The 56,599-nt window shown below is 72.5% G+C and carries 51 protein-coding genes and 3 pseudogenes (2 of these 54 cut by a window edge); 31 read left to right on the top strand and 23 right to left on the bottom strand.

Annotation, left to right across the window (positions count from 1 at the left end; translation table 11 throughout):
• The 8 genes and pseudogenes from ADK64_RS17230 to ADK64_RS17260 all read left to right on the top strand — a co-directional run.
• Nucleotides 1-234, top strand: partial view of an LLM class flavin-dependent oxidoreductase gene (locus ADK64_RS17230; protein WP_053659845.1) — the 3' portion only. It extends 909 nt beyond the left edge of the window; 234 of the gene's 1,143 nt are visible here — the last part of the coding sequence; its start codon lies off the left edge, out of view; the stop codon is at nt 232-234.
• A 229-nt stretch (nt 235-463) separates the two neighbouring features.
• Nucleotides 464-713, top strand: a pseudogene (locus tag ADK64_RS49035) (hypothetical protein); the annotation flags it as partial.
• A 122-nt stretch (nt 714-835) separates the two neighbouring features.
• Nucleotides 836-2,158, top strand: a complete 1,323-nt coding sequence (locus ADK64_RS17235; protein ID WP_053659847.1) for an aldehyde dehydrogenase family protein — start codon at nt 836-838, stop codon at nt 2,156-2,158.
• A 40-nt stretch (nt 2,159-2,198) separates the two neighbouring features.
• Entirely contained in the window at nt 2,199-3,104 is a 906-nt protein-coding gene (locus tag ADK64_RS17240) for an aldo/keto reductase (protein ID WP_053659848.1), read from the top strand.
• A gap of 242 nt (nt 3,105-3,346) precedes the next feature.
• A complete protein-coding gene (locus ADK64_RS17245; protein ID WP_053659850.1) occupies nt 3,347-3,727 on the top strand; it encodes a BlaI/MecI/CopY family transcriptional regulator in 381 nt (126 codons plus the stop codon).
• Nucleotides 3,724-4,650, top strand: coding sequence for a M56 family metallopeptidase (locus ADK64_RS17250; RefSeq protein ID WP_053659851.1), 927 nt, complete (start codon nt 3,724-3,726; stop codon nt 4,648-4,650). The genes ADK64_RS17245 and ADK64_RS17250 overlap by 4 nt, the downstream gene beginning before the upstream one ends.
• Nucleotides 4,651-4,781: 131 nt before the next feature.
• Nucleotides 4,782-5,174, top strand: coding sequence for a VOC family protein (locus tag ADK64_RS17255; protein ID WP_053659853.1), 393 nt, complete (start codon nt 4,782-4,784; stop codon nt 5,172-5,174).
• A gap of 35 nt (nt 5,175-5,209) precedes the next feature.
• Nucleotides 5,210-6,289: an adenosine deaminase gene (locus ADK64_RS17260; RefSeq protein WP_053659855.1), complete on the top strand. Its 1,080-nt coding sequence runs from the start codon at nt 5,210-5,212 to the stop codon at nt 6,287-6,289.
• Here the strand turns inward: ADK64_RS17260 and ADK64_RS17265 are convergent.
• Both ADK64_RS17265 and ADK64_RS17270 read right to left on the bottom strand, forming a co-directional pair.
• Nucleotides 6,271-6,786: a mycothiol transferase gene (locus ADK64_RS17265; protein ID WP_159046276.1), complete on the bottom strand. Its 516-nt coding sequence runs from the start codon at nt 6,784-6,786 to the stop codon at nt 6,271-6,273. The two genes, ADK64_RS17260 and ADK64_RS17265, sit on opposite strands and share 19 nt — an antisense overlap.
• A gap of 179 nt (nt 6,787-6,965) precedes the next feature.
• A complete protein-coding gene (locus tag ADK64_RS17270) occupies nt 6,966-7,880 on the bottom strand; it encodes a LysR family transcriptional regulator (RefSeq protein WP_053659858.1) in 915 nt (304 codons plus the stop codon).
• A gap of 111 nt (nt 7,881-7,991) precedes the next feature.
• On the opposite strand from ADK64_RS17270, the gene mgrA reads away from it, so the two are divergent.
• Complete coding sequence (gene mgrA / locus ADK64_RS17275) at nt 7,992-8,984, top strand: L-glyceraldehyde 3-phosphate reductase (protein WP_053659860.1); 993 nt, start codon at nt 7,992-7,994, stop codon at nt 8,982-8,984.
• 80 nt (nt 8,985-9,064) lie between these two features.
• Here mgrA and ADK64_RS17280 read toward each other — a convergent pair whose 3' ends face one another.
• Nucleotides 9,065-10,075: an oxidoreductase gene (locus tag ADK64_RS17280; protein WP_234384607.1), complete on the bottom strand. Its 1,011-nt coding sequence runs from the start codon at nt 10,073-10,075 to the stop codon at nt 9,065-9,067.
• 73 nt (nt 10,076-10,148) lie between these two features.
• Between ADK64_RS17280 and ADK64_RS17285 the strand changes: the two genes are divergently transcribed.
• A complete protein-coding gene (locus ADK64_RS17285) occupies nt 10,149-11,084 on the top strand; it encodes an AraC family transcriptional regulator (protein ID WP_053659864.1) in 936 nt (311 codons plus the stop codon).
• An 83-nt stretch (nt 11,085-11,167) separates the two neighbouring features.
• Here the strand turns inward: ADK64_RS17285 and ADK64_RS17290 are convergent, their stop codons facing one another.
• The gene (locus ADK64_RS17290) at nt 11,168-11,551 is read right to left on the bottom strand and encodes a nuclear transport factor 2 family protein (protein ID WP_053659866.1); all 384 of its coding nucleotides are present in this window, start codon (nt 11,549-11,551) and stop codon (nt 11,168-11,170) included.
• Nucleotides 11,552-11,867: 316 nt separating this feature from the next.
• Between ADK64_RS17290 and ADK64_RS17295 the strand changes: the two genes are divergently transcribed.
• The 4 genes from ADK64_RS17295 (at nt 11,868) to ADK64_RS17310 (ending at nt 16,238) form a co-directional block, all read left to right on the top strand.
• The gene (locus ADK64_RS17295; protein WP_053659868.1) at nt 11,868-12,278 is read left to right on the top strand and encodes a hypothetical protein; all 411 of its coding nucleotides are present in this window, start codon (nt 11,868-11,870) and stop codon (nt 12,276-12,278) included.
• Nucleotides 12,279-12,351: 73 nt separating this feature from the next.
• Nucleotides 12,352-14,691 (top strand): FHA domain-containing protein, encoded by a 2,340-nt coding sequence (locus ADK64_RS17300; RefSeq protein WP_053659870.1) that lies wholly within the window; start codon nt 12,352-12,354, stop codon nt 14,689-14,691.
• A gap of 36 nt (nt 14,692-14,727) precedes the next feature.
• The gene (locus ADK64_RS17305) at nt 14,728-15,279 is read left to right on the top strand and encodes a hypothetical protein (RefSeq protein WP_053659872.1); all 552 of its coding nucleotides are present in this window, start codon (nt 14,728-14,730) and stop codon (nt 15,277-15,279) included.
• Nucleotides 15,279-16,238: a serine/threonine-protein kinase gene (locus ADK64_RS17310; RefSeq protein WP_053659874.1), complete on the top strand. Its 960-nt coding sequence runs from the start codon at nt 15,279-15,281 to the stop codon at nt 16,236-16,238. The genes ADK64_RS17305 and ADK64_RS17310 overlap by 1 nt, the downstream gene beginning before the upstream one ends.
• Before the next feature lie 36 nt (nt 16,239-16,274).
• Here the strand turns inward: ADK64_RS17310 and ADK64_RS17315 are convergent, their stop codons facing one another.
• The gene (locus ADK64_RS17315; RefSeq protein WP_053659876.1) at nt 16,275-17,546 is read right to left on the bottom strand and encodes a streptophobe family protein; all 1,272 of its coding nucleotides are present in this window, start codon (nt 17,544-17,546) and stop codon (nt 16,275-16,277) included.
• A gap of 168 nt (nt 17,547-17,714) precedes the next feature.
• On the opposite strand from ADK64_RS17315, the pseudogene ADK64_RS17320 reads away from it, so the two are divergent.
• From ADK64_RS17320 to ADK64_RS17330, 3 genes and pseudogenes are all read left to right on the top strand, one after another.
• Nucleotides 17,715-18,923 (top strand): annotated as a pseudogene (locus tag ADK64_RS17320) (DUF6777 domain-containing protein); the annotation flags it as partial.
• Between the two features lie 348 nt (nt 18,924-19,271).
• Nucleotides 19,272-19,724 (top strand): ATP-binding protein, encoded by a 453-nt coding sequence (locus tag ADK64_RS17325; protein ID WP_053659878.1) that lies wholly within the window; start codon nt 19,272-19,274, stop codon nt 19,722-19,724.
• 67 nt (nt 19,725-19,791) lie between these two features.
• Complete coding sequence (locus ADK64_RS17330; protein WP_053659880.1) at nt 19,792-20,154, top strand: helix-turn-helix domain-containing protein; 363 nt, start codon at nt 19,792-19,794, stop codon at nt 20,152-20,154.
• Between the two features lie 13 nt (nt 20,155-20,167).
• Here the strand turns inward: ADK64_RS17330 and ADK64_RS49040 are convergent.
• Nucleotides 20,168-20,272 (bottom strand): annotated as a pseudogene (locus ADK64_RS49040) (alpha/beta fold hydrolase); the annotation flags it as partial.
• Nucleotides 20,273-20,468: 196 nt separating this feature from the next.
• Here ADK64_RS49040 and ADK64_RS17340 point away from each other — a divergent pair.
• The gene (locus ADK64_RS17340) at nt 20,469-20,951 is read left to right on the top strand and encodes a VOC family protein (protein WP_053660004.1); all 483 of its coding nucleotides are present in this window, start codon (nt 20,469-20,471) and stop codon (nt 20,949-20,951) included.
• 83 nt (nt 20,952-21,034) lie between these two features.
• On the opposite strand, the gene ADK64_RS17345 is transcribed toward ADK64_RS17340, so the two are convergent.
• The 3 genes from ADK64_RS17345 to ADK64_RS17355 are packed head-to-tail and all read right to left on the bottom strand — an operon-like array spanning nt 21,035 to nt 24,462.
• Nucleotides 21,035-21,910 (bottom strand): geranyl diphosphate 2-C-methyltransferase, encoded by an 876-nt coding sequence (locus ADK64_RS17345; RefSeq protein ID WP_053659884.1) that lies wholly within the window; start codon nt 21,908-21,910, stop codon nt 21,035-21,037.
• Between the two features lie 46 nt (nt 21,911-21,956).
• Nucleotides 21,957-23,009 (bottom strand): family 2 encapsulin nanocompartment cargo protein terpene cyclase, encoded by a 1,053-nt coding sequence (locus tag ADK64_RS17350; RefSeq protein ID WP_053659886.1) that lies wholly within the window; start codon nt 23,007-23,009, stop codon nt 21,957-21,959.
• Between the two features lie 16 nt (nt 23,010-23,025).
• Nucleotides 23,026-24,462 (bottom strand): family 2B encapsulin nanocompartment shell protein, encoded by a 1,437-nt coding sequence (locus ADK64_RS17355; RefSeq protein WP_053659888.1) that lies wholly within the window; start codon nt 24,460-24,462, stop codon nt 23,026-23,028.
• Between the two features lie 386 nt (nt 24,463-24,848).
• Between ADK64_RS17355 and ADK64_RS17360 the strand changes: the two genes are divergently transcribed.
• Both ADK64_RS17360 and ADK64_RS17365 read left to right on the top strand, forming a co-directional pair.
• A complete protein-coding gene (locus tag ADK64_RS17360; protein ID WP_053659890.1) occupies nt 24,849-25,643 on the top strand; it encodes a VOC family protein in 795 nt (264 codons plus the stop codon).
• Nucleotides 25,644-25,692: 49 nt separating this feature from the next.
• Nucleotides 25,693-26,394: a ribonuclease H family protein gene (locus ADK64_RS17365; protein ID WP_053659892.1), complete on the top strand. Its 702-nt coding sequence runs from the start codon at nt 25,693-25,695 to the stop codon at nt 26,392-26,394.
• Nucleotides 26,395-26,404: 10 nt separating this feature from the next.
• Here ADK64_RS17365 and melC2 read toward each other — a convergent pair whose 3' ends face one another.
• Both melC2 and melC1 read right to left on the bottom strand, forming a co-directional pair.
• Nucleotides 26,405-27,226 (bottom strand): tyrosinase MelC2, encoded by an 822-nt coding sequence (gene melC2, locus ADK64_RS17370; protein WP_053659894.1) that lies wholly within the window; start codon nt 27,224-27,226, stop codon nt 26,405-26,407.
• Nucleotides 27,227-27,261: 35 nt separating this feature from the next.
• A complete protein-coding gene (melC1, locus tag ADK64_RS17375) occupies nt 27,262-27,642 on the bottom strand; it encodes an apotyrosinase chaperone MelC1 (RefSeq protein ID WP_053659896.1) in 381 nt (126 codons plus the stop codon).
• Nucleotides 27,643-27,975: 333 nt separating this feature from the next.
• Here melC1 and ADK64_RS17380 point away from each other — a divergent pair, with 333 nt between their 5' ends.
• The 4 genes from ADK64_RS17380 to ADK64_RS17395 all read left to right on the top strand — a co-directional run bounded on the left by ADK64_RS17380 (nt 27,976) and on the right by ADK64_RS17395 (nt 32,405).
• Nucleotides 27,976-29,178 (top strand): FAD-dependent monooxygenase, encoded by a 1,203-nt coding sequence (locus ADK64_RS17380; RefSeq protein WP_053659899.1) that lies wholly within the window; start codon nt 27,976-27,978, stop codon nt 29,176-29,178.
• A gap of 46 nt (nt 29,179-29,224) precedes the next feature.
• Nucleotides 29,225-30,046, top strand: coding sequence for a lipase family protein (locus ADK64_RS17385; RefSeq protein ID WP_199829638.1), 822 nt, complete (start codon nt 29,225-29,227; stop codon nt 30,044-30,046).
• Nucleotides 30,047-30,151: 105 nt separating this feature from the next.
• The gene (locus ADK64_RS17390; RefSeq protein WP_053659901.1) at nt 30,152-31,645 is read left to right on the top strand and encodes an MFS transporter; all 1,494 of its coding nucleotides are present in this window, start codon (nt 30,152-30,154) and stop codon (nt 31,643-31,645) included.
• A 163-nt stretch (nt 31,646-31,808) separates the two neighbouring features.
• Nucleotides 31,809-32,405 (top strand): TetR family transcriptional regulator, encoded by a 597-nt coding sequence (locus ADK64_RS17395; protein WP_053659904.1) that lies wholly within the window; start codon nt 31,809-31,811, stop codon nt 32,403-32,405.
• Nucleotides 32,406-32,588: 183 nt separating this feature from the next.
• Here ADK64_RS17395 and ADK64_RS17400 read toward each other — a convergent pair whose 3' ends face one another.
• Nucleotides 32,589-34,307, bottom strand: a complete 1,719-nt coding sequence (locus tag ADK64_RS17400) for a cholesterol oxidase substrate-binding domain-containing protein (RefSeq protein ID WP_053660007.1) — start codon at nt 34,305-34,307, stop codon at nt 32,589-32,591.
• Between the two features lie 171 nt (nt 34,308-34,478).
• Between ADK64_RS17400 and ADK64_RS17405 the strand changes: the two genes are divergently transcribed.
• Nucleotides 34,479-35,462, top strand: coding sequence for an aldo/keto reductase (locus ADK64_RS17405; RefSeq protein WP_053659906.1), 984 nt, complete (start codon nt 34,479-34,481; stop codon nt 35,460-35,462).
• A gap of 52 nt (nt 35,463-35,514) precedes the next feature.
• Complete coding sequence (locus ADK64_RS17410; protein ID WP_053659908.1) at nt 35,515-36,048, top strand: DUF6328 family protein; 534 nt, start codon at nt 35,515-35,517, stop codon at nt 36,046-36,048.
• Between the two features lie 186 nt (nt 36,049-36,234).
• On the opposite strand, the gene ADK64_RS17415 is transcribed toward ADK64_RS17410, so the two are convergent.
• From ADK64_RS17415 to ADK64_RS17450, 8 genes are all read right to left on the bottom strand, one after another.
• Nucleotides 36,235-37,275, bottom strand: coding sequence for a hypothetical protein (locus ADK64_RS17415; RefSeq protein ID WP_053659910.1), 1,041 nt, complete (start codon nt 37,273-37,275; stop codon nt 36,235-36,237).
• A gap of 114 nt (nt 37,276-37,389) precedes the next feature.
• The gene (locus ADK64_RS17420) at nt 37,390-38,964 is read right to left on the bottom strand and encodes a protein kinase domain-containing protein (RefSeq protein WP_053659912.1); all 1,575 of its coding nucleotides are present in this window, start codon (nt 38,962-38,964) and stop codon (nt 37,390-37,392) included.
• Between the two features lie 156 nt (nt 38,965-39,120).
• A complete protein-coding gene (locus tag ADK64_RS17425) occupies nt 39,121-40,089 on the bottom strand; it encodes a threonine/serine dehydratase (RefSeq protein WP_053659913.1) in 969 nt (322 codons plus the stop codon).
• Between the two features lie 103 nt (nt 40,090-40,192).
• A complete protein-coding gene (locus tag ADK64_RS17430; RefSeq protein ID WP_053659915.1) occupies nt 40,193-41,212 on the bottom strand; it encodes a polyprenyl synthetase family protein in 1,020 nt (339 codons plus the stop codon).
• Complete coding sequence (locus ADK64_RS17435) at nt 41,209-42,309, bottom strand: tetratricopeptide repeat protein (RefSeq protein WP_053659917.1); 1,101 nt, start codon at nt 42,307-42,309, stop codon at nt 41,209-41,211. The genes ADK64_RS17430 and ADK64_RS17435 overlap by 4 nt, the downstream gene beginning before the upstream one ends.
• Nucleotides 42,310-42,479: 170 nt before the next feature.
• Nucleotides 42,480-43,157 carry an AIM24 family protein gene (locus tag ADK64_RS17440; protein WP_053660009.1) on the bottom strand — a complete coding sequence of 226 codons (678 nt, stop codon included), beginning with the start codon at nt 43,155-43,157 and terminating at the stop codon, nt 42,480-42,482.
• 56 nt (nt 43,158-43,213) lie between these two features.
• Nucleotides 43,214-44,515 carry a CAP domain-containing protein gene (locus ADK64_RS17445; protein ID WP_053659919.1) on the bottom strand — a complete coding sequence of 434 codons (1,302 nt, stop codon included), beginning with the start codon at nt 44,513-44,515 and terminating at the stop codon, nt 43,214-43,216.
• A 35-nt stretch (nt 44,516-44,550) separates the two neighbouring features.
• The gene (locus ADK64_RS17450; protein ID WP_053659922.1) at nt 44,551-45,723 is read right to left on the bottom strand and encodes a serine hydrolase domain-containing protein; all 1,173 of its coding nucleotides are present in this window, start codon (nt 45,721-45,723) and stop codon (nt 44,551-44,553) included.
• Nucleotides 45,724-46,061: 338 nt separating this feature from the next.
• Here ADK64_RS17450 and ADK64_RS17455 point away from each other — a divergent pair, with 338 nt between their 5' ends.
• The 5 genes from ADK64_RS17455 to ADK64_RS17475 all read left to right on the top strand — a co-directional run bounded on the left by ADK64_RS17455 (nt 46,062) and on the right by ADK64_RS17475 (nt 54,593).
• Nucleotides 46,062-47,846 carry a M4 family metallopeptidase gene (locus ADK64_RS17455; RefSeq protein WP_053659924.1) on the top strand — a complete coding sequence of 595 codons (1,785 nt, stop codon included), beginning with the start codon at nt 46,062-46,064 and terminating at the stop codon, nt 47,844-47,846.
• A 144-nt stretch (nt 47,847-47,990) separates the two neighbouring features.
• Nucleotides 47,991-49,172 (top strand): ROK family transcriptional regulator, encoded by a 1,182-nt coding sequence (locus tag ADK64_RS17460; protein WP_053659926.1) that lies wholly within the window; start codon nt 47,991-47,993, stop codon nt 49,170-49,172.
• Between the two features lie 38 nt (nt 49,173-49,210).
• Nucleotides 49,211-51,016: an alpha-galactosidase D gene (locus ADK64_RS17465; protein WP_053659928.1), complete on the top strand. Its 1,806-nt coding sequence runs from the start codon at nt 49,211-49,213 to the stop codon at nt 51,014-51,016.
• Nucleotides 51,017-51,030: 14 nt separating this feature from the next.
• Nucleotides 51,031-53,376, top strand: a complete 2,346-nt coding sequence (locus tag ADK64_RS17470) for a glycosyl hydrolase family 95 catalytic domain-containing protein (RefSeq protein ID WP_053659930.1) — start codon at nt 51,031-51,033, stop codon at nt 53,374-53,376.
• The gene (locus tag ADK64_RS17475; protein ID WP_053659932.1) at nt 53,373-54,593 is read left to right on the top strand and encodes an SGNH/GDSL hydrolase family protein; all 1,221 of its coding nucleotides are present in this window, start codon (nt 53,373-53,375) and stop codon (nt 54,591-54,593) included. The genes ADK64_RS17470 and ADK64_RS17475 overlap by 4 nt, the downstream gene beginning before the upstream one ends.
• A 51-nt stretch (nt 54,594-54,644) precedes the next feature.
• Here ADK64_RS17475 and ADK64_RS17480 read toward each other — a convergent pair whose 3' ends face one another.
• The 3 genes in view from ADK64_RS17480 to ADK64_RS17490 are tightly spaced (each overlapping or abutting the next) and all read right to left on the bottom strand, a layout consistent with a single transcriptional unit that may run on beyond the window.
• On the bottom strand, nt 54,645-54,995 hold the full coding sequence (locus ADK64_RS17480; protein WP_053659935.1) for a UBP-type zinc finger domain-containing protein: 351 nt from the start codon (nt 54,993-54,995) through the stop codon (nt 54,645-54,647).
• Nucleotides 54,992-56,452, bottom strand: a complete 1,461-nt coding sequence (locus tag ADK64_RS17485) for an ATP-binding protein (RefSeq protein WP_053659937.1) — start codon at nt 56,450-56,452, stop codon at nt 54,992-54,994. The genes ADK64_RS17480 and ADK64_RS17485 overlap by 4 nt, the downstream gene beginning before the upstream one ends.
• On the bottom strand, nt 56,449-56,599 hold the 3' end of the coding sequence (locus ADK64_RS17490; RefSeq protein ID WP_053659939.1) for an FAD-dependent oxidoreductase. The gene runs 1,526 nt beyond the window's last position; the window shows 151 of its 1,677 coding nt (coding positions 1,527-1,677); its start codon lies off the right edge, out of view — the gene reads right to left on this strand; it ends in the stop codon at nt 56,449-56,451. The genes ADK64_RS17485 and ADK64_RS17490 overlap by 4 nt, the downstream gene beginning before the upstream one ends.

The following is a 56,599-nucleotide window of genomic DNA, read 5'->3' on the forward strand; positions in this document are numbered from 1 at the left end:
GTGCGCGGCGGCGCGGGCACGGCGCTGGTCGGCAGCCACGACGAGGTCGTGGAGCGGATCAAGGAGTACCACGCCCTCGGCATCGACGAGTTCGTCCTCTCCGGCTACCCGCATCTGGAGGAGGCGTACTGGTTCGGCGAGGGCGTGCTGCCCCGGCTCGCCGCACAGGGACTGTGGACACATCCCGCCAGCCACGCGTCCGCTGCCCCGGCCCAGGTACCGTTCGCGGGCTGACCGGCCGGCACCGGCAGAGCGACCCGGCCCCGGGACTACTCCGCCGCGCCGACGCCGGTCGTGGCCCCGAACCGGGCGGTCGCGGTGGCCGAGGCCGAGGGGCCGGGCCGGGCGCTCGACCTGGTCGACGCGCCGGGCCTCGGCCGCTACCACGTGCTGCACGCCGTCCGCGCCGACCTGCTGCGCCGGCTGGGCCGGTCCGTCGAGGCGGCGACGGAGTACGGCCTGGCCGCCCCCGGTCGTGGCCCCGAACCGGGCGGTCGCGGTGGCCGAGGCCGAGGGGCCGGGCCGGACGCTCGACCTGGTCGACGCGCCGGGCCTCGGCCGCTACCACGTGCTGCACCGTCCGCGCCGACCTGCTGCGCCGGCTGGGCCGGTCCGCCGGGGCGGCGACGGAGTACGGCCTGGCCGCCGGACGGGCCGGGAGCGCGGCCGAACGGGCGTATCTGGAGCGGCGCCTGCGTGACCTCGGCCTGTGAGCGTCGTCACCTGCCGCGGCCCGCGGAATTAACTTGAGGACATGAAAGGTTGGTAATTGCATCTGACCCTGTGAGCCCTAGGCCCGGGCCGTACCGGCCCATGCACCACCAGCGAGGCACCCGTGAGCCACCCTGCCATCGAGCAGCCCGCCGACACCGTGGCCCGGCTGCGCGCCACCTTCGCCACCGGCCGCACCAAGCCCGTCGAGTGGCGCACCGAGCAGCTGCGCCGCCTGCGCGCGATGCTCACGGAACGCGGCGCCGACCTCGCCGCCGCCCTCCATGCCGACCTGGGCAAGAGCCGTACCGAGGCCTACCGCACCGAGATCGACTTCACGATCCGCGAGATCGACCACACCCTGGAGCACCTGGCGGACTGGCTGCGTCCCGAGCCCGCGCCCGTCCCGGCCCACCTCGGCGCCGACGCGACGGCCTGGACGCAGTACGACCCGCTCGGCGTCGTCCTCGTCGTCGCCCCCTGGAACTACCCGGCGCAGCTCCTGCTCGCCCCCATGGTCGGCGCGCTGGCCTCCGGCAACGCGGTGGTCGCCAAACCGAGCGAGCTGGCCCCGGCCACCTCGGCCGTGCTGGCCGACCTGATCCCCGCCTACCTCGACACCGACGCCGTCGCGGTGGTCGAGGGCGGCATCCCGCAGACCACGGCCCTGCTGGCCGAGCGCTTCGACCACATCTTCTACACCGGCAACGGCACCGTCGGCCGTATCGTGATGCGCGCCGCGGCCGAGCACCTCACCCCGGTCGTCCTCGAACTGGGCGGCAAGTCCCCGGTGTTCGTGGACCGTGATGCCGATCTCGACGTGGTCGCGGACCGGCTCGCCCGCGGCAAGTTCCTCAACGCCGGGCAGACCTGCGTCGCCCCCGACTACGTCCTGACCGACCCGGAGACCGCCGCCGCCCTGGAGCCCGCTCTGGTGCGCGCCGTAGAGAAGCTGTTCGGCGCGGACCCGGCCGAGTCGCCGGAGTACGGCCGGATCATCAACGAACGCCACTTCGACCGGCTGAGCGCCCTGCTCGACTCGGGCCGGGTGGCGGTGGGCGGCGCGAGCGACCGCGCCGCCAAGTACATCGCGCCGACGGTCCTGGCGGACGTCCACCCGACGTCGCCCGTCATGCGCGAGGAGATCTTCGGCCCGATCCTGCCGATCGTCACCGTGCCCGGCCTGGACGAGGCGATCGCCTTCATCAACGACCGTGACAAGCCGCTCGCGCTCTACGTCTTCAGCGAGTCCGCGGACACGCGCGGCCGCCTCGCCGCCGAGACGTCCTCCGGCGGCCTCGGCTACGGTCTTCCCCTCGCCCACCTCACCGTCTCCGACCTGCCGTTCGGCGGCGTGGGAGAGAGCGGCATGGGCAACTACCACGGCCGCTACTCCATCGAGACCTTCAGCCACCGCAAGGCGGTCCTGGACAAGCCGTTGGGCTGATCCGGTTGCGTGGCGGCCCGGATGTGCGAAGATCCGCCGGATGACCGCTGAAACGATCACCGCAGACGCGTCCGGCACCTGGAAACTCGGCGACCTGCCCGTCCACCGCATCGGCTTCGGAGCGATGCGGCTGACGGGCAGCGCCGCCTTCCATCTGGGCACCCCCAGCAGCCGGGACCGCTCGATATCCGTACTGCGCCGGGCGATGGAGCTCGGCGTGAACCACATCGACACGGCCGCCTTCTACTTCTCGGCGACGCGCTCGGCCAACGAACTGATCAACACGGCCCTGGCCCCGTACGCCGACGACCTGGTCATCACCACCAAGGTCGGCCCCTTCCGGGACTACCACGGCGAGTGGGGCACCTCGGCCCGGCCCGACCAGCTGCGCGGCCACGTCGAGGAGAACCTGCGCCAGCTCGGCCGCGACCACCTCGACGTCGTCAACCTGCGCCGGATGCGCCAGGACTCGATCGCCGAACACTTCGGCGCGCTCGCCGAACTGCGCGAGGCCGGCCTGATCCGCCACCTCGGCATCTCCGGCGTCGAACCGCGCCACCTCGCCGAGGCCCTGGAGATCGCCCCGGTCGTGTGCGTCCAGAACCGCTACGCCCTCGACCGTCCCGACCCGGTCGACGACGAGATGCTGCGCCTGTGCGGCGAACACGGCATCGCGTTCGTACCCTTCTACGCCGTCGCCGGCGAGGCCGGCCCGCGGGCGGCGGCCGACACGCACGACGACGAGGTACGGGCCATCGCCGACGCCCACGGGGCGAGCCCCACACAGATCCGCATCGCCTGGACCCTCCACCAGGGCCCGCACGTCCTCGCCATCCCCGGCACCGGAAACCCCGACCACCTCGCGGAGAACATCGCCGCGGGAGTGGTACGCCTCACGGCGACCGAACTGTCCCGACTGAACGCCCTGCACGCCGGGGGTCGTTGACCGGTTGCCCAGGGGGCGTGCACGCGGTCACCGTCCCGCTCCGCGCCGAGGCCCGCCTGCTCGGCCGTCGCCCCGCCCTCGTCAATCCGAGCCCCCGCGTTCCCGGCAGCCGCCCCGCCCGCCCCCGGCCCTCCCGCCATGGGCAGGCGGGTGCGCGGCCGTGCGGAGGCTCGGTTGACTACCATCGTGTAGACGGACTCCCGGGCCGGGGCCGTGGACGAGGACGGGGTGAGGGACGTTTCATGACCGAGGCGAAGGACGAGCGCCGGCCGGCCGGTGAGCTCGAGGCGACTGTCATGGCCGCGCTCTGGGCCGCCGGTGTGCCCCAGACACCCGGCGAGGTCCAGTCGAGCCTCGGCGCGGACCTGGCCCGGACGACGGTGACGACGATCCTCACGCGCCTGCACGAGAAGGGGGTCGTCGACCGGCACCGTCAGGGCCGTGGCTTCGCCTACTTCCCGGTCAGGGACGTGCCGGACGCCCAGGGCCTCACCGCGCGCCGTATGCACAGCGAGCTGGACCGGGACAGCGACCGCGAGGCCGTACTCGCCCGCTTCGTCGCCCAGCTCAGCCCGAACGACGAACGCATCCTGCGGGACCTGCTCGAATCCGACGAACGATGACCGCACTGCTTCTGCTGCCCCTGCTGCTGCCCTTCGCCCTGCCGGCCCTGGCCCGTCGGGCCCTGGACCGGTTCGCCCCGGTCGCCGCGCTGTGGGCCGTCACCGTCTGTGCCGTGGTCCTCGCCGGCTGTTCGCTGGCCGCGCTCGGCGCGTTCGTCCTGATCGGGCTGCTCAAGCTCCCCCTCTTCGCCGCGCTCGGCGAGCTGGTCCGCCCGCTGCACACCGCCTCGGACCTTGTCGTCCTGCCGGCCGCCGCGACCTCGGTCGGCGTGCTCGCCGTGTGCGGCTGGACCCTCGTCCGTTCGGCGCTGCACCAGACCCGCGCCTTCCGCGCGGCCCGCACCCAGGCCGGGCGCGGCCCCGCCGCCGGCGACCTGTGCGTCGTCGACTCGCCCCGCCCGGACGCCTACGCCCTGCCCGGCCGCCCGCACCGCATCGTCGTCACCACCGCCATGCTGCGCAGCCTGGACGGTCGCGAGCGGGAGGCGCTGTTCGCGCACGAGCGAGCACACAACGACGGCGGTCACCACTACTTCCTCGTCGCCGCCGAACTCGCCGCGCACTGCCACCCCGCCCTGCGCCCGGTCCGCGAGACGATCCGCCTCGCCGTCGAGCGCGTCGCCGACGAGGCCGCCGCGGCCCGGGTCGGCGACCGGCGGCTGATCGCCCGGGCCATCGCCCGCGCGGCCCTCGCCGTCCAGAGCACCCCCCGCGAGCGCCCCGACTTCGCGCCCGCCGCGACCACCGGCCCCGTCCCGCAGCGCGTCCAGGCGCTGCTCGCCGCCCCGCGAGCCCCCCGTACTGGCCGCACGATCGCCGCCCTCCTTCTCGTCTGCACCGTCGTCTCGTGCGGGGCCTCGGCCACCGGAATGGCCGACTTCCACCACCGTGTGGAGATCGCCCAGGGCGACGAGACGCCCTGACGTCGCCCGCCCCGGGACACCCCGTGGCAGCCCGGTGGCAACGCGCGTAGAACAGCGTGCGGAACAGGACTGGCGCCCCCGAGGTTTTACGTATAACCTCACCGGCTAACCACCCCCACCGGAAGGTCCCGATGCGACGCGTCGCCCTGGTCACCCTCGTCGTCGACGACTACGACGAGGCCATCCGCTTCTACACCGGGGCCCTCGGCTTCCGTCTGGCCGAGGACGCCCCGCGCCCCGACGGCTCCCGCTGGGTCGTCGTCGAGCCCGACGGTGCCGCAGCCGGTACCGGGCTGCTCCTCGCCCGTGCCAAGGGCGAGGAGCAGCGGGCCCGCGTCGGCGACCAGACCGGTGGCCGGGTCGGCTTCTTCCTGCACACCGACGACTTCGCCCGCGACCACGCCCGGATGACCGCGGCCGGAGTGACCTTCCTGGAAGAGCCGCGCCACGAGCCCTACGGCTCCGTCGCGGTCTTCCAGGACCTGTACGGCAACCGCTGGGACCTGCTCCAGCCCGCCGCCTGAACACCGCCGAACCACTCGCCGAGGAAAGCCCTGCCATGACCGTGTCCCGCATCGACACCGAGATCCTCCGCCGGCTCCCCAAGGCCGTGCTGCACGACCACCTCGACGGCGGCCTGCGCCCCGCCACCGTCGTCGAGCTCGCGGCGGCGGCCGGCCACGCCCTGCCCACCACCGACCCCGACGAGCTGGCCGCCTGGTACGTCGAGGCCGCCAACTCCGGCGACCTGGTCCGCTACATCGCCACGTTCGAGCACACCCTCGCCGTCATGCAGACCCGCGAGGGCCTGCTGCGCACGGCCGAGGAGTACGTGCTGGACCTCGCCGCCGACGGCGTCGTCTACGCCGAGGTGCGCTACGCCCCCGAGCTGAACACGAACGGCGGGCTGTCGCTGAGCGAGGTCGTGGAGGCCGTCCAGGAGGGGCTCGCCGCCGGCATGGCCAAGGCGGCCGCCGCCGGCACCCCCGTGCGGGTCGGTACCCTGCTGTGCGGCATGCGGATGTTCGACCGGGTCCGCGAGGCCGCCGACCTGGCCGTCGCCTACCGCGACGCCGGTGTCGTCGGCTTCGACATAGCAGGCGCCGAGGACGGCTTCCCGCCCGCCGAGCATCTGGCCGCCTTCGAGCACCTGCGCCGCGAGAACGTCCCCTTCACCATCCACGCCGGTGAGGCGCACGGCCTGCCCAGCATCCACCAGGCCCTCCAGGTGTGCGGCGCCCAGCGCATCGGCCACGGTGTCCGCATCACCGAGGACATCCCCGACCTCGCGGCCGGCAAGCTCGGCCGGCTCGCCTCCTGGGTGCGCGACCGCCGTATCGCGCTGGAGATGTGCCCCACCTCCAACCTGCAGACCGGCTGCGCCACCTCGATCGCCGAGCACCCGATCACGGCCCTGAAGAACCTCGGCTTCCGGGTCACCCTCAACACCGACAACCGGCTGGTGTCGGGGACGACGATGACCCGGGAGATGTCCCTGCTGGTCGAGGAGGCGGGCTGGACCGTCGAGGACCTGCGTACGGTCACGGTGAACGCCCTCAAGAGCGCGTTCATCCCGTTCGAGGAGCGCAACGCCCTCATCCAGGACGTGGTCCTGCCGGGTTACGCGGCCGCGCTCTGAACGAGCCCCCTGAGGTAGGCGGCCTGTCCGACGTGCTGAAGGTCGTCGGACAGGACGCTCACCAGGCGGACGCCCAGCGTGACCGGAGGGTCCCAGCGCTCGTCCACGACCCGTTCCAGGTCCTTGGCGGCGAGCGAGCGCAGCGCGCCGAGGGTCTGCTCGTGGACCGCGTCGTAGTACCCGGTCAGCAGGCCGGCCGACTCGACCCGCACCTTGGCGACCTTCGCGGCGCTGTGCCCGTACCCGGTGTCGTGGCGGGGCAGGTCGAGGCCGAAGCGTTTCTCCCAGTCCTGGGTCAGCCAGACCTGGTCCAGGTCGAAGGCGTCGGCGATGTGGTCGTCCTGCACGCGGGTGAGGTGCCAGACCAGCCAGGCGACGGAGTTGGCGTCGGGCGCCGGGCGGTGGTTCAGGGCGTCCGGTCCGAGGCCGTCGAGGGCGGCATGGACTTCTTCCTGGATGCGGCCGTAGCCGTCGATGAGGATGTCCTTTGCATGCATAAGGACCACCATCGCGCATCCACCGCCGTCATGCCTCCGAAATCCGGCCGCCGTGCAAGCCCGGCGGCACGCGTCTCCGGCTCGCCGGTGAAGTCCTGCGCCGCGAGGACCTCTTGCGGGGCGGGTGCTCTCATGACCTGTTCCCCCTGAACCGTCGCCGTAGTGGCTGACGGCCCCCATCAGGAGGCCTGGGGCTCCTCCCGGGACGGTCCCAGCTCCCCCGTCTCCAGGAGGGTGACGAGCGCGCGGGCGGCGGGGCTCGTGGACCGGTCCGGCGGCAGCAGGGCCACCGTCTCGTACTCCGTCTCGCCCGTCCCCTTCAGCGGGAGCGCCGCGAGCGAGGGCCGCTTGTGCCGGAAGTGCCGGGGAACGACGGCGATCCCCAGGTTCTCGTCCACCAGGTCCAGGAGGCTGTGCACGTCGTTCACCTCCAGCGCGACCGTGCGCCGTACCCCGGCCGTGGTGAACGCGGCGTCGGTCGTGCGCCGCGGGCCCCAGTCCGGATGGAAGTCGACGAAGACCTCCCCGGCCAGATCCCCGGGGGTGAGCACCGCGCCCGCCGAGGCCAGCCGGTGGCCGGGATGGCACAGCACGGTCATCGGCTCGCTCGTGAGCGCCACCGAGCGCAGCTGGTCGCTGTCCGCCTGGGTGCGGTAGGCGAAGGCGAGGTCGAGCCGGCCGGCCGCGACCTCCTCGGCCAGCGCGCCCGAACCCGCCTGCCGCAGCCGGATCTCCACGTCCGGATGCCGCCCCCGGAACGCGGCCAGCAGTCGTGCCGGGTGCACGCCCGCGATGCACTGCTCGGTACCCAGTGCCAGCGTGCCGCGCAGCACGCCCTGCACCGCCGCCACCGCCTCGTGCGCCGAGCGCACCTGCGCCAGGATCCGCTCGGCCTCCGCCAGCAGCGCGTGCCCCGCCTCGGTCAGCGTCACCCGCCGGGTGGTCCGCACGAACAGCGGCGCCCGCAGCTCCCGTTCCAGCGCCCTGATCGACGCCGACAAGCCCGACTGGGACACCATCAGGCGTTCGGCGGCCCGGGTGAAATGCTGGTCCTCGGCGACCGCGACGAAGTGCTGGAGATGACGCAGTTCCATGATTGAGAAGCCTAGCCGCTGAATTCCATCGCATTCTCCTGTTGGACCGCTGCGTGCGGCTCGGTGAAGAGTGGCGCGGGTAGACCGTGTGCCAACCCCTCTGGAGTCGCGTTGTACACCGCACACCCCGACCGCTACGACGGCATGCCCTACCGGCGCACCGGACGCAGCGGACTGAAGCTGCCCGCGCTGTCCCTCGGCCTGTGGCACAACTTCGGCCCGGACCGGCCCGTCGAGACCCAGCGGGCCATCCTGCGCCGCGCCTTCGACCTGGGCGTCACCCACTTCGACCTCGCCAACAACTACGGCCCGCCGCCCGGCGCCGCCGAGTCCGCCCTCGGCGAGGCCCTGAAGGCCGACTTCGCGGCGTACCGCGACGAGCTGGTGATCTCCACCAAGGCCGGCTACCTCATGTGGCCCGGCCCGTACGGCGAATGGGGCTCGCGCAAGTACCTGCTGTCCTCGCTGGACCAGAGCCTGACACGCATGGGCCTGGACCACGTCGACATCTTCTACTCGCACCGCCCCGACCCCGACACTCCGCTGGAGGAGACGATGGGCGCCCTGCACTCGGCGGTGCAGCAGGGCAAGGCGCTCTACGTCGGCGTCTCCAACTACTCGGCCGAGCAGACCCGCGAGGCCGCCCGCATCCTCGCCGGCCTCGGCACCCCGCTCCTCATCCACCAGCCCCGCTACTCGATGCTCGACCGGCGCCCCGAGGACGGGGGCCTGCTCGACGCCCTGGACGAACTCCAGGTCGGCTCCATCGCCTACTCCCCGCTGGAGCAGGGCCTGCTCACCGGCCGCTACCTCGACGGCATCCCCGAGGACTCCCGGGCCGCGAGCGACAGCCCCTTCCTGAACTCCGACGCGGTCACCGAGGATCTGGTCGGCCGGCTGCGCGCGCTGGACGAGATCGCCTCGGCCCGCGGCCAGACCCTGGCCCAGCTGGCCCTGGCCTGGGTGCTGCGGGCCGGCCGGGTCACCTCCGCGCTGGTCGGCGCGAGCAGCCCGCGGCAGATCGAGGACAGCGTCGGCGCGATCCGGAACCTGGACTTCGACGCCGAGGAGCTGGCCCGCATCGACGCCCTCGTGAAGGCCTGAGCCCGCCGGGCGAGGAGAGCGGCGGTCAGGAGGCGAGCGGCGGTCAGGGCGTGAGCGGGCGGTCAGGGCGTGAGCCGCGGTCAGGAGGTGAGCCGCTCGCTCACCTCCCACAGCCGGGCCGCGGCCCGCGGGTCGACCGCGTGCGGCAGCACCCCGGGCCGCCCCGCCTCCGCGTACCACGCGGCCTCGTCCTCGGCGGCCACCACCGGGCTGATGTCGCAGTTCTCGCAGTAGACACCGCCCAGTGCGTCGAGCCGAGCACTGGTGGCGCACCACACGCTGGTCGCCGCTCCCTGGGCGACGGTCTTCTGCTGCCGGGCGGGATCGCGCACCGGGCGGCCCTCCGCGTCGACGGCGCCGGCCGCCCTCAGGGTCTCCTCGGAGAGGTACTTGGCGAGACCGGTGTCGACGATCTGGCCGGGGTGCACGGAGAACGCCCGCACACCCTCCGCCCGGCCCCGCCGGTCCAGTTCCACGGCGAACAGCGCGTTGGCCGTCTTGGACTGCCCGTAAGCGAGGAACGGCTCGTAGGCCCGGTGTTCGAAGTGCAGATCGTCGAAGACGACGGGCGAGAAGCGGATGCCCCGCGAGGACACCGAGACCACGCGCGCCCCGCGGGCCGCCACCAGGGCGGGCCACAGCCGTTTCACGAGCTGGAAGTGCCCGAGGTGGTTCGTGGCGAACTGCGCCTCGTAGCCCCGCGTGTCCCGCCGCAGCGGGGTCGCCATGATCCCCGCGTTGTTCACGAGGATGTGCAACGGACGCCCGCAGGCCAGGAACGTCCCGGCGAAGGCGTCGACGGACGCCGGGTCGATCAGGTCCATCGGCTCGACCTCGACGCAGTCGACCTCCTTCAGCGCGGCGCGGGCACGCTCCGGGTCCCGGGCCGGTACGACGACCTCGGCGCCGGCCGCCCGGAGAACGCGGGCGGTCTCCAGGCCGATGCCCGAGGAGCCGCCGGTGACGATCGCCACCCTGCCGGTCAGGTCGATGCCCCTGATCACCTCCTCGGCGGTGGACGCGGCATCGAAGCCGGAGTGCAGGGGCTGCTGTGGGGTGGCCATGACGGGTGTTTCCTCGCTGTGTGCCATGCGACCACCGTAGATCCGCCGATCCGGACGATGAATGCTTGAACGTGCGCGCTACTTGCGTGATAGTTCGAGCATGTCCGGCGATCCTCTCTCCGACGCCCTCGCCGTGGCGGACGCGCGCGGGGTGTTCTCCGGCGGTTTCACGGCCGGCGGCCGCTGGGCGATCCGCCTGCGGGGGCGCGACAGGCTGAAGGTGAACGTCGTGGCGCGGGGCGGCTGTCTGCTCGTCGCCGAGGACGGCGCCGAACCCGTCGCCCTGTCCGAGGGCGACGTCGTCGTCTCCGACGGGCGGCGGTCGTACGTCCTGTGCAGCGAGCCCGGACTGGTGCCGGTCGAACCGGCGGACGTCACCGTGGATCCGCTCACCCGTATGGGGACGCTCGGCGAGGGCGAGGACGTGGTGTGCGTCTCCGGGCACATCGACCTCAGCCGGGACAGTGGCGATCTGCTGCGCCGGGCCCTGCCCGAGCTGATCCACGTGCGCTCCACGGCCGCCGAGGCGCCGGTGCTGCGCTGGCTCACCCGGCAGCTCATGGCGGAGATGGCGGCCGGCCGGGCCGGCTCCGCCTTCTCCTCGGACCACCTGGCCCAGCTGATGTTCGTCCAGGTGCTGCGGGCCTGCCTCGGCGAGGCCGGGAGTACCCCCTCCGGGGGAGGTCTGCCGCCCGGCTGGCTGCGGGCCCTGGCGGACGAGCGGCTGGCCCCGGCCCTGCGCCTGATGCACGCCGACCCGGCCCACCCCTGGCGCCTCGCCGAGCTGGCCGCGGCCGCCGCGATGTCCCGGACCACCTTCGCCGTCCGCTTCCGCCAGGCCGCGGGAGTGCCGCCGCTGACGTATCTGCAGAACTGGCGCATGAGCCTGGCCGCCCGTGCCCTCAGGGAGGACGCCGTCCCGGTGGCGGCACTGGCCCGCTCGGTCGGGTACGGCTCCGAGAGCGCCTTCAGCAACGCCTTCAAACGCACCGTCGGCGTGGCGCCCCGCCGCTACCGGGAGACGGCCAGGAGCTGAGCCGCCCCGCGCGGTGCGCTCCGGGCGCTCGCGCACCGCGGCTGACCTGCGCACGGGGCGGACCCGTCACGGGCCGGTGGGTGTCAGGCACCCGCCGGCACCCGGTCCAGGAAGCCCAGGACCTGCCGGATACGGCCCTCGGCGTCCAGGGTGACCACGTCGAACCCGGCGACCGGCGCCGAACTGTCGGCCTCGCTCACCAGCTCCCAGCCGAAGCGCGCGGTGTCGTGGTGGCCGTCCACCGTGCCGAGCGGGCGGAAGACGAACCCGGGGAACTGCTCGTGGGCCGCGGCGATCACGGCGGCCACACCCTCGTGGCCGCGGACGTCGGCGAGCGGGTCGGTGTAACCGCCGTCCACGGTCCACGCGGCGGCGACCGCCTTCTTCAGCGCTTCCGGCTCGGTGGCGTTCCAGGCCTCGAAGTAACGGGCGGCGGCGCTCTCGTAACGGTCGGTGTTCACGGACATGGCGAATCAGCCTCCATCGAGGTCGTATCTGCTGGTCGGGCCCGGATCGAGGAGCTTGTTCGATCCGGTGTGACCACCATGCCGCAGGCCCGCGGGGCGGGTCGATTACCTCCCCGGTAATGCCGGGGGCTCCTCCACCCTGGTGCATTTCGGTCGTAAACGGGCATCGAATATGCCAACAGGCTGGCCGGAAAGTCATGGTGACAGTGTTTCGGGAGAGGCGATACTCGAACGTCAGGGGCACTTCACCGCACAGGAGCCGCACGGGAACCGAGGTCTCGGCCGGCACACCAGCGAGGCGACGGGGGAGTGAGACGTGCACGACGAATTCCTGTGCCATGTCACCGCGTACGGCATGTGCGACGGCCGGCGCATCGGAGTACCGCTCGGCACCTATCGCGCGCCCACGCTGGCCCTGGCCCTGTGGTGGTTACGGGACCGGGCGTCCTGGATCGCCGAGCGGCTCGACCCCAGTCCGCAGGACCCCGCCTTCCCCGGGGGCGCGCTGGTGCCGGTCGCCGAGACGGTCGCCGACGTCCCCTCCCTGCTGCGTGCCTGGTGTGCCGACGACGTCCGGCAGGAGCTGGTGGCCGACGAACTGGCGGGCGGCCGGCTGGTGCGGATCGCCGCCCGTGACGACACCACCGAGTACGAACTGCTCGCCGAGTCCGTCGACGCCCTCCGGATGCAGCGCACCCTGCCCGTCCTCGTCGTACCCGTCGCCTGACACGTGTCCGTGCGCGTCGGCCCGCCCACCCTCGGAACGGCGCACTGATGAACGAATCGGTACAATTCTGACCATGGCGGAGCGGTGGGTCGCCCCGACGGCGCCCGAACTCGTCCTGGAGACCGACGCGGGCTCCACGGTGATGAGCCCGGGCCGTGACTACCACGTCGGACGTGACCCGTTGAGCGACATCGTCTTCGACGATGCCCGGGTCTCATGGCACCACGCCGTCCTGCGCTGCGACCACGATCACTGGACCCTGGCGGACCAGCACAGCACCAACGGCACCTACGCCGACGGCCGCCGGATCGAGGAATGGAGCGTCCGTCCCGGCAGCGAGATCCGCTTCGGCAACCCCGCCGACGGCCCCCGCGCGGTACCGGCCGGCGCCCCGGAAACCGCCCCCCACCGCCCCCGCGCGGCGTCACCGCCCCAGCCCACCGGCACCTTCCGCCGCCCCACCAGCGTCCACCCGCTGCCCCTGCGCACCGTCAGCATCGGCCGCGCACCCGACAACGACCTCGTGGTGGACGATCTGATCGTCTCCCGCCGCCACGCCGAACTGCGCGCCCACCCCGACGGCACGCACGAGATCGCCGACCTCGGCAGCCACAACGGCACCTACCTCAACGGCCGGCCCGTCACCCGCGCCGCCGTCGGCCCCGGCGACGTAATCGGCATCGGGCACTCCGCGTTCTGCCTGGTCGGCGAGGAACTCCAGGAGTACGTCGACACCGGCGAGGTCTCCCTCGACGTCCAGGACCTCACCGTCGCCGTCGACGCCGGCCGCACGGTGCTCCTCGACGACGTGTCCTTCCCGGTGGGGGAGAAATGCCTGCTCGCGGTCGTCGGACCGAGCGGCGCCGGCAAGTCCACGCTGCTGAACGCCCTGACCGGACAGCGGCCCGCCGACCGTGGCACCGTCCTGTACGACGGCCGCGACCTCTACCGCGACTACGCCGAACTGCGCCAGCGCATCGGCCTGGTCCCGCAGGACGACATCCTGCACCCCCAGCTCACCGTGCGCGCCGCCCTCACCTACGCCGCCGAGCTGCGCTTCCCCGAGGACACCGACCCGGCCGAGCGGCAGGCCCGGGTGGACGAGGTCATCCGGGAACTGGGCCTGGCCGAGCGAGCCGGCCAGAGCGTACACAGCCTCTCCGGCGGTCAGCGCAAACGCGTCAGCGTGGCCCTGGAGCTGCTCACCAAACCGTCGTTGCTCTTCCTCGACGAACCGACCTCCGGGCTCGACCCCGGCATGGACCGATCGGTGATGACCATGCTGCGCGGCCTCGCCGACGACGGCCACACGGTCGTCGTGGTCACCCACAGCGTGCTCAGCCTCGGCGTCTGCGACCGCCTCCTGGTGCTGGCCCCGGGCGGCAAGGTGGGCTACTACGGACCGCCCGGCGACGCCCTCGCCTTCCTCGGCTTCCGGCAGTGGCCCGAGGCCTTCGAGGCCTTCGAACGCGATCCGGACCGCGACTGGGCCGGGGAGTACCGCGCCTCGCCGTTCCACCGGCACTACGTCACCGAGGCCACCACCCAGCCCCGCCACCTCGGCCCGGCCCCCGTCCCCCCGGCCCCGCCGCCCCGCCCGCGCGGCTGGGGCGCCCAGTTCGTCACCCTGGCCCGCCGCTACACGACCGTCCTGAGCGCCGACCGCACCTTCCTGCTCGTCATGGTCGCCCTGCCGTTCGTCATGGGCGCCATGGCCCGCGCCCTGGCCGGCGGCCGCCTCACCCAGGACACCGCCATGAACGCGCTGCTCATCCTGTGCGTCGGCGCCGTACTGACCGGAGCGGCGAACGCGGTGCGCGAACTCGTCAAGGAACGCGCCGTCTACCGGCGCGAACGGGCCGTCGGCCTGCCCAGATCCGCGTACCTGATGTCCAAGGTCGTGGTGCTCGGCACGATCACCGTCGCCCAGGCCGTCGTCCTCACCCTGGTCGCCCTGCTCGGCGTGGACCTCAACACCCCCGGCGACAAGGGCGTCCTCCTGGCTCCCCTGGCCGAGATCACCCTGGCCGTCGCCCTGCTGGCGTTCACCGCCATGATGCTCGGCCTGCTCGTCTCGGCGCTGGTGCACAAGGAGGAGGTGACCATGCCGCTGCTGGTGCTGCTCGCCATCGTCCAGGTCGTCTTCTGCGGAGCCCTGCTGCCCCTGCACGGTGTGCCCGGCCTGGAGCAGCTGTCCTGGCTCGTGCCCTCCCGCTGGGCGCTCGGCGCCATGGCCGGCACGGTCGGGCTGTCCCGGATCGTGCCCGGCGAGCTGAGCAGCGACCCCCTCTTCCGGCACGCGACGGGCGTCTGGCTGCTCGACATGGCCATGCTGCTGGTGCTGTCCGTCCTCTACGGACTGGCGGTCGCCCGGCTGCTGCGCCGGCACGAGCCGGCCGTGATGCGGAAGTGAGGGAACCATGACCCAGACGCGGAAGCAGGCGAGCCGATGAGCAGAGCGACCGGTCCCGGATTCCGGCCCACGCACGTCGTCCCGCCCCGCGGCATGCCCGCCTGGGAGACCCCCGACCCGGCCCGGCCCACCGTGCCCCTCGACCCGCTGCTGCCGGTCCAGCTCGTGGAGCGGCGCGGCGACTGGGGGCACATCCGGTGCGCCAACGGCTGGGCCGCCTGGGTCGACGGCCGCCACCTCGTCGCCGTACCGGAGGACCCGCCCGCCGCCGAGGGCCCGGCCGGCACCGCCGATCCCGGGCCCCTGCTGGCCCGCGCCGCCGAGGCCCTGGCCGACTACCGGTCCGCGGTGGAGGAACTGGCGGCCGGCGGCCTCGACGGCGAGGAGTTCGCGGACCGCACCAGGGACCTCAGGATCGGGGTCGTCGTCGACGGGGAGTCCGTGTGGCTGTACGACCCCGAGGAGAGCCGCTGGGTGTACGGCGACGGACGACGGCTGACCACCTACGCCACCGACCGCGCGGTCGGTGGCGCGGAGGACACCGGGCACGCCCCGACCCGGCTGGTGGCGCCCGAAGGTGAGCCCTGATGGCGGGCGAGACCAGCCTGTTCTCCGGCCGGCCCTCCGAACTGGTCGGACGGACGGTGGCGAACTACCTGGTCGAGAGCGAGGTCGGGCGTGGCGGCATGGCCGTCGTATTCCGCGCCCGCGACCTGCGCCTGGACCGCACGGTCGCCCTCAAGCTGCTCGCGCCCGAACTCGCCCGCAACGACACCTTCCGGCATCGCTTCACCCACGAGTCCCAAGTGGCCGCCGCGATCGACCACCCGCACATCGTGCCGGTCTTCGACGCCGGAGAGACGGACGGGGTCCTCTACATCGCCATGCGGTACGTCTCCGGCCGAGACCTGCGCCATCTGCTGGATGAGCGCGGGGCACTGCCGCTGCCGGACGCCGTCCGCATCGCCGCGCAGGTGGCCTCCGCGCTCGACGCCGCCCACGAGCACGGGCTGGTCCACCGGGACGTCAAGCCCGGCAACATCCTGGTCGCCGAGGGCACCGACAGCGACCACCCCGAGCACGTGTACCTCACCGACTTCGGGCTGACCAAGAAGTCCCTGTCCCTGACCGGCTTCACCAGCGTGGGCCAGTTCGTCGGCACCCTCGACTACGTGGCACCCGAGCAGATCTCCGGCCGCCCGGTCGACGGCCGCTGCGACGTCTACGGGCTGGCCTGCGTCGTCTACGAGACCCTTGTCGGCCGCCCGCCCTTCCAGCGCGACGACGACATGGCCCTGCTCTGGGCCCACCAGTACGACGAACCACCCCCGCCGAGCGCGGGCCGCCCCGGTCTCGCCCCGGCCGTCGACCCCGTCTTCGCGAGAGCCCTCGCCAAGAGCCCGGACGACCGCTACGACACCTGCCTCGCCTTCGTCGCCGCACTGCGGGCCACGATGGCGACACCCACCGCCACGCCGGCCGCCGGCCCCTCGGCGACCGGGACCCCGAGGCCTCCGCACTGGGCCGGCCCGGTGTTCCCTGACTGAACGCGGGCACGCGCCGGACGAACGACGGCGGACACCTCACGGCCCTTCCGGCGGAGCGGAACCCCGGCGCACCGGCAGCGCCAGCAGTCCGCCGAGCAGCCCGGCGACCAGTCCCCACAGCGCGCCCAGGCCCACCGCCTGCCAGAGCCGGGGTTCGAGGAACAGCTCGCCGGACAGCCCGCCGCCCAGGTCGCCGATGCCGAGCAGGGACAGACCGTAGTGCGCCGAGAGCCGCCCGGTCAGACAGATCATGAGCACGGTCAGCGCCAGCGCCACCGCCAGGTGCACGGCGTGCTGCCACAGCCGGATCCGGGCCGGTGAACGGGCTGCCATCCGGAAGGCCACGGCGAGCAGCAGGAGCGCGTCCAGGACCGCCAGCCACCACCAGCGGCCGTCGTAGCCGGTGAGCGAGCGCAGATTCAGCGCGGAGACGTCCCGGGTGCGCAGCAGTACGTCCAGGACATGGGGCATCGGCAGGCCGAACGGACCGTCCACGCGGCCGTTCCAGGTCGCGCCGAGGCCGATGGTGAGGGCCAGCCACGCGAGGTTGGGCAGACCCAGCAGGATCAGCGCGAACGTCGCGGGGGCGTGCCCGCGGGTGGCCGCCGTGATCAGCGCGGTGACGAGGCCGACGACGACGTAGGCGAGGAGCAGGACGACCATCGCGTGGGCCGCCGGGCGCACCGAGTCCTGCAAGCGCAGCAGCCGCCCCGGCAGCGGAGCCCCGCGCGCGACCAGCACCGCCAGCAGCAGCACCCCGGCCAGCCACAGCAGTCCGAACAGCACGGTCAGCGGCACGTCCGTGGTGAACCCGACCCTCGGCGCGACGTCGAACAGCCCGGTCAGATCGCTGAGGGTGCCGCTGCCCACGTCGACCGCGAAGCTCTGCCGGGCACCGAGGGCCAGGCCGATCAGTACGAGCAGCCACAGCGCCGCGAGCCGGGCGGCCCAGCCGGCCAGTTCCGCGGCCGAGGCCACCGCCCGGTGCCGCAGCGGACGCAGGAAGCCCGCCCCGATCACCAGGGCACCGACGAGCGTCACCGACAACGGGATCACGGTGAGGCCGGCCCGGCTCTGTGCGAGCACCCCCGCGTTGCCGGACAGTTCCACGCTGCCGCCGACCGCCGTGGCCAGGGTCGCGACCACCACCCTCGGGAACGCGCCGTCCGGCAGATCCGCCGCGCCGGCCGCCCACAGCCCCAGCGCCGCCACCAGGATCATGGCGGCCAGCCCGGTCAGTACCGTGCCCACGGCCTGTGCCCAGCCGTGGCGGGTGGCGGGCCGCGCGATGACGGTCGGAGGGCTCACGCCTGCCACGCTAAGCAGCGGCCGGGAGCCGCGCCCGCCGGGTGGGCCGTCCGCGTCGGCTTGCGAGGTTCGTCGCAGTGCGACACACAATGGGGTCAATGTGCAGCCATATGCACTAAACCGAACGTGACTGCCCAAAGCCGCGCATCGCGACGGGAGGAAGTGCCCGTGAGCGTCGAACCTCCGTCATCCGGCCGCCCCAGCGGGCCGCCCTCAGGCCCCCTGTCGGGCCCGTCCCAGCCGCCCTCCGGACCGCCACCCGCGGAGCCGCCGGGCGGTGGCACCGGGCCCAAGGGGCCGCACGGGCCGTGGTGGAAGTCCGTACCGCGCATGGGCGCCCTCTGCGCCGTCGTGGTCGCCGCCGTGGTGCTCGCCGTCGTCTTCACCCGTTCGGGCGGCGGCTCGTCCGCCAAGGGCGGTGAGGTCTTCCTGCAGTCCGCCGCCAGTGCCGGCCAGGACCCCTTCACGGAGTCGACGGCCAAGCTGAGTTCCGCTCCGCCGCCCCCCTCCGCCTCCGCCGCGCCCGCGGGCACGGCCAACGCCGTGCAGGGCGTGCAGGGCGGGGCACCCGGCCTGTACAGCGGCACCCGGAAGGTCGCCGCCTGCGATGTGGAGCAGCAGGTCAAGGCGCTCGAGGCGGACCAGGCCAAGACCAGGGCGTTCGCCTCCGCGGCCGGTGTCCAGCCGTCCGGCGTACCCGCCTACCTGCGCTCGCTCACCCCGGTCCAGCTGCGCGTCGACACGCGCGTCACCAACCACGGCTACCGCGACGGCGCCGCCGTCAGCTACCAGTCCGTGCTCCAGGCGGGCACCGCCGTGCTGGTCGACAGCCACGGCGTGCCCCGGTTGCGCTGCGCCTGCGGCAACCCGCTGGCCTCGCCGGTCGCCCAGAAGAACACGCCCAAACTGGTGGGCCCCCGCTGGCCGTCGTACAAGCCCTCGAGCGTGGTCGTCGTCACGCCCGCGCCGACGGTCATCAACGTCTTCGTGCTCTACGACCCCCACCGCAACGACTGGATCCACCGCCCGCACGGCGACCAGGGCTGGCGGCACGACGAGCATGCCAAGCCGCCGAAGGACCCCCACCCCTGGACTCCGCCCCAGCCCCCGTCGTGCCCGCCCGGGTCGAAGCACTGCCCGTCCACGCCGGGCAAGCCGAGCCCGTCGACGTCGTCCCCGTCGAGCACGTCCCCCTCGTCCTCGGCCTCTCCCTCCACGTCGTCGAGCACGTCCCCGTCGTCCTCGGCACCGTCCTCGTCCTCGGCCTCTCCCTCCTCCGCCGCGTCATCACCGACCTCCTCGACCTCACCGTCTTCTTCGGCGCCGGCATCCTCGCCACCGTCGTCCTCGTCGTCGGGGCCGAAGCCGGACGTGTCGTCCTCGGGCAAGTCCCCGTCGGCCGAGTCGCCCTCGAGCGGACCCTCCGCCGCCGGGCCCTCGTCGCCGTCCCTGGGACCTCCGTCGAGCGAGAAGTCCACGCAGCAGGAAACCGGCCTCTCCGTGCCCCCGTCCACGGAGCTCTCCGCGCCCGGCGCGGTGACCCCCGGGACGACCGGCGCGCCGCCGGTGCCCGCCACCGGGCAGCAGTCGCAGGGCTCGTCCGCAGGGTGAGGATCGCCACTGTGCGCGCTGGGCGAACGCTTCGGGGGACTGCCGCGCCCGGCTCGGGGTAACAGGACTGGTGCAACAGGCGACCGGCCGGACCCGGCATTCGAGAGAGACAGCATGACCGAGCATCTGGGCGGGGACGTGATATCGACTGGTTTCGACGTACCCGTGGAACCGCTGCGACGCGCGGCGCACTACAGCGGCGAACCCGGCTCCATCGCGGAGGCACGAGCCTTCGCCGCCCGGTTCCTGCAACAGCTGAAGACCGAATGGTGCGCCGTCCCGGACCCCCGTGCCGACGGTGAGCTGCTCCTGCTCGTCAGCGAGCTGGTCACCAACGCCGACCAGCACAGCAACGGCCCCTACATCCTGGAGCTGGAGGGCACCGACAGCGCGGTCACGGTGTGCGTGTACGACAGCAGCTCCGCCCTGCCCCGCCGCTACCCCAGGGACCCCGAACGCGTCGGACGGCACGGACTGGAGATCGTGGACGCCCTGGCCACCGAGGTGACCGTGGAGCGCGTCCCCGTCGGCAAACGGGTGCGCGCCCGCTTCGCACTCGAGCGCTGAGCCGGTTTCCCTCAGGGCGCAACGCCGCGCCCTTGTCCCACGGCCCACGGCTCCTAGGCTGACGTGGATGAGCAACCAGGTGAGCAACGAAGCCCGAGTGATCCCGCTGCGCCCGGCGCCCGAGGACAAGGAGCCCCTCTGGCGCGATCTGGTGGGCGAGGTGCTGCGCCGCGAACGGCGGGCGCAGGAGCGCACCCTGAAGGACGTGGCCGACGCGGCCCGGATTTCGCTGCCTTATCTGTCCGAGATCGAACGCGGCCGCAAGGAAGCCTCCTCCGAGGTGCTCGCGGCCGCCGCGCACGCCCTCGGTCTGGGCCTCGGCGACCTGCTGTCGCTGACGTACGGCGAGCTGTCCCGGCGCACGAGCACGCACCGCCGCCCGGCCGCCGCACCGCACCGGCCCTCGCACGGGCTCTGCCTGGCCGCCTGACCCGGCGGCCGGCTCACTTCTGCCGCAGCTGCCGGAAGAACGCCCGCACGTCGCCGACCAGCAGGTCCGGCTGCTCCATGGCCGCGAAGTGCCCGCCCCGGTCGAACTCCGTCCAGCGCGACAGACAGCCCTCCGGGACCCCGTACCCCCAGCCCGCGCCGGGCAGCTCGGCGGGCCGGCGGGTGCGGTCGAGGCGCTCGTACAAGTCGCTCTGCGGGACCGACAGCATCCGGATCGTCGACGGGTGGGCCGATGAGTTTCGTCGCGCGGAGCGGTCGATACAGATGACCGTGTTCCCCGCCCAGGAGGTACTCATGACCACCGACGGTTTCATGACCTGTCTCTGGTTCGACGGCCAGGCCGAGGAGGCCGCCGCGTTCTACGTGTCGGTCTTCAAGAACTCGTCCATCGGCCGCGTCACCCGCTACACCGACTCCGGGCCCGGTCAGGCCGGCGCGGTGCTGACGGTGGACTTCACGGCCAACGGCCACAAGTTCCTCGCACTCAACGGCGGCCCGCAGTTCACGTTCAACGAGGCGATCTCCTTCCAGATCCTCTGCGGCGACCAGCAGGAGATCGACCACTACTGGACCAGGCTCACCGAGAACGGCGGCGAGCCCGGCCCGTGCGGTTGGCTCAAGGACCGGTTCGGCGTCTCCTGGCAGGTCGTCTACGACCGGATGCCCGCGCTGCTGGGCGACCCGGACCAGGAGAAGGCGGCCCGCACCACCAAGGCCATGCTGAGCATGGGCAAGCTGGACGTCGCCGCCCTGGAGAAGGCGTACGCGGGGGAGTGACCGGCCGGTCGAGCAGCGGGGCGTCGAGGCGCACCTCGCTCGCCCGCGCTGTCGACCGGTTTACGGGGGGAGCTCCGCCCGGCTCAGATCCGGTCGGCCACGATCAGCAGATACTGGAAGCTGCCGTTGCGGTAGGCGTCCAGGAACGCGTCCTCGACCCCCGTCACCAGGTGGTCGGCCTGCTTGCGCAGTTCCCAGTACGGGATCGTCGCTTCGGTCAGGTCCTCCACATGGACCGGCACCAGCCGGTTCTTGGCCATCGCCCGGAAGTACTCCGACCTCGGGTGGATGTCGCAGATGTAGTGCGCGTTGATCAGCGACACCTCGCGCGAGGCCCGGCCGTAGGTGTCGTTGTAGCAGCCGGTGATCGTCACATAGCGGCCGCCCCGACGCAGCAGCCGGGCATGCTCGGCGAAGAGCAGGTCCAGCTCGACGTACATCGTGGACTCGTTGTTCCACGAGGCCGCGTACGCACCCTGCTCGAAGCCGGTGTCCAGCATGTTCCGGTGGTGGTAGCGCACCTTGGCGTCGACGCCCCGCTTGCGGGCCATCTCGTTGGCGAACTCGGCCTGCTTGGCGGAGATCGTCACCCCGTCGGAATGGCAGCCGTAGCGCAGGTTCGCAACGATGCTGCCGCCGCCGCGCCCGCAGCCGGCGTCGAAGACCCGGTCGGCGGGGGTCAGCGGACCGAGGTGAGAGGCCAGCACCTCGGCCTGGGCGTGCTCCAGCCGGTGCAGCTCGCCGGTGATCCGCTCCTTGCGCAGCTCGGCGTCCGGCTCGTCGAGCACCGACCCGTCGGCCTCACCGATGCCGTAGTGATGGTGGTACAGGTCGTCGATCTTGCCGAGTTCGAGGTTGACCGGGTTCTCCTCGGCGTTCCAGTAGGCCGCGACCCGGTTCTGGTAGATGGACTGGGTCGGGACCGGCACCGAGGTGGTCCGGGCGGGGGCAGTGGTCAACGATGTCTCCTCTGGACACATATGACGGTGTTGCGATGAGGCGGATTTACCAGTAGTCGGGCAGGTGGTAGCGGTTGGTGTTGGTGGCGTGCCACTCGTGGTTGCCGGCGACCCAGGCGGACAGGCCCTGGACGTACCGCTCGACGAGGGGCGAGGTGGCGGACAGGACGGCCGATTCCTCCTCGAAGGCCTCCATGATCCGGTTGTGGATCTCGACGGACTTCAGATAGGCGGCCTTCAGCCCGCGCCGGTCGTTGGCGGCGACCACCTGGGGCAGATTGAGGTGGTCCGGATCGCTCGCCAGCTCCTTGGTGAAGGAGTACAGGTCGTTCATGACCGTCGTGGCGTTGCAGGCCAGAGCGGTGATCCGCTGGATCTCCGGGCGGGCGTAGATCTGCTCGGGCAGTTCGTAGCCGTCCACGGCGTCGACGAGCGAGAGACAGGGGCGGAAGTTATTGAACTGCCGCATCACCAGGTACTCCCAGACCCGTGGCATGTACCCGGTCTCCATCCAGGCGGCCTCGCCCAGATAACCCATGTGCAGCCTGGCCATGTCGTGCACGAACCGGGCGGTCTGGCTGGGCGTGGCGACGGCGGCGTAGTCCGCGAGGGCGTGGTGGTACGAGCGCAGCGGGCCGTCGCCCTGGATGCCCTCGCGCCACTCCGCCTCCGCCTCCGGGACGCCGTGGAAGGGGTCGAGCGCCGACTGGGCGATGATCAGCGGGCCGCCGAGGCCGCGTCGCGATCCGCCGCGCCCCTCGTCCTCCTCGCAGTAGCAGGAGTCCACGATGTTCTCGGCGAGCAGCAGCTTGCCGGCGACGGTGGCCCGGTCCAGGTCGAGGGCGCCCGGGTGCTGGAGCGCGACGGCCCGGCCGAACTGGAAGCCCGAGAAGTCGCCCTTCCAGGCCTCGGGGAACAGATCCAGCTCCCGGGCCCACGTCTCCAGCCGGCGGTCGATCTCGGCGGCCTTCTCCGGATCCGCGGGTACGGCCGGCTGGTGGTGCAGTCCGGGGATGACTCCGGTGCGCCGGGCCGGGCGCAGGGCCTGGGCGATGTTCGGCGGCCCGGGCAGGGTGTAGGCGGTCGTGGGTGTGCTCATCACGTGCTCCAGGCCGTCAGTCGGCGGTCCGGCCGAGCTGGACGTTCTCCAGGATCCCCGCCGCGTCGGGGACGAGGATGGCCATCGAGTAGTAGGCCGTGACCAGGTAGTTGATGACGGCCTGCTCGTTGATGCCCATGAAGCGGACGTTCAGGCCCGGCTGGAACTCCTCCGGGATGCCCGTCTGGTAGAGGCCGACGACCCCCTGGTCGGCCTCGCCGGTGCGCAGCGCGATGATGCTGGACGTGTGGTCGTCCCTGATCGGGATCTTGCCGCACGGGAAGATGGGCACACCGCGCCAGGCCGGCACCTCGTGCCCGTCAACGCTCGCGGTGCCGGGCACCAGACCGCGCCGGTTGCACTGCCGGAAGAACGCCGCGATCGCCTTCGGATGGGCGAGGAACACCTTGGTCTTGCGGCGCATGGACAGCAGCTCGTCCATGTCGTCCGGGGTGGGCGGGCCGGTGAAGGTGCTGATCCGCTGGCCGTAGTCGACGTTGTGCAGAAGGCCGAACTCGCGATTGTTGACCAGCTCCCACTCCTGGCGCTCGCGGATCTCCTCGACGGTCAGCCGCAACTGCTGCTGCGTCTGGTCCATCGGGTGGTTGTAGAGATCGGCGATACGGGTGTGCACCCGCAGTACGGTCTGGGTGAGTGACAACTCGTATTCGCGCGGGTTGAGTTCGTAGTCCACGAAGCCGCCTTGCAGGGTCGGCTCGCCGGTGTGGCCGGCCTGTACCGGCACCTCGGCCTCGCCCTTGCGGTTCATCGGCTTGCGCTGTTGCTCGGCGTACGTCTGCAGATGCGCGGCGAGGGACGGAGAGCGCCCCGTGACCTCCTGGACGGTGGTCCACGGCAGCGCGAGCACCACGCCCGCGGTGTCGGCCCGCACCGAGGCCAGCCACAGCGGGTCGGGCTGGCCGACCGCCTCGTCGCCCATCTGGTCGCCGGCGGCGACGACCCCGGTGATCTCCTCGTCGCCGTACTTGCCGTTGGTGTAGCGGGTGAACCGGCCGTGGACGACCAGGTACGCCTCCGTCACGGGCTGGCCGGCCTCGAACAGCACCTGACCGGCGCGCACCTCGCGGGGCTCGAAGCGGCCGGCGAGTTCTCGCAGTACGTCGATGTCGGGGTAGCCGCGCAGGATCGGCAGCTCGGTGAGCGTGTGCGGGATGACCCGGATGTCGTCGGCGCCGTTGTGCTCGAAGTGCACCCGGCCGCGTCCGGTGCGCAGCTGCAGACGGCGGTTGACCCGGTAGGTGCCGCCCTTGACGTCCACCCACGGCAGAGACTTCAGCAGCCACCGGGAGGTGATGGCCTGCATCTGCGGTTCGGACTTGGTGGTCGTGGCGAGCTGGCGTGCCGCCCGGGTGCTCAGGCTGGTGAGCTGTCCGTCGGGGTCGGGGACGGGTTCTTCGATGACGGAACCGGTGGCGCTGTCCGGTGTGGACACATTCCCTCCAGCGGGCGGAACGGGGGTGACGGGATCGTTCGGTGGTGTGCCAGGTGGTGCTGCGCACGGACCAGCCAAACAGGCTCGATGATCACCGGGTAAGGCGTGAAAAGGGCGCCTTCACGTGCGGGTAGCGCAAACATGCCGATCGCGGCAAGCAGGCGGCGCGCGGACGGGGTGTGCGCCGGTCCCGCGACTCCGTGCCCGTGTTTCACGCCGCGCCGGACCGTTCGGGACCACCGGAATGTCACTCTCTGTGATGCGGGGTGTGGCCCGCTCCGGCCCCGGCCGCTCGGCGCGCGGGCCGACGGCGGGGTGGCTAGCGTGAGCAGCGGGGCGGCAAAGCGTGAGTGATCAGGACATATAACACCAGGAGGGCCGTGAGCATGGCCGTGCAACCCGAGGGAACGCCCTGCTGGGCGGATGCGATGTTCAGCGACGTCGAGGGAGCCAAACGCTTCTACGGCGACGTCCTCGGCTGGACCTTCGGCGAGTCGTCGTCGGAGTACGGCAACTACACACAGGCCTATGTGGACGGCAAGGCGGTGGCGGCCGTCGTCCCGCCCATGCCCGGCCAGGAGGGCCAGTCCCAGTGGTGCCTCTACTTCGCCTCGCCGGACGCCGCCGCCACCGCGCAGAAGATCCGGGACAACGGCGGCGAGGTGCTGATGGAGCCGATGCAGGTCGGTGACTTCGGCACCATGTGTCTGGCCCGGGAGCCCAGCGGAGCGGTGTTCGGCGTCTGGCAGGGCGGCAGCCACGAGGGCTTCGAGGCGACCGCGACGCCGGGCGCCTACTGCTGGGCCGAGGTCTTCACCCGTGAACCCGAGAAGGCCGACACGTTCCTCTCCGCCGTCTTCCCGTACGGGATGAAGCAGATGGAGGACCACGCGATCGACTTCCGGCTGTTCCAGGTCGGTGAGAACACCGTCCTCGGCCGGATGAAGATGACCGACGACTTCCCGCCCGAGGTGCCGTCGTACATCAACGTGTACTTCAACGTCGACGACTGCGACCAGGCGGTGGAGCGCGCCGTCAAGCTCGGCGGTGTCCTCCGCTTCGGGCCGATGAGCAGTCCCTTCGGCCGGTTCGCGGCGCTCAGCGACCCGCAGGGCGCGAACTTCTCGGTGATCGACACCACGACCACCGAAGGGGAGATGCCGTCGGTCAAGGACGTCTGACCGGCCGCCCGCGTGCGGGCGCCGGACCGGCCGTCCCCGTGTCCATGGCATGATCGTGCGCATGCGTGAACGTGTGGTGGCCGCGTGCGACGGGGCTTCGAAGGGAAACCCCGGGCCGGCCGGATGGGCGTGGGTGGTCTCCGACGACGAGCGGACCGCGGCCCGCTGGGAGGCCGGCCCGCTCGGCCGGGCCACCAACAACGTCGCCGAACTCACGGCCCTGGAGCGCCTGCTCGCGGCGATCGAGCCGGATGTGCCGCTGGAGATCCGTATGGACTCCCAGTACGCGATGAAGGCCGTCACCACCTGGCTGCCCGGCTGGAAGCGCAACGGCTGGAAGACCGCCGCCGGCAAGCCGGTCGCCAACCAGGACCTGGTCGTCCGCATCGACGAACTGCTCGACGGCCGCTCGGTGGAGTTCCGTTACGTGCCGGCCCACCAGGCCGACGGCGACCCGCTGAACGACTTCGCCGACCGTGCCGCCAGCCAGGCGGCCTCCGTGCAGCAGGGGGCCGGCAGCGCGCTCGGCTCCCCGGAACCGCCGTCCTCGCCCAGCCCCCCGAAGGCGGCCGCCCCGCGCAAGAAGGCGCCCCGCCGCACCGGCGCCGGGGCGACCTCCTCGTCCGCCCGCACCATCAAGGCGAAGTTCCCCGGCCGCTGCCTGTGCGGCCGCTCCTACGCGGCCGGCGAGTCCATCGCCAAGAACGCGCAGGGCTGGGGCCACCCGGAGTGCCGTACCGCCGAGGCCTGATCAGCGGTCCTCAGCTGTCGAAGGTGTAGAACTTCGTGTGGTCCAGCAGGTCCGCCGGGCGCACGTCGTTCCAGGGCTTCATCGTCTCGTCCAGGTCGACGACGTCCGGTGTGCCGCCGGTCGGCACATAGCCCGTGCCCGGGTGCCGGCTCTGCCACTCGGCCCACAGCTTGTCGACGAAGGCGTGGTGCAGCCAGAACACCGGGTCGTTGGGGGAGACCCCGGTGGCCATCTGCCCGCCGACCCAGACATGGACCCGGTTGTGCAGATTGACCCCGCGCCACCCCTCCAGGTTGTTGCGGAAACCGTCCGAGGCGCTGTTGTACGGCGCCATGTCGTACGTCGATATGGACAGCACCGAGTCCACCTCCGCGCGCGTGGGCAGCTCGCGCACCGCGGTGCCGAGCGAGCGGCGCAGGAACGTACGGCCGTCCACCCGCACGCTGAGCGGCCAGTTGCCGGCCGCCGCGGCGAACGGGCCGTCCATCACCCGGCCGTCCGAGCTGCGCCCGGTGCCGCCGAGGAAGTCCGGCGCCCAGAGCGACGCACGCGGCGTACGGTCGGTGCTCCAGTCCCAGTACGGGAGGGCGACCGAGGAGTCCACGGACTGCAGCGCCTGCTCGAAGTCGAGCAGGAATCTGCGGTGCCAGGGCAGGAAGGACGGGGAGCGGTGGCCGGTCCGCTCACCGGTGTCGGTGTCCGACATGATGAATTCGTTGTGCGTGCGGACGAAGTCGTCGTAGCGTCCGCTGCGCTTGAGTTCGAGGACGGCGTCGACGAATCGCTTCTTCTCGTCGGCGGTCAGGGTGGCCTGGTTCTTGCGTACGGTCATGGTGCGCGATGCTCCGGATGTCCTTGCGGGGGCGGTCAGTTGGCGGGGAAGGGCAGCAGCGGGGCGCCCTGCAGCTCGTCCACCGCGGTCCGGGCGGCGGCGCGCGGGGTGGACACCGGGTCGTAGTGGCTGATGACGCTGATCCAGGTGCCGTCGGCGTTCTGCATCAGGTGGAGCTGGACGCCGTCGATCAACACCTCGAATCCGCCGCCGTGTTCGTGGTGGTGTCCCCCGCCGCTCATCGGGCGGCCCTGTATCCGGCGGCCCTTGTAGACCTCGTCGAAGGTCCCCGGCATGGGCATGGGGTGCTCGTGATCGGCGGCCGAGGCGGCGGGCGCGACGACGGTGGCGACGGTGGCCGTCGCGGCCAGGGCTGCCGCGGCGGTGAGCGCGCGGCGACGGCTGATGTCGGGCATGCGGGATCTCCTGGAAGGTGTTCCGGTGGTGGTGACGCATGCCTATCCGGGACCGTGGGGCCGGAAGAAATCGCCCGGAACCGGTTGGCTCCGATCCGGACAATTGGCAACATGTCGTACAGAGTTGAACGAAGATGATCTTCCTGTCGAGGGTGGGTGATCCTCTCCGGAACGAGGAATTCCTTGCCGTGCCGACCGCCTTTTCGATGATCCTTCTCGGGTTCCGTCTGTCCGGGTGGCGCTGCTCACCACGCCAAACTGACGCGATCGGGAGGCGCCCCCGCCCTGCTACCCTGCGGTCCCGTCCGACCACGTTCCGTGACTGACAGGGGTGTGCTTGTGAAGGTCGTCTGCGCCGGCGGCGGGCCCGCGGGCCTGTATCTCGCCATCCTGCTCAAGCGGCAGGACCCGTCCCATGACATCACCGTCCACGAGCGCAACCCCGAGGGCTCGACGTACGGCTGGGGCGTGACGTACTGGCGCGGCCTCCTCGACCGGCTCCAGGAGCACGACCCCGACTCGGCGCGGGCGATCGAGGACGCCTCCGTCCGCTGGAGCGACGGCGTCGCCCACGTCCGCGATCTGACCACCCGTCACCGTGGTGACCAGGGCTTCGGCATCGGCCGCCACCGGCTGCTCGACCTGCTCGCCGACCGGGCCCGCGCGCTCGGCGTGCGGCTGGAGTACGAGAGCGAGCTCACCGGACCACCCGCCGGTGCCGACCTCGTCGTCGCGGCCGACGGGGTGCACAGCGCCCTGCGCACCCGGCACGCCCAAGCCTTCGGCACCGAGATCACCTCGGGCCGCAACCACTACCTCTGGCTCGGCACCACCAAGGTCTTCGACGCCTTCACCTTCGCCTTCACCGAGACCGCGCACGGCTGGATCTGGGCCTACGGCTACGGATACAGCGGCGAGCACAGCACCTGCGTCGTCGAATGCTCCCCGGAGACCTTCACCGGCCTCGGCCTGGACCGGGCGGACGACGCGGAGGGAGGCGCGCTGCTCGAGAAGCTCTTCGCGGACGTCCTGGACGGCCACCCCCTCATCGCCCGCCCCGGCGCCGGCTGGCTGAACTTCCGTACCCTCACCAACCGCGCCTGGCGGCACGACAACGTGGTGCTGCTCGGGGACGCGGCCCACACCACGCACTACTCCATCGGGGCCGGCACCACCCTGGCCCTGGAGGACGCCATGTGCCTCGCCGAAGCCCTGCGCACGCACACCGACCTGCCCGAGGCCCTCGCCGCCTACGAGCGCCGCCGCACGGCCGAGCTGCTGTCCGCGCAGAGTGCCGCCCGCTACAGCGCCCGCTGGTACGAGAACCTGCCCCGCTACATCGACCTGCCGCCGCACCGGATGTTCGCCCTGCTCGGCCAGCGCCACTCACCGCTGCTGCCGTACGTCCCGCCGCAGTTGTACTACGGCCTCGACAAGGCGGCCGGGCGGCTGGAGGCGCTGCGCCGGTTCAAGCGGTGGATCGGGCCACGGGCCGCACGCACCCTGCAGACCCGGTCCGCCGCCCGTCGCGGCTAGTCCCTCTCCTCCCTTCCTGCCCCCCCCACATGCAAGGAGTCCGGCCATGGCCGTGCCCGACACGTTCGACCAGACCTCGTCCGGTCACAGCCTGCGACGCGCATACTGGCTGGCCCGGGCGGCCGATCTCGCCTACCAGGGCCGAGCCGTCATCGAGGACCAGGCCGCCCGCTGGGGCTTCGGCCGGGTGCGGCACCACGAGACCCGGTTCACCCCGCCGTTCCCGCTGCAGGACACCCAGGCGTACACGATGGCCGGCGACCGGATGATCGTCACCGCCTTCCGCGGCACCGAACCCACGCAGATCAAGGACTGGCTCTCCGACGCCACGACCCCGCCCAGCCCCGGCCCCGGAGGCAACGGATACGTCCACCACGGTTTCGCCGAGGCCCTGCGCTCGGTGTACCCGGACATCGCCGCCACCCTCGCGGAGCTGCGCACCGACGGACAGAGCGTCTACTTCACCGGGCACAGCCTGGGCGGCGCCCTCGCCATGCTGGCCGGCGCCCGGATGTACCTGGAGGCCCCGCACCACGCGGCGGACGGCGTCTACACCTTCGGCCAGCCGCGCACCTGTGACCGGCTGCTCGCCGACGCGTTCCACGAGGGATTCGGCGGCCGTATGTACCGCTTCGTCAACAACAACGACATCGTGCCCCAGCTGCCGCCCGAGCCCGTCTTCACCCATGTCCGGGCCCTGCGCTACATCGACTCCAAGGGCAGGGTCCACGAGAGCATGCCGATGCTGTCGGCCCTCACCGACCGGGCCGTGGGGCTGACCGCCGACGCCTTCGCGCCCGCCTCCGACGGAATTCGGGACCACTTCATGCACAACTACCTGGGGGCCTTGGAGAAGAACCTGGGCTGAGTGGAGCGGTGCTCGGGCGCGCGTGGAAAACCCGGGTGAAGCCTCATTCACCCGATAAGGTGAATTGCTATTCACCGTGCCTTCACACCGTCCCCGGGAGTGCTGATGGACCGCCCCGCCCTCATACCCCAGCCGCCCGGCGCCCCGGCCGCTGCCCCCGCGCTGCGGTACCGGTTCACCATCCCGGTGCTGGCGTCGGGCGGCATCCTCATGGCGGTCATGCAGACGGTCGTCATCCCGCTGCTGCCGGACCTGCCCCGGCTCACCGGCGCCTCAGCCGCGACCGTCTCCTGGACGGTCACCGCGACGCTGCTCTCCGGCGCCGTCCTCACCCCGGTGCTCGGCCGGGCCGGCGACATGTACGGCAAGAAGCGGGTGCTCACGGTCGCACTCGTGCTGATGACCGTCGGCTCGGTGCTGTGCGCGCTCTCCTCCGACATCGGCGTGCTCATCGCCGCCCGCGCGCTCCAGGGCGGCGCCGCCTCCGTCGTCCCCCTGTCGATCAGCATCCTGCGCGACGAACTCCCGCCGGAGCGCCGGGGTTCGGCGGTGGCGCTCATGAGTTCCACGGTGGGCATCGGCGCCGCGCTCGGCCTGCCGCTCGCCGCGCTGGTCATCCAGTACGCCGACTGGCACACGATGTTCTGGCTGACCAGTGGCCTGGGCGCGCTGGGCGTCGCGGGCACCTGGTGGGCGGTCAAGGAGTCGCCGGTACGCGAGCCCGGCCGGTTCGACGTCCTCGGCGCGCTGGGGCTCGCCGCCGGACTGGTGTGCCTGCTGCTCGGCGTCTCCCAGGGCGGCACCTGGGGCTGGGGCAGCGCACGGGTCCTCGGTCTGTTCCTCGCGGCCGTCGGCGTCCTCGCCCTGTGGTGGTGGCAGCAACTGCGCACCGAACGGCCGCTGGTGGACCTGAAGCTGGTCAGCCGGCCGCGGGTGGGCCTGTCCCATGTGGCGGCCCTGCTGACCGGGTTCGCCTTCTACGCCAACTCCCTCGTCACCGCCCAGCTGGTCCAGGCCCCGAAGGCCACCGACTACGGCCTCGGCCTCTCGCTCGTCGCCACCGGTCTGTGCCTGCTGCCCGGGGGCGTGACCATGCTGCTGTTCTCGCCGCTGTCGGCCCGCATCTCCGCCGCGCGCGGCCCGCGGATCACGCTCGCCCTGGGCGCCGCCGTCATCGCCTGCGGCTACGCGGTCCGCATCGCCGACAGCCGCGACCTGTGGATGATCATCGTGGGCGCCACGGTGGTGGCGACCGGCACGACGCTCGCCTACTCCGCGCTGCCCACGCTGATCCTGCGCGCGGTCCCGGCCGGCCAGACCGCCTCCGCCAACGGCGTCAACGTCCTCATGCGCACCATCGGCCAGGCCGTCTCCAGTGCCGCCGTCGCCGCCGTCCTCGTCCACCACACCAGCCCCGTGGGCGGCGTCCCGGTCCCCACACTGAGCGGCTACCTGCTCGCGTTCGCGATGGCCGGCGCGGTCGCCCTCGCCGCCTGCGCGGCCGCCCTCACCATCCCCGGCGACACCCCTTCCGACGGCGCCCGCCGGAGTCGGGGGATCACCCGGAGTGCTCGTGACGAGGCGTTGGAGGAGGCGTGAGTGCCTTCGGGCGGGTGCCTGTGCGGTGCGGCCGTGTGCCGGCGGTCGCCGTCGTTCCCGCCGCTCGTGCGGACGCGCCCGGCCTTCTGCGCATGCCCGGCGATGGCGTCCGTCGGCAGCGCGGCGGCACCCGGGGTGCTCGTGACCAGGTGCGGGAGGGAGCATGAGGAGCGTGAGCACCCCACCCGGGCCGGACACCCACGCCCCCGGCCGCCGTGACGCCGAGGTCACCAAGGCCGCCATTCTCAAGGCCGCCCGCCATCTCCTGGCGCGGCACGCCCACGCCGACATCACCTTGAAGGCGGTTGCCGAACGGGCCGGTGTCAGCCCGCCGTTGATCCTGAAGTACTTCGGCAACAAGGACGCCCTGTTCGTCCGCGTCATGTCCTTCGACACCGACGCGGACGCCCTGTTCGACGCGCCGCTGCCCGGCCTCGGCCGGCACATGGCCCGGCACGTCCTGGCCAGCCAGCGTGAGCGCGGCGCCGACCCGCTGCTGCGCATCGCCTTCGCCCCGCTGCACGGCGACCACGGCGACATCCTGCGCGCCAACTTCCGCGCCCAGGTCACCGAACGCCTCGCCGCCCGGCTCACCGGCCCCGACCCCGGCCTGCGCGCGGAACTGGCCGTCGCCGCGCTCGTCGGCCTCGGCGTGATGTACGGCATCGCCCGCGTACCGCATCTGCGGGAGACCGACACCGACGCCATCGCCGACCGCTACGGGCCGCTCGTGCAGGCCCAGTTGACCCCGTGCGGCTGACCCGGCGCTCCTCGCCCGGCCCTGGCGCACGCAGCCGGCTGTCCCGGCGAAGCCGAAGGAGGCCGCCGACGCCCTCGTACGGCCCACGTACGCCCCGTACGAGGGCGGCCTGCCGCCACGCTCCGCACGGCACGGGACGCCGTCGGCGCTCCGACGGGAACCGTCGCACAGGCCCTGGCGCGATCAGCGCAGGAGGCGGTCCAGGAAGTCGTTGCCGAACACCCGGTGCGGGTCCAGCCGGTCGAGGGTCGCCACCGCTCGCGTCCACACCTCCCGGCCGTAGCTGCCGGGCACCGCCGTGCCGAGCACCTCCGGGTCGCTCCACGCGGACTTGTCGGTGTACGCCCAGCCTTTGGACCACTCCGGGCGGGCGAGGGCGTACCCGCCGTCGTAGGTGCCGAGGAGGAACGTTTCCAGCTCGCGCAGGAACGCCTCCGCGTACGGCGTGCCGGGCAGCGTCAGCACGTCCAGCCACACCGCGCTGTCCCACTCGGGATGCTCCGGGCCCGGCCGCACCGCCGACAGCAGCGGTGCCTCGGCGCCGGGCACGCCGGCGTCGGCCGGCTCGTCCAGGCCGGTCACCCGGATCTCCACCGAGCCGTTGACCGGGAAGCGCCCCCGCGCGGCGTACGCGTCGAGCAGGGCCCGGTAGCGGGTGGTGAACTCGTGCACCACCCGCTGCACCCCGGCCCGCGCGGTGAGCACCGCGTACCCGTTCGCGGTCACCCGCAGCGTGGTCGGCCGCAGGTACAGCAGCGTGTTCTTCGACCGCCCCCACAGATCGGCGGAGCCCGTGGCCGCCAGCCCCAGCCGGGCCACCGTGAGCTGCGCGGCGCCCACCTGCGGCGCCAGATACCAGCCCGCGCCCGCCACCAGCCGGCCCACCAGATCGGCCACGAGCGTCGGCACGCTGTCCGAGAAGGGGTAGTTGTACGGCGAGGCGACGTGCCGCGAGCCGGGCGGCCGCACCGGCGTGACACTCCACTCCTTCAGCCACGGGAACTCGGTGAAGGCGAACCAGATCGCCTCGACCCGGCCCGAGCGGCGCACCAGGCTCTCCAGGGTGCGTTCGCCGGAGCCGGGCGCCGCGAACAGTTCGCGGGCCGGGATGTCGGTGCGGCTGACACAACGAAGGTTCCGGTCCGGGCCGACCCGCAGTACCGCCTCGGTGACGAAGGCCCGGCCGAGATGGGTCAGCAGCGCGGCACAGTCCGCCTCCTCGCGGCGGAACGTGCGCAGCACATACGCCCCGCTGTCCGCGTCCCACACCACCGCCGTCAGCTCCAGCACCCGGTTGCTGAGCGAGCCGTAGGCGCTGCCGGGCGGCGGGCGTTCGCCGTCGGCCGGTACGGCGGTGCCGTGCGCGTCGATCGCCAGGGCGCCGCCCAGGGTCAGATCGCCCGGCGCGGGCGTCGCGGTGAGGCCCAGGCCGTGTTCCTCCAGGAAGGTGAGCAGCGCCTCCAGGGTCACCCCGGCACCGGCGCGGACCGCCGAACCGGACTCCAGGGCCAGGCCGGTCAGATGCGGTGCGGTGTCGACCAGCAGGGTCCGGGTGTCCGCCGTCGTCCCCTCGGTGATCGTGAGCGGCGACCAGCCGTGGGAGCAGCCCCGCGCGCGGACCCGCCGGCCGTTGCGCCAGGCCCAGTTGGTGACGGCGAGGACCTGCTCCGGTCCGGTCGGGGCGCAGGCCCACAGCCCGTCGGCGGTGATCCCGCCCGCCCAGTTGCGGTACGCCGAGCGGTAGGGCCTCACCTCGGCCGGAAACCCGGGCAGTTCGGCCGAAGCCACCGCCGGATCGGCCGCGAGCAGGACCGGCACGGCGGCCAGCGCGGCGGCGGTGCGCAGCAGCCCGCGACGGCTGAGGGAACCCGAACCGCCGTACGGGAACGGGGAGTTGTCCATCGGGTGATCGATCACGGGCCCACGGTAAGGGCGCGCTTTGCGCCCACCTCGCAATCGTCCACCCGTGTCGCCCGTGTGGGTGAAAGGGCAGAGAACGCGCAGTCGGCACACGGGAGCCGTGCCGGAGCGGGCCCATCCGCGTCTGCCGGACCCGGATGACACACTGGCACCATGGACGAACGCGCATTCCGCAGGTCGGGCCAGTGGGCCTCGGTGGTCGGACTCGGTACCTGGCAGCTGGGCGCCGACTGGGGCGACGTGGACGACAAGCAGGCCCTGGCCGTCCTGGAGGCGGCGGCCGAGTCGGGGGTCACCTTCTTCGACACGGCCGACGTGTACGGCGACGGACGCAGCGAGGAGACCATCGCCTCGTTCCTGCGCGGCCGCCCCGATCTGCATGTGCTGGTCGCCACCAAGATGGGCCGCCGGGTCGACCAGATTCCCGCGAACTACGTCCTGGACAACTTCCGCGCCTGGAACGACCGCTCGCGCCGCAACCTCGGCACCGACCGGATCGACCTGGTCCAGCTGCACTGCCCGCCGACGCCCGTCTACTCCCACGACGCGGTCTTCGACGCCCTGGACACGCTCGTCGAGGAGGAGCGGATCGCGGCGTACGGGGTGAGCGTCGAGACATGTGCCGAGGCGCTGACGGCGATCGCCCGGCCGCACGTGGCGAGCGTGCAGATCATCCTCAACCCGTTCCGGATGAAACCGCTGTACGAGGTGCTGCCCGCCGCGCGCGAGGCCGGTGTCGGCATCATCGCGCGCGTGCCGCTCGCCTCCGGCCTGCTCTCCGGGAAGTACACCAAGGACACGGTGTTCGCGGCCGACGACCACCGCACCTACAACCGGCACGGCGAGGCCTTCGACCAGGGCGAGACCTTCTCCGGCGTCGACTACGCGACGGGCGTCGAGGCCGCCGCCGAGTTCGCCGCGCTCGCCCCCGAGGGCTGTACGCCGGCCCAGCTGGCCCTGCGCTGGATCATCGAGCAGCCCGGCGTGACGACGGTCATCCCCGGCGCCCGCACCCCCGAGCAGGCCCGTGCCAACGCGGCCGCCGCCAAGCTGCCGCCCCTGCCCGAGGACACGTCCACCGCCGTCCGCGCGCTGTACGACCGCCGGGTCAGGGACCAGGTCGAGCAGCGCTGGTAGGCCGCGCGGCGGGGACCGTTTGAACGGACGGCCGGGCGGTTACAGGGACCGCATGACGGAGGACGGACGGCGCAGGGGGCGCGACGAGAGCGAGGAGGAGCGGGCCGACCGGATGTGGGGTGAACTCATCCAGGAGGTCCGGGTCGCCCAGACGGGCGTGCAGATCCTGTTCGGCTTCCTGCTGACCGTCGCCTTCCAGCCCGCGTACGCCGAGCTGGCCCACGGCGACCGGGTCATCTACATCGTGACCGTCGTCCTGGGCGCCGGCGCGACCGGCGCCCTCATCGGACCCGTGTCCCTGCACCGCCTCGTCTCCGGTCGCCGGGTCAAGCCGCGGGCGGTGCGGCTGGCGTCCTGGATGACCTTCGCCGGCCTGGCGCTGCTCCTGGCGACGATGGCCTCCGCCCTGCTGCTGATCCTGCGGGTCGCCCTGCACGACAGCTCTGTGCCGTACCTGGTGTCGGCCGTCGTCGCCTGGTACCTGGTCTGCTGGTACGGGCTGCCGCTGTGGGTCCGGCACCGGCACACGGTCCGGCCGGACGGCCGGACCGCGGCCCCGGGGCCGGGCGGGCCGGGACCCGGCTAGGGGCGGACGTACGGGCGGGTCATGATCTCCACGTGGTGCCCGGCCACGGCCGCGGCAGAGACGGTCGACCCGCCCGGTTCGCCGTGGCGGGGGACGGCGTAGCCGCGGCCGGACGGCCTCGTCGCGCTGTTCGGGGTGGTCGAGAGCCCTGGGCGGCGAGGAACGCGTCCGCGCCGTGCCCGCGGCTCAGCCCCGCGGGTGGTCCTCGCGGGCCCCGCGCAGCGCGGTCAGGCAGCTGCCGATGGCCTGCTGGAGGTCCTCCAGACGCTGGACCATGTCGTCCTCGTAGAAGTCCTGGGCGTCGTCGAAGGTCAGCTCCTCGAACGCCTTGGTGGCCTTCTGCAGGCTGCTGTAGAACTTGGTCCGCCGCTCCTGGACACGCAGGCCGGGGTCGGCCTCGACCGTCTCGGCGACGAGCGACTTCATGGTGTCGTAGGCCTCGGTGGCCCACTCGCCGGTGTCCTCGGTGTCCTCCAGCTCGTCGATCAGCGACAGATGCCGTTCGGCCTCCTCGCGCAGCTCGGCGGGGGCGTCGACGGTCTGTCCGGCCGGCGTTCTGATCTGCCCGGACTCGGCGATCTGGCGGACGTAGCCGATCCGGTCCGCGGACCGGCTCTCGGTCGCGACGGCCTTCTTCAGGTCGTCGGTGCGTACGACGTCACGCGCCAGCTCGGCCTGGAGCTCGGGGTCCTCCCGGAGCCGGTCCAGCAGGGCGGCGCGGGCCGCGCGGGCGGTGGAGGGGTCGGCGAGGATCGCGGCGCGCAGGGCGGTCGGGTTCTCCGCGACCTCCAGCGCCTTGGTGGGGCGGATGCCCTCGGCCGCGGCGGCCTCGGCGATCGCGGTGCCGCGCTCGGAGGTGGCACTGTTGCGCGAGACGTAGTAGCCCAACCACACGTCCGCGTCCGGCAGTTCGACGTCCTGTCCGGGCTGAAGCGTCTCGAAGTGCGGGACGAGTGCGTCGTCGGCGGCCCGGTCCCAGGCCTTGTAGTAGCGCATGACCCGCTCCGGGGAGCAGTCGGCCAGCTGCGCGAACTCCTTCGCCGACACCTTCGCCGTCTCACCGGCGGCCTGCCCGCCCGGCCGCACGCTGCGGGCCACCATCAGCGCGAAGGCCCAGCCCCCGGTGCGGGCGTAGACGCCGAACTCACGGGCGTCGCGCGCCACGAGGTCGGACAGCGGCGCTGCGGCCGGGGCGGACGTCTCGGACGGGTCGATGACCAGGGTCACGGATGACTCTCCTGCAAGGATGGATCGAGGGACCGCATCCGGGAACGGGTGCGGACAGGAAAGCCTATATCGCCGCATTGGCGATGCTTTGGCGGGACGGTGCGGTCGCGGCCGTCAGGCCCTCGGTACGCGGAACGTCGCGAGGAAGGTCTTCAGCGCCAGCCGGTTCCCGGTGGCGTCCCAGGCCGTGGCCGCGGTGGTGAAGCGCAGTGAGAAACCCCGGTGGCCGCCGAGCAGGAAACCGCGCCCGAAGGTGTGCACCCGGGCGTCCCCGGTGCCCGCCAGCCACTCCAGGTCGGCGGCCCGGTGACCCTGGTACGTGGTGGCCCGCACGGAGCCGACGCGCTGGTAGCCGGGGAGCCGCTCCAGCTGCGGTTCGACGTCGTCGCGCCAGACGGCGACCGGGTCCGGGCCGACGCGCTCGCTGTAGGTGACCGCGAGCGTGGGGGCGCCGCCGCCCGGGCCGAAGGTGACGCGGTAGGCGTCCGTGACCCGCGAGGTGACGAGCCGCTTCCAGCCATGGGGCAGGGCCACGGAGAAGCCCTCGGGGGCGGTGTAGCGGTGATAGCCGGCGGGCAGGGCGGCCGGAGCCGGCGCCGAGGCGGTCGCTGTGGGGGTCGGTGTGGCGGTGGGTGTCGCGGGGTGTCGGCCGGTCGGGGTGGCCGAGGCGGCGGGGCGCTCCGGCTCGTGCGCGGCGCCGGTGCCCGGCAGCCGGTGGGTCGCGGCCAGGGCGGCGACGGCGACGGCGATCACGGTCAGCGCGCTGCCGGCGGCCACGGCCCGTCTGCTCCCCTCGCGCCCGGCGAGCCGCATGCTCGGGTACCCGCCGCGCAGCCGGGGCACGAGGGCCGGCCGCCGGTCCTCCTCGCCGTCCTCGTCGAGTGCCCGGGTCAGGGCCGCGCGGACCACCGGCCGGGTCAGCCGCTCCCGCGAGTTCTTCCGCAGCAGCCCCTGCACGGCCTGGGCGAGCGGGCCCGCGCGCAGCGGGGTGCGCAGCGGCAGCCGGTCCACCGCCTTCAGGGTGGCCTCGGGCCGGCCCCGGTCCCGGAACGGCGGCCGGCCCTCCACCATCGTGTACAGCAGCGCGCCCAGCGCCCACAGGTCGGCGGCCGGGCCGATGCGTTCGTCGCGGGCCTGCTCCGGCGAGGCGTACGACGGTGCCGTCAGCCGTGGCACCAGGGTGGCCCCGGCCAGTCCGAACCCGGTGACGACGACCGGGCCGCCGTCCCGCACGAAGACCTGGCCGGGGCTCAGCTCGCCGTGCGTGATGCCCTCGTCGTGCGCGACCTGGAGCAGATCGAGCAGCTCCAGACCGATCCGGGCCGCCCGTACCGGGTGGAACGAGCCCTCGCGGTCCAGGAGTTCGCACAGCGGCGTGCCGTCGATCCACTCCGTGACCGTCCACAGGGTGCCCGCCTCCACCACGGCGTCCACGACCGTGGCGACCTGTCCGGGACGCAGCAGCCGCATGGTCTGCGAGGTCCGCACGACCCGGGCCGTCACCCGGCGCACGGTCTCCTCGGCGCAGGCCTCCGGCAGCGCGGTCTGGGCCACCAGCCGGGGCTGCGCCGCCGCCACGTCCTCGGCGTACCACCACAGGCGGTTCGTCTCGCGGGCGAAGACCTCCAGGAGCCGGTACCGTCCGGCGGCCAACTCGTGTGCGGAGACGTGCGCCTTGACCATGGTCATCCCTCGCTGAGACCCCTGCTTCGTGTCTCCCAGGGGTACGCGGGGCGCGTGGGGGTGCGTTCAAAGAATTCCCGGATGCGCCCCCTTTTCCGTGGATTCCGGGACGCGTCCCGCCGTGTGGAGTCCGGAGCGCGCCCCGCGCCGCTCACTCGCCGCTCACATCAGCCCGAACCGGTCGGCCCACCCGGTCAGTTCCCGGGGTGTCGTGTTGCCGCCGCACACCACGAGTCCCAGCCGGGCGCCGTCGCCGACCCGGTCCAGCACCTGCCGGGCCGCCGGCAGCAGACAGCCCGCGGCCGGCTCGGCCCACACCTTGGCGTGGCCGGCGAGGTCCAGACAGCCCTGCACGGCGTCCCGGTCCGGGACCACCAGTACCTCCTCGACCAGGGCCCGGACACGGTCGTAGGTCAGCTGGGACACGGCGGGCGCGCTGAGCGTGGTGACCAGGGACGACAGCGGCACCGGCACCGGTCCGCCCGCCTTCAGCGCGCCGGACATGGCCTCGGCGCCCTCCGTCTCCACGCCCCACACGCGCACCCCCGGCCGCCGGGCGGCGAGCGCCACCGCGATCCCCGCGATCAGACCGCCACCGCCGATGCTGACGACGACGTCCGTCAGTCCGGCCGCGTCCGTGACGTCCTCGGCCAGCTCCAGCCCGACCGTGCCCTGCCCCGCGATGACGACCGGGTCGTCGAACGGGTGGACCAGGGTCAGCCCCTCGTCCCGCAGCCGCGTCACCAGCTGGAACGCGCTGTCCATACCGTCGGTCAGCCGCACCGACGCCCCGGCCGCCCCGGCGAGTTCGATGGAGCGCGCGGGTGCGGTCCGGGGCATCACCACGGTCGCCTTCACATCGAGGGCGGCCGCCATCACCGCGAGGGCGATGCCGTGGTTGCCGCCGCTGACCGCGACCACGCCCGCCGCCCGCTCGGCCTCGCCCAGCGACAGCAGTTTCGCCGTGGCCCCGCGCGCCTTGAACGAGCCGGTGCGCTGGAGCAGTTCGAGCTTGGTGGTGACCGGGACGCCGAGCAGCTCGGTCAGCCCCGGACTCGGTACGGTCGGCGTCCGTACGACGTGTCCGGCGATGCGTTCCGCGGCGGCTTCGATGTCCGAGATGCCGATCAAGGTGCCTCACCCTTCCGGCGCGGGGGTGGGAACCGCGCCCCTCGCACCCTGACCCGCGAGGACTCCCCAGGTCAACACCGTTTCACCGGCGTCCCGCAGGGCCTCACAGCTCGCGGCTGACCAGGTGGTCGAGGAGTCCGAGCAGGTCACCGGTGGCTCCGGCGGCCAGGGGCAGGCCCGTGAGGAGTTCCCGGGCGGTGGCCGTGTGCGCGCGGGCCTCGGCCAGTGCCGCTTCGCGGCCGCCCACCGCCTCGATCAGCGCCGCCGCCTCCGCGGCCCGCCCCGGGCGGCCGAGCAGCCCGGGCAGCCGGTGGGCCGCGGGAGAACCCAGCGCGACCAGCACCGGGAACGTCATCTTGCGCTCGCGCAGATCACCGCCCGCCGGCTTGCCGGTGACGGCCGGGTCGCCCCAGATCCCCAGCACGTCGTCGACCAGCTGGAACGCGATGCCGAGCTGTCGTCCGGCCTGCTCCAGCGCGGTGACCGTGGCCTCGGACGCCCCGCCGAGCGCGGCGCCCAGTGCGACGGCACAGCCCAGCAGGGCACCGGTCTTGCCCTCCACCATCGCCCGGTACTCCTCGGGCGTCACGCGCTCCGGGCCGGTGCCGGGCCGGGCGGCGAACAGCAGGTCGTCGGCCTGGCCGCGCACCAGGTCGGCGAGGGCTGCCGAGAGCAGCCGCACGGCCCCGGGACCCTGGGGTGCGCAGGCGAGCGTCTCCACCGCGAGGGCGAACAGGGCGTCCCCGGCCAGCACCGCGGGTCCGGTGCCGTATGCCTTCCACACGGCCGGGCGGCGCCGCCGGGTCCCGTCGCCGTCCATGATGTCGTCGTGCAGCAGCGAGAAGGCGTGCACCAGCTCCACCGCGACCGCCGCCGGGACACCGGCCCGGCCGTCGGCGCCCGCCGCCTCGGCGCCCAGCACCGCGAGCGCCTGCCGTACGCCCTTGCCGCCCGGTGCGGCCGCGGGCGCCCCGCCGACCTCGCACCAGCCGAAGGAGTACGCGGCCATCTCGGCCACCCACGGATGCAGCCCGCCCACCGCCCGCTCCAGCGCCGGTCGCACCAACTCCCGGCAGCGGTCGAGGACTTCGGACGCGGAGGGCGGTGCTTGGACGGTGGTCACCGGGCGACCTCCGTGTCGAACTCCGCACCGTGCTCGGCGCCGTGCTCCGCGTCGTGCTCCGTGTCGAGATCCCGGTCGAGGCGGAACTCCTGCTGGGCCCGGGCGACCATCTCGCGTGCGTGCTTCAGTCCGCTGCGCTCCAACGTCCTTGCCAGATCGGCGAGTTCGGCCGCCGTCTCGGCGTGGTCCCGGCCGAGCCGCGCCAGCGACTTGGCGAGGCCCAGCCGGGCCAGCGCCTCACCGCGCGGCTCGCTCATCGCGCGGAACTCCTCCAGCGCCAGCTCGTACAGATCCCGCGCCTCGGTGTAACGCCCGGCGCGGTAGAGGACGTTGCCGCGCATCTTGTGGTTGTAGGCGAGCGCGCTGGACAGGTTCATCGCCCGGCAGCCGGCCTCCGCCCGGGACAGCAGCTCCAGCGCCCGTTCGGTGTCCCCGTCGCGGACCGAGAGGATGTCGGCGAGGCCGCGCAGCGCCCAGGCGTGCCCCCGCCGGTCCTCGGCCCGCTCGGCTATCTCCGCCGCTTCCTCGAACAGGGCGTACGCCCGGTCGTGGTCCCCGGTGTTGCGGTGCATCTGCGCGATGCCCTCCAGCGCCCACACCGTGTGCCGGGCCTCCCCGCGCCGCCGGGCCTCGGCCAGCAGCTGCTCGTGCAGCCGGCCCACCGCCTCGTAGTCGCCCTGGATACGGCCGGTCTCCGCGAGCCCCGCCAGCGAGTAGCCGCGGCACACGACGTCCCCGCCGCGCTCGCCGAGTTCGGCCGCGAGCCCGAGCAGCCGCCAGGCCAGTGGGAACGCCCCGCGCTGGCGGGCGAGGGTGCCGCCGCTCCACAGGGCCCACGCCATCGCGCCGGTGTCGCCGGCCTCGCGGGCGGCACGGTAACTCGCCTTCCAGGCCCGGTCAGCGTCCTCGATCCGGCCGAGCCGCCGCTGTGCCTCGGCGACGGCGAGCCCGCAGCGGGCCGCCTCGGCGGGCCGGCCGGACCGTTCGGCCTCACGCAGCCGCTCGGTGCCCTCGGCCAGCACGTCGACCAGCGAGGAGTTCACGGACAGGGTGGTCAGGGCGCCCTGGTACTCCGGGGCGAAAGCCTTGCCGTACATACGCACCTTTCTATACACGGAGCGTATACATCCTGCGTATACATCACGTGTATAGGGATCGGGAAATCGCCCCGGCCCAGGAGGCCGGGGCGGTCATCGGTCTGTTGTCGATCAAGACGCCGGTACGGCGGCGGGGGTTGCCCGTGCGGCGCGGATCACCTTGTGAAGGTTCAGTGCTGCTGGGCCTTCTGCGGGGTCGCCTCGCTCGGGCGTACCACGACGAACCCCTCGCCCTGGAGCATCAGTTGCACGGCCTCGCCCGAGCCGCCGCGCAGCATGGAGCCGAGGGACTGGGAGCGGTGCAGCGAGGTCTGCAGGTGCGCGGTCCAGCCGACCACCGCGTCCGTGTCGACGTACACCGGGGACTGCGCGGAGACCGGGATGACCAGCGGATTGCCCTCGCAGACCAGACCGAGCCGGCCCTGCCCGCTGAACACGCTGTTGAACAGCCCGCCGCCGGCGATGCCCGAGCCCTTCACCGTCTTGATCTCGTACGACAGCGAGGCGTCGAAGCACAGCACGTTGCGGCCGTTGACCGTGAACTGGTCGCCGGGCTCCACCTCGACGATGAAACAGTTCTGCGCCTCGTGCGCGAACCAGGCCTCGCCCTGTCCGCGCACCGCCATCAGGGGCAGTCCCTCACCGGTGACCGCACGCTTGAGCATGCCGCCGACGCCCTGGCCCTTGCGCTCGAACTTCAGGTCGCCCCGGTAGGCGACCATCGCGCCCTGGCGGGCGTACATCTCGCCGCTGACCGTGTACCGGACGCACTTGGCGTTCTCGACGGACATGCCTGCCTGCGTGGCCGGCTGCACCACGTGCTCACTGGAAAAGAGATCACCCTTCATGCCGCGCATGGTGTCCCGGAACCTGCCGTTCCGCCAAGATCACGGAGCGTGGCCGGTCAGCCACCGAACAGCTGGGTCCAGTAGGTGCCTGCCCGGCCGCCGCCCGCGAAGCCGATGCCCAGGTGGCCGAACTCCCGCTTGAGGATGTTGGCCCGGTGCCCCGGGCTGTTCATCCAGCCCGACACGACCTCGGCGGGGGAGCGCTGGCCGCAGGCGATGTTCTCGCCGATGGTGCGTCTGCGGGAACCCGCCGCGGCGGCCCGGTCCCAGGGCTGGGCACCGTCGGGGGAGGTGTGGGCGTAGAAGTCGCGGGCCACCATGTCCGCGCAGTGCGCCTGCGCGGCCGCCGTGAGCAGCGGGTCGACGGCCAGCGGGGGAAGACCGGCCCGCCCGCGCTCGGTGTTGGTGAGCGCGACGACCTCGGCGGCCGTGCGGGACAGCGCGTCCGGGGTCAGGGGAGCGGCCCACAGTGCGGTCCAGTACCGGTCGCCCGCGTCGGCGTGGGCCAGGGCGGCATGCCGGAAGGCCGGATCGAGCAGAGTCCGCCGGGAGCGCTCGGAGCCGAGGCAGTACTCCACGAACTCCGCCGGAGTGCGCGGCCCGGAGACGAGATGCTCGCCGACGCCGATGTACGCGTATCCGGCGCCGGTGATCCGCTGATGGACCGAGACGCCGTCCCGCCCCTCGGCCCCGAGCCGCCCGGCATCCGCCATGGCCCGGGCGTGCGAGCGCGCGGCGGAGGCGAGGCGCGGATCGAGGGCGATGCGCGGTGAACCGGCTTGTATACGGGCCGAGTTGACCAGCCGGAGGAAGTCGTCGGCGGCGGTGGAGGGGGAACCGGGCGAACGCGGCGCCGGTACGGCCGCCCGGTCCTGCCCGCCGTCGTCGCGGACGTCCACACCGAAGTTCCGGGCGAGTCCGGCCAGCCCGTCGGCGTACCCCTGCCCGATCGCCCGCAGCTTCCAGCCGGAGCCCGCCCGCAGATACAGCTCGGCGATCAGCAGCACCGTCTCCGGACCGGGAGGCGGCGGCGTGAACCGGGCCACCGCACGGCCGGCTCCGTCGGCGACCTCGAGCCGGGGAGCGGACAGCCGCGCCCCTGGCTCGGCGGCGCTCACGACGACGGTGACCCGGCACGCGCCGGCCCGCAGCCGCCCCGGCTCGACGGCGAGGGTGTCACCGCGCAGCCGTACCCCGGGCGCATCGGGCTGGTTGTAGAACACGAAGTCGGCATCGGACCCGACCTTGCCGTCCGCCCCCGTGACGAGGGCGGACACATCGAACTCCCCGCCGACCCGGAGCCGTACCGCGCCCTCGGGCAGGACCAGGTTCCCTCCGGCCGTCAACTCCTGCGTCATGCCTGCCAACCTAGAGGGGCGCGGGGCTGTACCGCCTACCCCTTGGCCGCCTTCCCGGTCTTCCCGCAGAACGCGGATTCCAGCACACCGGTCATGGCGCTCTGCACCTTCGCGTTGTTGGACGTGTTGGCGACAGCCGCAAGACTGCGCGTACCGTCCTTCGTGGCGAAGGCGTACGTGTAATACCCCTGCACGATCCCGGTGTGCCCGTACACGGAGACCCCGCACGGCAACTCGCGCCTGCGCAGCCCGAGCCCGTATGCCGTCGTGCTGTCGACCCGGTTGAACTTCTCCATCTCGCCCAGCCGCGCGGCGCTCAGCAGCCTGCCGCTCAGCAGCGCGGAGTAGAACGTGTCGAGATCCCGCGCGCTGGAGATGATCGCCCCCGCGCTCTGCGCCCACGACACCGTCTGGGCGGTGGCGTCGACCAGCGGATCGCCGGTCCGGTCGGGGGTGAGGTAGCCGCGGGCGTACCGGCCCGGGATCGTGGTCTTGGGGTGGACGTAGAACGTGTCGCGCAGCTTCAGCGGCTTGAAGACGCGGTCCTCGTACGCCGTGCGCACGGACTGCCCGGTGAGCTTCTCGATGAGCATGCCGACGATGACGAAGTTGGTGTTGGAGTAGGAGTACGCGGCGCCGGGCGCGTTGGTGCGCGGCTTCTTCAGCGACAGGGCTACCAGCTGGCGGTAGGTGAAGACCTTGTTCCGCACCGCCTCGAAGCCGGACACGCTGTCGGCGAACATGTCGTTGGTGTAGTCGTACAGCCCGCTGCGGTGACTCAGCACCTGGCGGACGGTGATCCGGTCGTCCGGCAGCAGCTTCGGCAGGTAGCGGTTGACCGGCGCGTCGAGCGCCAGCCGGTGTTCGTCGACGAGCTGGAGCAGGACGACGGCCGAGAAGGTCTTCGTGACGCTGCCGATACGGAACCGGTCGTCGGCGGTCAGGGCCCGCCGAGTGCTCCGGTCGGCGAGGCCGCGCGTCAGCTTGTACGCCTTGCCGTGGTCGTCGATCCGGGCCAGGGCGCCCGGCGCGCCCGCGGTCACCGCCGACCGCAGCGCCGCGTCGACGCCCGTGGTGTCGGGCGCAGCGAGCGCCGCCGCCCCGGGAGTGTCCGGCTCCGCGGTCGCGGCCCGCGCCGGGACCGCGAGGAGCGAGAGCGCGACCGCTCCGAGAACCGCGCCCCGTCCTACCACCGCTGCTGAGACCATTCGGCACCCACTTCCCTCGATACGACTGGTGATGACGACTCATGTGACAACGACTTGTGATGCGACGTCGGTCACATTCCGGCCCTGGAACCTAGGGGATTGAGTCATCGTCTCCACAGTTGACACACAGTTGGTCATCCTGTGATCACCCTGTGGCGTGCATTCGTAAAGGATTGCCATAGAAGGCGGCGAAATCGATCATTCCACCTTTACGTGCACATGACTGATCCGTAAGGGTTACCCCCCAAGGGCCAGACCAGCCCCTGTGGCGCCGAACCGTGCCACTTCTCAAGGTGGTTGGTGATCCCGGCCGCCTTCGAACGAAGGAACCCTGATCAGTGCGTAGACCGCACATACGCAGCGTCGCCGTCGCCGTCGCGGTGACGACCGCTGCCACGGGCCTGGCCGGTACGGCATTCGCGGGTCCCGACACGGGGGTGGAGCGGTCCGCCGCGTCCGCCGACACGAACGCCACCACGGTGGTGACGGCGGCGCGCACCGCGGCGTTCGCCCACGCCTCGGCGACCGGCGTCTCGCAGGGCGACGAACTGCACGCCCAGGACGTGATGATCGACCCGGAGGGCGCCCGGCACGTCCGTTTCGTCCGGACGCACAACAGCCTCCCGGTGCTCGGCGGTGACCTCGTCGTCCACCTCGACCGCAAGCTCGCCTACACGGGCGTGACCCGTGCGGCCGACCACGCGGTCGAGCCGGCCGGCCGGGCCAGGCTGACGGCGGACCAGGCCGCCGCCAAGGCCGCCCAGGTCGCCAAGGGCGACGCGGGCACCGCCCAGCTCGTCGTCGACGCCCGCGGCGGCTCCTCCGCCCTCGCCTACCAGGTGGCGGTGACCGACGAGCAGGGCACCAGCACCGTCGTCGTCGACGCCGTCACCGGCAAGGTGCGCAGCAACACGCCCGACAGCGACGAGTTCCTGTCGCCGAAGGTGCTCGACAACCTGCGCAAGCACGGCGAGACGGCCGACCCGGCCACCGGCACCGCCGCCGCCGACCCCGCGGCCGGCCTGCTCGGCTCCGGTGTATCGGGCGTCACGAAGTACCCGTCGGCCGCGAAGGGCACCGGCAAGACCCTCTACGTGGGCAGCGTCGGCCTGACGACCACGGCCACCTCGAAGGGCCACTACCAGCTCAAGGACCCGAGCCGGTACGGCACCGAGACGCGCGACGCCAAGGGCTCGACGACGGAGAAGTTCAGCGCGGGCGCGAAGTTCACCAGCACGACCGACGTGTGGGGCAACGGCGCGACGAGCAGCCGCGCCAGCGCCGCCGCGGACGCCCAGTACGGCATCACCAAGACGCTGGACTTCTACAAGAACACCTTCGGCCGCAAGGGCATAGCCAACAACAGCAAGGCCGCCCAGGGCATGGTCCACTGGGGCAGCAAGGTCGCCAACGCCTTCTGGGACCCGACCTGCAACTGCATGCTGTACGGCGACGGCGACGGCAAGACCTTCAAGAAGCCGCTCGTCGTGCTCGACGTCACCGGTCACGAGCTGACCCACGGTGTGGTCGACGCGACCGCCAAGCTGGAGCCGACCTACGTCGACCCCAACGGCAACCAGTACGGCGAGCCCGGCGCGCTCAACGAGTCCCTCGCGGACATCTTCGGCTCGAACGTCGAGTTCTACGCCAACAACAAGAAGGACACGCCGGACTACCTGATCGGCGAGAAGCTGGGCCTCGCCCAGAAGTTCCTGCGCCGCCTCGACCACCCGTCGCTCGACAAGCTCGAGGGCACGATCGACTACTGGTCGCCGGACACCTACTACACCGAGGTGCACGCCGGCTCCGGTGTCTCCTCGCACGCCTACTACCTCCTCGCCGAGGGCAGCGGCAAGAAGACGATCAACGGCGTCGCCTACGACTCGCCGACCTACAACCACTCCACGGTCAAGGGCATCGGCCGCACCAAGGCCACCGCCATCTTCTACCGTGCGCTCACCCGCTACATGGTCTCCACGACCGACTTCCATGACGCCCGCAAGGCGACGCTGCAGGCGGCCAAGGACCTGTACGGCGCGAACAGCACCGAGTACAAGACCGTGGACAAGGCGTGGGCCGCGGTCGACGTCACCGTCGCCAACACGCCGGCCGCCCGTCACTGACGGAACCGCCGCACCGCCGTACCCCTGGATGCCCCGCCGTGCGCGGGGCATCCGCATGTCCGGTCCCGGATGCCCCAACTGCCTCCGTAACAGCCCCTGTTTCTTTTATTGACAGCGGAAAATAATGGTCCTAGGTTCCCGGCCATGCGCTCGACCCCGCACACGGAGACGTTCCCGGCGCACACGCCGGCCGCCTCACAGGTCTTCACGGCGGTGCTGTCCCACGGTCCGCTGACCCGCCTGGAGGCGGGCCGCCGGGCCGGCCTGTCCCCGGCCGCCGTGACCAAGGCCGTACGCCCGCTGCTGGCCGCCGGGTATCTGGCGGAGGACGCCGACGAGGACGCCCGCCCCGCCCTCGGCCGGCCCGCAGGCCTGGTCCGGGTCAACGGCGAACGGGCCCTGTTCCTCGGGGTGAAGGTCACCGGCGACGAGCTGATCGCCGTCCTCGCGGACCTGTGCTGCCGTATCCTCCTCGCCCGCCGCAGGCCCCTGCCGGACCGGGCGCCGGGCGCCGTGCTGGCCTCGATCGCGGACCTCGTGCACGAATTCCGCGCGGCCGGGGTGAGTGCCCCGGTGGCCGGGCTCGGCATCGCCGTCTCCGGCGATGTCGACCGCGCCGAGGGCGTCGTACGCTACTCGCCGTTCCTTCACTGGCGGGATGTGCCGCTCGCCGAACTCGCCGCGACGAGCACCGGGTTGCCGGTCACCGTCGACAACGACGTACGCGCGCTGACCGTCGCCGAGCAGTGGTTCGGCGCCGGCGCCGGGCTCGCCGGCTTCGCCCTCGTGACCGTCGGCACGGGCATCGGCTGCGGACTCGTGGTGAACGGCCGGGTGGTCGCCGGTGCCCACGGTGTGGCCGGGGAGATCGGGCACGTCGTCGTGGACCCCGCCGGACCCGAGTGTCACTGCGGCAACCGCGGCTGTGTGGAGGCGATCGCCGGCGAGTCCGCGATCGTCGCCCGCATGAGCGAGGTGACGAACCGTCATGTCAGCGACGGTGCACAGGCGTTGACCCTCGCGCATGAAGACGTCCCCGGAGCCCGCGAGGTGTACGCGCGCGCCGGGGACGCCATCGGCCGGGGCATCGCCACCGTGGCCAACCTGCTCGGCCCCGAGCGCGTGATCATCTCCGGCGAGGGGCTCGCCGCCTACGACCTCTTCGCCGACCGGATCCGCCGGAGCTTCACCACGGCCGCCTTCGGCTCCGCCGCCCGGTGCGACGTCCTGACCCGCCCGCTGCCCTTCGAGGAATGGGCGCGCGGCGCCGCGGCCGCCGCCATCCAGTCCTTCATCACCCAGCCCCCCGCAAGCCGCAAGGGCTGAGCCGCCCCGCATCCGAACCCACCCAGGAGGTACGGCCCATGCGGTCACCCTCGTACTCCCTCCTGCCCGCCCGCGGGCTCAGAGCCGCCGTCGTCCTGGCCCTCACCGCGGCCCTCGCCACCGCCGTCCCGGCCACCGCCCACGCCGACGGCGGCGTCGCGGCAAGCGCCGCCAAGCCCTATATGGGCTGGTCGAGTTGGAGCATGCAGTCCTCCAAGTACCCGGGCCTCAACCCGGACGGCGACTACAGCTACCTCACCGAGGCGAACGTCCTGAAGCAGGCCGGCGCCCTGGCCGCCAAGCTGAAGCCGTACGGCTACCAGTACGTCGACATCGACGCCGGCTGGTGGCGGGACACCGGCTGGAAACCCGAGTACGACGGCTACGCACGCCAGCAGGCCGACCCGGTGCGCTTCCCGCACGGCATGAAGGCGGTCGCCGACCGCATCCACGCGCTCGGCCTGAAGGCCGGGATCTATCTGCCGGTCGGCCTGGAGAAGGAGGCCTACGGCGACGGCAAGGTGCCCATCTGGCAGGCCGACGGCTGCACCACCGCCGACGTCGTCTACGGCGACCTGCGCACGACCAACGGCTGGGACAGCGCCTACAAGCTCGATCTCGCCAAACCCTGCGCCGAGAAGTACATAGACTCCCAGGCCCGGTTGCTGGCCTCATGGGGCTATGACTTCCTCAAGCTCGACGGCGTCGGTCCCGGCTCCTTCAAGAGCGGGGACAACTACGACAACGTTGCCGACGTCGCCGCCTGGCAGCGTGCGCTGGCCGCCACCGGCCGCCCCGTCCATCTGGAGATCTCCTGGTCCCTGGACATCGGCCACGCCGCCGACTGGAAGAAGTACTCCAACGGCTGGCGCATCGACACCGATGTCGAGTGCTACTGCAACACCCTCGTCACCTGGGAGAACTCCGTCGACGACCGCTTCGACGACACCCCCGGCTGGACGCGGCACGCCGGCCCCGGCGGCTGGAACGACCTCGACTCCCTCGACGTCGGGAACGGCACCATGGACGGCCTGACGAAGGCGGAACGGCAGACGTACGCCACCCTGTGGGCCATCGCCAAGTCCCCCCTCTACACCGGCGACGACCTCACCGGGCTCGACGACTACGGAGTCAGGCTCCTCACCAACCGCGAGGTCATCGCCGTGGACCAGGGCGACACCCCGCCCGCCCGGCCGGTCACCCCCTCCGACCCGCAACAGGTCTGGGCGGCCAAGAACCCCGACGGCACCTACACGGTGGCCTTGTTCAACCTCGCCGACCGCCCCGCCGCCGTCACCGCCGACTTCTCCGCCCTCGGCTTCAGCGGCAAGGCGGCCGTACGGGACCTGTGGAACCACGAGGACCTCGGCGCGTACCGGAACAGGATCACCGAGGCCCTGCCCGCCCACGGCTCCCGTCTGTTCACCGTCACCCCGCACGGCAGCGCCCTCAGGACGACCGGCTACGAGGCCGAGTCCGCCGCCAACACCCTGAGCGGCAACGCCTCCGTCGCCGACTGCCCCGCCTGCTCCGGGAAGAAGAAGGTCGGCAACCTCTACCTTGGCGGCGCACTCCGCTTCAACGACGTCGTCGTGGACCGGTCCGGCACCTATCTGATCAAGGTCGCCTACGTCAGCGGCGACCCCCGCCCGGTGAACATCTCGGCCGACTCCGGTGCCGCCACCCGCCACCGCTTCCCCTCGACCGGCGACTGGGGGACCGTCGAGACCGTGAGCGTCCCCGTCACCCTGAAGGCCGGGGCCAACACCGTGACCTTCGACAGCGGTACGGACTACGCGCCGGACATCGACCGCATCGACGTGCCCGTGTCCCCCCGCCAGTGAGATCGGAGCCCGCCATGGACACCCCGCCCAGCAGACGCGGCTTCCTCGCCGCCGCCACCGGAGCGCTCGTCTCCCTGCCCGCCTTCACCGCACACGCGGCCCCGCGGCGGCCCGCCGAGGCTCCCGCACCCGACCCCCGCCACCAGCTCTGGTGGCAGGCCCCCGCCGACGAGCGCTCGCTGATCAGCCAGGGCCTGCCCGTCGGCAACGGCCGGCTCGGCGCCCTCGCGACCGACGACCCCGGCCGGGAGCTCCTGCTCGTCACCGACGCCACGATGTGGACCGGCGGACTCAACGACGCCCTCGACAGCGACGGCCAATTCCCCTACGGCCGCGATGACTTCGGCTCCCTCACCCTCCTCGCCCGGCTCACCGTCGAGCTGCCCGACCACGACCTGCCGGCCGTCTCCGGCTACCGCCGCACCCTGGACCTCGCGCGGGGTGTGGTGACGACGTCGTACGTCCACTCCCACGTCAGCTACCGGCGACAGCTGTTCGCCAGCCGCCCCGACGACGTGATCGTGCTGCACTTCACCCAGAGCGGCGGCGGACAGTACACCGGCACCCTCACCCTCGAAGGGAGCCACGGCGAGACCGGGGGAGCCGCCGACTCCTTCGCCGGGGTCTTCCCCAACGGGCTGGCCTACGGCGCCGCCGTCACCGCCCGGGGCAGCGGCGGCAGCGTCCGTGTCGACGGCGCCCGGATCAGCTTCTCCGGCTGCCGGGAGCTGACCGTCATCCTCAGCGGCGGCACCAACTACGCGCCCAACGCCGCCACTCACTACCGCGACCCGTCCCTCGACCCCCGGGCACTGGCCCGCACCAAGGTCCGTGCCGCCGCCCGCCACCCCGCCGACACCCTGCTGCGCACGCACAGTGCCGACCACCGCGCCCTCTTCGACCGGTTCGGCCTCTCCCTCGGCACCTCGACGGACCGGCAGCGCTCCCTGGACACCTGGGAGCGGATCAGGGCCCGCGCCCGGGACGGCGAGCCCGATCCCGAACTGGAGGCCGCCTACGTCCAGTTCGGCAGGTATCTGATGATCTCCGGGTCCCGGGGCAGCCTGCCGCTCGGCCTCCAGGGACTCTGGCTCGACGGCAACGACCCGGACTGGATGGGCGACTACCACACCGACATCAACCTCCAGATGAACTACTGGATGGCCGACCGGGCAGGCCTGTCCCCGTGCTTCGACGCCCTCACCGACTACTGCCTCGCCCAGCTCCCGTCGTGGACCGACCTCACCCGGCGCCTGTTCGACGACCCGCGCAACCGCTACCGCAACTCCAGCGGCGAGAACGCCGGCTGGACCCTGGCCATCTCCGCCAACCCCCATGGCGGAGGCGGCTGGTGGTGGCACCCGGCCGGCAACGCCTGGCTGTGCAACAGCCTCTTCGAGCACTACGAGTACACCCACTCGCGCACCCACCTGGCGAAGATCTACCCGCTGCTCAAGGGAGCCTGCGCGTTCTGGGAGGCCCGGCTGCTCACCACCACCCTGCCCGACAGCGGCCGGGAGGTCCTCGTCGCCGACAGCGACTGGTCCCCGGAACAGGGCCCGCTCGACGCCAAGGGCATCACCTACGCGCAGGAACTGGTGTGGGCGCTGTTCGGCAACTACCGCACCGCGGCGGCCGAGCTGGGCCGGGACGCCGACCACGCCCGTACCATCGGCGACCTGCGTGAGCGGCTGTACCTGCCCGTGGTGAGCCCGAAGACCGGCTGGCTGGAGGAGTGGATGTCCCCGGACAACCTCGGCGAGACCACCCACCGCCATCTCTCCCCGCTGATCGGCCTCTTCCCCGGCGACCGCATCCGGCCCGACGGCTCCACCCCCGCCGACATCGTCGCCGGCGCCACCGCCCTGCTCACCGCACGCGGCATGGACAGCTTCGGGTGGGCCAACGCCTGGCGCGCCCTGTGCTGGGCCCGGCTGAAGAACGCGGACAAGGCCTACCAGCTCGTCGTCACCAACCTGCGCCCGTCCGAGAACGGCGCCAACGGCACCGCCCCCAACCTCTTCGACATCTACGAGGCATCCCAGGGCCGGGGCATCTTCCAGATCGACGCCAACTTCGGCACCCCGGCCGCCGTCGCCGAGATGCTGCTGTACTCCCGCCCGGGCCGGCTGGAACTGCTGCCGGCCCTGCCGGACGCGTGGGCGGCGGCCGGTTCGATGAGCGGCGCCGGGGCGCGCGGCGGGTTCGTCGTCGACCTCGCCTGGCGGGACGGCACACCCACCGAGGTGCGCATCCGCAGCATCGGCGGGACCATGACCTCCGTGGGATACGCAGGGACGTCCCGGACCGTCCGCATGCGACCCGGCGAGACGGTCACCCTCCGGGACCTCGCCCGGTGAGCGGCCGGATCGGACGCGGCTGCCGCGTCGTCGCCGCCCTGCTCACGGCCGTCGTCTGCCAGGGCGCGCCCGCCCATGCGGCCGACCCCCTGCCCCCTTCCACCACCCGCGCCTCCGGCGTCGTCACCTGGGCGGCGAGCGCCGACCGCCCGGGCGAGGGCACGGCGGGCGAAGGCTACCGGCTCATCGTGCACACCAGCGTCGGCGGCAGCGGCCTGCGCGTCCGCGTCACCAACGCCTTCGGCGACCGGCCGCTGACCCTGGCCGGCGTCTACGCCGGACTGCGCGACCGGGGCGCCGCACTGCGTCACGGCAGCAACCGGCGGCTGACCTTCGGCGGCGCCCGCACGGTCACCGTGCCGGCGGGCGCCGTCGCCTGGAGCGATCCGCTGCCCGGCACGCTGCCGCCCGGCACGGACCTCGCTGTCAGCCTGTACACCCCCAACGCGGACGGCCCGGCGACCGGCCACGGCATGGCGCTGCAGACGTCGTACACCGCCCAGGGCGACCACACGGCCGAGGAGAGCGGCACCGGCTGGGCGCGGACCACGGGCTCTTGGTGGTACCTCGACGCCGTGTCCGTACGGCCGACCCGCGCGGCCACGAGGGCCGTGGCCGCGCTCGGCGACTCGATCACCGACGGCTGGCAGTCCACCAGCGACCTGAACCGCCGCTGGCCCGACTACCTCGCCCGGCGCCTGAACAGTGCCCGTACGGACATCAAGGGCGTCGCCGACGAGGGCATCTCGGGCAACAAGGTCCTCGCGGACGGCGCCGGGCAGTCCGCCCTCAACCGGCTGGACCGGGACGTCCTGTCCCTGCCCGGCGTACGCACCGTCTTCCTCTTCGAGGGCGTGAACGACCTCAAGGCGCACACCGGCGTCACCGCGGCCGACCTGATCGCCGGATACCGGGAGATCGCCCGACGGGCGCACGCGGCCGGGAAGTGCGTCGTCGCCGCCACCGTCGCCCCGTTCAAGGGCTGGTCCGAATGGGACCCGGCCGCCGAGTCCGTACGCCAGGAGGTCAACCGGTATCTGCGCACCAGCCGTGACGTCGACGCCGTCACCGACTTCGACCGCGTCCTGCGCAGCCCCTACGACCCGGAGCGGATCCTGCCGTTCTTCGACGGCGGCGACCATCTGCACCCCAACGACAAGGGGATGCAGGCCATGGCCGACGCCGTCGACCTGAGCCGCCTGGACTGCGCCCGCTGACCGCCGGCCACGGACCGGCCGGGGCCCGACCCGGCCGGCCCGTGGTGCCGTTCACCGCAGCGTCTCGGCCCAGTTCGCCGGTACCCGGCCCGCCGGGCCCGGCACCGGCTGGTCCGCGGGATGGCTGGCGGGCGGGGCGAGTTCGGGGCCCGAGGCGTACAGCTCCTCCGTGGCGAAGTTCCAGAACCACTCCTCGCCCGGCTCGAAGCTCTGGATCACCGGGTGCCCCGTGGCGTCGTAGTGGGCGGTGGCGTGCTTGGCCGGGGAGTCGTCGCAGCAGCCGATGTGCCCGCACGCGGCGCAGCGGCGCAGGTGGAACCACCAGCCGCCGTCCTCGCCGCATTCCACGCACCCGGCGCCACTGGGCCGAGCGGTCGTGTCGATCCCGTCGACGTCGGTCATGCCGTGTCCTCCGCGTCCTCGTCGGGTGTCTCGGCGGTCAGCGGAAGCAGCACCTGGAAACGGGTGTCGCCCGGCACCGACTCCACGCGCAGCGTGCCGTGGTGCTTGTTGACGACGATCCGCCAGGAGATGTCCAGGCCCAGCCCGGTGCCCTCGCCGACCGGTTTCGTGGTGAAGAACGGGTCGAAAATACGGTCCTTGATCTCGGGCGGGACACCGGGCCCGGTGTCCCGGAACTCCACCAGCAGCCGCTCGTGGTCGAGCGCGGTCCGCACGGTCAGCGTGCCCGTGCCGCCGGCGCCGTTGATGGCGGAGACCGCGTTGTCGATCAGGTTGGTCCACACCTGGTTCAGCTCCGCCGGATAGGCGGGCACCGGCGGAAGCGTACGGTCGTACTCCTTGACGACCTCCATGCCCTGGCCGATCTTTCCGGAGAGCATCAGCAGGGTGCTGTCGAGGAGTTCGTGCACGTCGACCACCCGGTAGGGCGCCCGGTCCAGCTGCGAGTACTGCTTGGCCGCGTCGACGAGATGCGAGATCCGGGTGGTGGAGTCCTCGATCTCGCACATCAACAGCTCGGTCTCGATGGTGTAGTTGAGCCAGCCGACCGCCCCGGCGAGGATCTCCTCGTCCACGGCCGCCGCGACCTGCTCCAGCCAGTCCACGTCGAGCCCGCCCTGCACGAAGGTCGGCGCGAGCTGCCAGCCGTAGTCGATGCCGTGGTCCGCGAGCCAGTCGGTGAGCAGGTCCTCCCGGTCGGTGGCCTCCAGCGGGCTGAGCACCGGGGCCTTCGCGACCCGTTCGGCGGTGCGCTCCTGGATCTCGATCAGGCTCGCCAACTGGTCGCGGGAGAAGGGGCCTTCGGCGATCACGGCCAGCTTGTGGCGCATCTTCGCGATCCGTTCGCGCAGCGTGGCCGTGGCCCGTACGGCCGCCGCCGCCGGATTGTTCAGCTCGTGCGTGAGCCCCGCCGACAGCGAGCCGAGCGCCAGCAGCCGCTCGCGCTGCCCGACGGCCGCCTGGGTGCTCTTCGACCCGAAGAACAGCCCCTCCAGCAGATGCACGGCCATCGGGAACCACTCGGTCATCATGTCCGCGAAGACGTCCGCCGGCAGCACGAAGAACCGCGTCGGCTCCGTCACCCGCATCGAGTTGTTGTAGACCTGCCGTAGCCGGTCGCCGAGGTAGGCCTGCATCGCGCCCGCGTACACCCCGGGCTGCGCGGTGCGCGTGACCTCCACGTCGTCGCCGGCGACCCGGCGGGAGAGCACCACCGTGCCCTCGATCATCACGAAGAAGCAGGTGGCGCAGTCGCCCTCGGTGTACACCGGGCCGGGCTCGAACAGTTCCACGCGCCCCTGGCTGCACAGCCGCCCGAGCTGCTCGGGGCCGAGCTTCTCGAAGAGGAACAGCGAGCCGATCTCCTTGGGGCTGCACGGCATGATCCGACCGCTCATGACTGCTCCAGATACCGATGGACGAGCATCACGGCCATGGCTCCCTCTCCGACGGCGGACGCGACCCGCTTGGCGGACTCGGCGCGTGCGTCGCCCGCCACGAACACGCCCGGGACGCTGGTCTCCAGGTGGTACGGCGGCCGGTCC

The sequence above is a fragment of the Streptomyces sp. MMG1121 genome, from assembly GCF_001280015.1.
Classification (GTDB): Bacteria; Actinomycetota; Actinomycetes; order Streptomycetales; family Streptomycetaceae; genus Streptomyces.

Coding starts and splice junctions, on each gene's coding strand:
- ADK64_RS17450 (WP_053659922.1), bottom strand. CDS start 45,723: ATGGTCTCAGCAGCGGTGGTAGGACGGGGCGCGGTTCTCGGAGCGGTC.
- ADK64_RS17300 (WP_053659870.1), top strand. CDS start 12,352: ATGGCGGAGCGGTGGGTCGCCCCGACGGCGCCCGAACTCGTCCTGGAG.
- ADK64_RS17390 (WP_053659901.1), top strand. CDS start 30,152: ATGGACCGCCCCGCCCTCATACCCCAGCCGCCCGGCGCCCCGGCCGCT.
- ADK64_RS17420 (WP_053659912.1), bottom strand. CDS start 38,964: ATGACCATGGTCAAGGCGCACGTCTCCGCACACGAGTTGGCCGCCGGA.
- ADK64_RS17480 (WP_053659935.1), bottom strand. CDS start 54,995: ATGACCGACGTCGACGGGATCGACACGACCGCTCGGCCCAGTGGCGCC.
- ADK64_RS17460 (WP_053659926.1), top strand. CDS start 47,991: ATGCGCTCGACCCCGCACACGGAGACGTTCCCGGCGCACACGCCGGCC.
- ADK64_RS17255 (WP_053659853.1), top strand. CDS start 4,782: ATGCGACGCGTCGCCCTGGTCACCCTCGTCGTCGACGACTACGACGAG.
- ADK64_RS17470 (WP_053659930.1), top strand. CDS start 51,031: ATGGACACCCCGCCCAGCAGACGCGGCTTCCTCGCCGCCGCCACCGGA.
- ADK64_RS17395 (WP_053659904.1), top strand. CDS start 31,809: ATGAGGAGCGTGAGCACCCCACCCGGGCCGGACACCCACGCCCCCGGC.
- ADK64_RS17400 (WP_053660007.1), bottom strand. CDS start 34,307: ATGGACAACTCCCCGTTCCCGTACGGCGGTTCGGGTTCCCTCAGCCGT.
- ADK64_RS17385 (WP_199829638.1), top strand. CDS start 29,225: ATGGCCGTGCCCGACACGTTCGACCAGACCTCGTCCGGTCACAGCCTG.
- ADK64_RS17245 (WP_053659850.1), top strand. CDS start 3,347: ATGACCGAGGCGAAGGACGAGCGCCGGCCGGCCGGTGAGCTCGAGGCG.
- ADK64_RS17360 (WP_053659890.1), top strand. CDS start 24,849: ATGGCCGTGCAACCCGAGGGAACGCCCTGCTGGGCGGATGCGATGTTC.
- ADK64_RS17280 (WP_234384607.1), bottom strand. CDS start 10,075: ATGGCACACAGCGAGGAAACACCCGTCATGGCCACCCCACAGCAGCCC.
- ADK64_RS17365 (WP_053659892.1), top strand. CDS start 25,693: ATGATCGTGCGCATGCGTGAACGTGTGGTGGCCGCGTGCGACGGGGCT.
- ADK64_RS17485 (WP_053659937.1), bottom strand. CDS start 56,452: ATGAGCGGTCGGATCATGCCGTGCAGCCCCAAGGAGATCGGCTCGCTG.
- ADK64_RS17340 (WP_053660004.1), top strand. CDS start 20,469: ATGACCACCGACGGTTTCATGACCTGTCTCTGGTTCGACGGCCAGGCC.
- ADK64_RS17435 (WP_053659917.1), bottom strand. CDS start 42,309: ATGTACGGCAAGGCTTTCGCCCCGGAGTACCAGGGCGCCCTGACCACC.
- ADK64_RS17290 (WP_053659866.1), bottom strand. CDS start 11,551: ATGTCCGTGAACACCGACCGTTACGAGAGCGCCGCCGCCCGTTACTTC.
- ADK64_RS17440 (WP_053660009.1), bottom strand. CDS start 43,157: ATGAAGGGTGATCTCTTTTCCAGTGAGCACGTGGTGCAGCCGGCCACG.
- ADK64_RS17305 (WP_053659872.1), top strand. CDS start 14,728: ATGAGCAGAGCGACCGGTCCCGGATTCCGGCCCACGCACGTCGTCCCG.
- ADK64_RS17250 (WP_053659851.1), top strand. CDS start 3,724: ATGACCGCACTGCTTCTGCTGCCCCTGCTGCTGCCCTTCGCCCTGCCG.
- ADK64_RS17285 (WP_053659864.1), top strand. CDS start 10,149: ATGTCCGGCGATCCTCTCTCCGACGCCCTCGCCGTGGCGGACGCGCGC.
- ADK64_RS17325 (WP_053659878.1), top strand. CDS start 19,272: ATGACCGAGCATCTGGGCGGGGACGTGATATCGACTGGTTTCGACGTA.
- ADK64_RS17350 (WP_053659886.1), bottom strand. CDS start 23,009: ATGAGCACACCCACGACCGCCTACACCCTGCCCGGGCCGCCGAACATC.
- ADK64_RS17330 (WP_053659880.1), top strand. CDS start 19,792: ATGAGCAACCAGGTGAGCAACGAAGCCCGAGTGATCCCGCTGCGCCCG.
- ADK64_RS17410 (WP_053659908.1), top strand. CDS start 35,515: ATGACGGAGGACGGACGGCGCAGGGGGCGCGACGAGAGCGAGGAGGAG.
- ADK64_RS17270 (WP_053659858.1), bottom strand. CDS start 7,880: ATGGAACTGCGTCATCTCCAGCACTTCGTCGCGGTCGCCGAGGACCAG.
- ADK64_RS17405 (WP_053659906.1), top strand. CDS start 34,479: ATGGACGAACGCGCATTCCGCAGGTCGGGCCAGTGGGCCTCGGTGGTC.
- ADK64_RS17465 (WP_053659928.1), top strand. CDS start 49,211: ATGCGGTCACCCTCGTACTCCCTCCTGCCCGCCCGCGGGCTCAGAGCC.
- melC2 (WP_053659894.1), bottom strand. CDS start 27,226: ATGACCGTACGCAAGAACCAGGCCACCCTGACCGCCGACGAGAAGAAG.
- ADK64_RS17445 (WP_053659919.1), bottom strand. CDS start 44,515: ATGACGCAGGAGTTGACGGCCGGAGGGAACCTGGTCCTGCCCGAGGGC.
- ADK64_RS17265 (WP_159046276.1), bottom strand. CDS start 6,786: ATGCATGCAAAGGACATCCTCATCGACGGCTACGGCCGCATCCAGGAA.
- ADK64_RS17260 (WP_053659855.1), top strand. CDS start 5,210: ATGACCGTGTCCCGCATCGACACCGAGATCCTCCGCCGGCTCCCCAAG.
- ADK64_RS17240 (WP_053659848.1), top strand. CDS start 2,199: ATGACCGCTGAAACGATCACCGCAGACGCGTCCGGCACCTGGAAACTC.
- melC1 (WP_053659896.1), bottom strand. CDS start 27,642: ATGCCCGACATCAGCCGTCGCCGCGCGCTCACCGCCGCGGCAGCCCTG.
- ADK64_RS17310 (WP_053659874.1), top strand. CDS start 15,279: ATGGCGGGCGAGACCAGCCTGTTCTCCGGCCGGCCCTCCGAACTGGTC.